The organism is Pelomonas baiyunensis, assembly GCF_043555935.1.
Lineage (GTDB): Bacteria > Pseudomonadota > Gammaproteobacteria > Burkholderiales > Burkholderiaceae_C > Pelomonas > Pelomonas baiyunensis.
In genome coordinates, this window is sequence record NZ_JBIGIB010000003.1 from 55,256 (window position 1) to 109,817 (window position 54,562).

Here is a 54,562-nt window from a genome sequence, read left to right on the forward strand (position 1 = left end):
GATGCTGGAGGTGGGCGCGTTTCACCCCTCGTGGGGCGACATTCACCTGGGCCCCGAGAACGCGCTGAAGGCGCTGGACCACCTGGGCGGGGGCACGCTGCTGCCGGTGCACTGGGGCACGTTCAGCCTGGCGCTGCACGACTGGGACCAGCCGGTGGAAACGCTGCTGCAATTGGCCCCGCAGCACAACGCCCAGCTGCTGATGCCGCGCCTGGGCGAAGCCGTGGAGCCCGCGCACGGCACGCCGGTGACGCCCTGGTGGCGCGCCGCGGACGAAGCCCCGTCCAAGCGCCGCCGCACGGCGGCGCCAAAACCGCACGAAGCGCCCAAAGACGGCACGGCACCTCAGGCCATGCCCTGGCCGTTGGACTGAGTCAGCGCAGCAACCCTCGCGCAGCCCTAGCGCAACCACAGCGCGTGCTGCGTGGCGGTGTGCAGGTCGCGCCAATGGCGGTTGAGGGCGGTGCGCGGGTCGGCCGCGTGCAGGCCGCACGCGGGGTACACACCGTCCACCGCCTCGCGCGCGGCGCGGGCCAGCGCGTGAGACAGCGCCTCCAGCCGCTGGGCGTCTTCCGCCGCCACCGGGTGGCCGGCAGCGGCCTGCTGCCAGGCGGCGTCCAGCGCGGCGTAGAAGGCGTCGCGCGCGGCCTGCAGGCCGGCCACCGCCTGGGCCCAGGCGGCCTCCCAAACGCCAGGCACCCCGGGCGCGCCTGCGGCGTTGCGCTGCTGCAGGCGCCGCTGCACCACAGGCTCGGCCTCGGCCAGGAAGGCCCGCGCCATGCCCAGCACATTGGCCGCCAGCGTGACGGCCGCGAACGCCCCGAACGGAAAGCGCCACAGCGGCCCCGGGGCGGTGGCGGCGCCCACGGCGATGTCGAACGCGTGCTCGGCGGGCACGGTGGCGCCGGCCAGCGAGAACGCGTCGGACCGGCTGGCGCGCAGGCCCATGCACTGCCAGGTGTCGTGCACCTGCACCGCAGCGGCCGGCACCACAAAGGCCCGCACGCGCGGCTCGCAGCCCTCGGGCAACACGGCGTTGAAGGTGAAGTGCGTGGCCCACGGCGCACCGGTGGCGTGGCCCCAGTGGCCTTGCAGGCGCCAGACATTGCCTTCACCGTTGCGGTCGCCATCGGCCTCACCCAGCGGCTGGGCCGTGCCCGTGGCGGCCCCGCTGCCGCCCAGGCACACACCGGGCGTGGCCAGCACGCGCTGCGCCAAGGCCTCGGGCCAGAAGCCGGCAAACCAGGCGGCGCCGGCACACAGCGTGAGCATCCAGCCGGCGCTGCCGTCGGCCTGCGCCACGGCTTCTTCCAGCCGCACCACGTCGGGCAGCGGCCACTCACCGCCGCCCACGGCCGCAGGCGCCAGCAGGGTGAGCCAGCGCTGGGTGTGGAACAGCGCCAGCACCTCGGGGTGCAAGCGGCCGGCCGCATCGGCGGCCGCGGCGTGGCGGCTCAGCAGGCCCAGGTCCACCCCGGCCAGGCGGCGGGCGTGGAAGTCGGCGTCTGCAGCGGTGAGGGCTGCGGTGAAGGCGGCGCTCATGCCCCGCGGCGGCGGCCGTGGTCCAGCACGGTCTCGCCGTCGCTTTTGGTGAAGGGCGGCAGCGGGCCCACGGGCAGCAGCTCCAGCACCGCCTCGCTGGGCCGGCACAGCGCGGTGCCCAGCGGTGTGACGACGATGGGGCGATTCAGCAGCACGGGGTGGCGCTCGATCGCGTCCAGCAGCGCGTCGTCGCTGAGGGCCGGGTCGGCCAGGCCCAGCTCGGTGAACGCGGCTTCCTTCTCGCGCAGCAGGGCGCGCAGCGGCACGCCGGCGGCACGCGCCAGCGCGGCGATGGCGTCGCGCTGCGGCGGGTGGGTCAGGTACTCGACGACGGTGGGCTCCAGGCCCGCATGGCGGATGAGCGCCAGCACGTTGCGCGAAGTGCCGCAGCGTGGGTTGTGAAAGATCGTGATCTCAGGCATCGCGCGAGTCTGCCGCATGCGTGGCAAGAGCACCCAGGGCGTGGTGCAGGCCCAGGCCCAGCGCGGCGCCCACCAGCTGCGCCGCAATGAAGCCAGGCACGCTGGCCGGGGCGATGCCGGCGAAGGTGTCGCTCACCATGCGGCCCACCGCCGCGGCCGGGTTGGCGAACGAGGTGGACGCGGTGAACCAGTAGGCCGCGCCGATGTAGGCCGCCACCAACGAGGCCGCCCGCCCGGCAGGCGCCCGCAGGATGACCAGCAACAACCCCGCCGTGGCCACCGCTTCGGCCAGCCACACACCGGGGCCGCTGCGCACATGCTGAGACCACTGCAGCAGCGGCAGCTCGAACATGCCGTGCGCCAGCCAGGCGCCGGCCACGGCACCCGCCAGCTGCGCCGCCACGTAGGGCAGCAGCGCCGCGCGCGGCAGGTCGCCCCGCCAGGCCATGACGGCGCTGACCGCCGGGTTGAAGTGCGCCCCGCTGACGGGGCCGAACACCTCGATCAACACGTACAGCCCGCCGACCGTGGCGGCCGTGTTGGCCAGCAAGGCCACGGCCACGTTGCCGCCGGCCAGGCGCTCGGCCATGACGCCGGAGCCGATGACGATGGCCAGCAGCAGCGCCGTGCCCAGCGCCTCGGCCAGCAGCCGGTGGGGGAGACGAACCTGCATCACCGCTGCACCCTCACCGCGCCGCAATCTCGGCCGCGGCCTGCTGCAGTTGCGCGCGGTTCAGCGTGCCCAGCGGCAGCTGCAACAGCTGCAGCATGCGGTAGCCCAGGGCCTGGCGCGTGAGCTCGAACGCGCGGCGCTTGCCTTCATCGCCGCCCTCGGCGTTGGAGGGGTCGGGGTAGCCCCAGTGCACCTTGGCAGGCGGCGCACCGCCGTCGGCCGCGCCGCCAAAGAACACGGGGCAGGTCTCGGCTGCGGCGCTGTCGCACACCGTGATCACCAGGCTCAGCGGCACCGACGCGGGCGAGGTGAACTCGTCCCAGCTCTTGCTGCGCACGCCGGTGGTGTCCACGCCTGCGTTCTGCAGCGCCTCCAGCGCGAAGGGGTTGATGCGGCCGCTGGGCGCGCTGCCGGCGCTGTGGGCGCGCACGTCCAGCCCCAGGCGCTGGGCCCAGTGGTTGAGCATGCCCTCGGCCAGCACGCTGCGGGCCGAGTTGTGGGTGCACAGGATGAGGACGTGGGTGGTCATGGCTCAGCAGCAGGAGGTGTTGGACTTGACGGGAATGCCCAGCGGCTTGCCGCGCGAGGGCGTGGGGCAGCAGGCCGAGGCGGCTTGCGGAGCAGCGGCTTGGCTTGCGCTGAAGGTGGGAATGTCGGCCAGCGTCTGGAAATGCTCCCAGGCAATGCCTTGCGGGTCGGTCACCCAGTGCTTGTCGCTTTGCGCGTAGCAGCAGGTGGTGGCACCTTCGTCCAGCACCGGGGCGTCGGCCGCCTGCGCGCGCGCTTTGAGTTCGGCCAGTTCCTCGGGCGTGTCGGCCTGGATGCCGAGGTGGTCCACCCCCGGCTTGCCGCCGCGGGTGGAGATGGCGAAGTTGATGCGGGGGTCGTCCAACATCCACTTGGCGTAGTCGGCCTCGAGGCGCGTGGGCGCGGCGCCGAACAGCTTTTCGTAGAAGGCCACGCTGGCCTTCAGGTCCTCGACATGGGCATGCACGTGAAAGCGCTTCATCTCAGACTCCTTGGGGAAGTGAAACGGGTTCAGCAACAGGACTTCGGGGGCGCGGTGCAGCTGGCGCCCTGGCAGCAGTTCTCGGTCAGGTAGCCCAGCAGCGCGTCCATGCGCTCGTAGGCCGCGCGGTAGATGAGGTTGCGGCTGGCGCGCTCTTGCGTCACCAGCCCGGCCTGCACCAGCTCCTTGAGGTGGAAGGACAGCGTGTTGGCCGGCATGCCAAGGCCCTCGGCCATGGTGCCGGGCGTGAGCCCCGCCTGGCCCGTGACCACCAGCGCGCGGAACACTTTCAGGCGCACCGGCTGGGCCAGCGCGGCCAGGGCTTTCACGACGTCTTGTTCATCCATACTTCCAGAATACTCGAAGTATTGAAGAAAGCAAAGGACAACATGAGAGGCGACATGACGGCCGGCATAAAGGCCGCCCGGTGAACGTCAACGCCGCTGGGTGGCAATCCAGGCGTCGATGCGCCGCTCCAGCACGGCCAGCGGCAACGAGCCCTCGCCCAGCACCTGGTCATGAAAGGCCGCCAGGTTGAACTTCGCGCCCAGTTGCTGCTCGGCCCGGCGGCGCAGTTCCTGGATCTTGAGCGCGCCCACCTTGTAGCCCAGCGCCTGGCCGGGCCAGGCGAGGTAGCGGTCGATCTGGTTGGCGGCCTGGGCCGCGCCCGCCCCGGTCACGTCGCGCCAGTACGCCATGGCGCGCTCGCGGCTCCAGCCCTGGGCGTGCAGGCCGGTGTCCACCACCAGGCGCCCGGCGCGGCTGATCTCGGCGCGCAGCTGGCCCACGTACACGACCGGGTCGGTGTACAGCCCCAGCTCGTGGCCCAGCGTCTCGGCGTACAGCGCCCAGCCCTCGCCGTAGGCATTGATCCAGGTGCGGCGGCGGAACTCGGGCAGCGGCATCTCCAGCTGCAGGGCGGTGTGGAAGTGGTGCCCGGGCTGGCCCTCGTGCAGGAACAGCGCGCCCATGCCCACCACGCTGTAGGCGGTGGGGTCCGGGATCACGGCCCAGAACACGCCGGCAGGGCGGCCGTCGTCCTCGCTCAGGCCGTAATGGTCAGACGCCGTCGCGCGGGTGAATTCCGGCTCGGCGCGGATGTCCAGCGGCCGGGTGGGCCGTTTGCCGAACAGACGCGGCAGTTGGGGCGTGACGCGGGCGTCGATGGCGCGGTAGGCGTCCAGCACCTCGGCCTCGGTCTTGAAGGGGCGAAACCGCGGGTCGGTGCGCGTCCAGGCCAGCAGGCCGCCGTCGCGCAGCGGGTCGCCCGTGAAGCCCAGCTGCGGCGCCACGCGGGTGATCTCGGCCTGGATGCGGGCCACCTCGCGCAGGCCCAGCTGGTGCACCTGGGCGGGGGTGAGGGCGGTGGTGGTCTGGTCCCGCACCAGCTGGCGGTACCAGGCCGCCCCCTGCGGCAGGCTGCCCCAGCCCACGCCGGGGCGGCGCGCGGCGGCGGCCAGGTACTCGCCCTGCAGCAGGGCGTGCAGGGCTTGCAGCGCTGGCACGCTGCGCTCGGCCACCTCGGTGCGGTAGGCCGCGGCAAGGCGCGCCGCATCCGCCACGGGCAGGCCGGCCGGCGGGGTGTCCAGCGCGCGGGCGGCTGCCGCCAGCGGGTTGCGGGCCAGGTCCGGCTGGGCCAGGTCGGCCAGCAAGGGTAGCAGCGCGCGCACCACCGGCTCGGACTGCACCACGCCCCGGCGCATGCCCTCGCGCAGGTTGGCTTGCGCCTGGGCGCACCACGCGGGCAGCCCGGCCAGCCGCTTCAAGAAGGCCTCGTGCTGCGCCACAGTGCGCAGCGGCTGCTCGCCCTGGCCCGACGCCCACACGGCCAGCTGCACCGGCACCGCGCTCATGTGCTCCAGCGGCAGCAAATGCTCGGGAAACGGCGCCAGCGCGAGGCGGTCTTGCAGGCTGCGCACCAGCAGTTCGCGGGTGAGGCGGTCGGCCGGCGACAGGGCCGCCACCGGCACGCCGGCCAGCTCCTTCAGGTAGCCCCGCCAGGCCGCAAACCGCCGCGCCCGCTCGGCCGGCGCGTGGCTCAGGGGCAACTGGTCGTCAAAGCGGTGGTCGCCCACGCCGGTGGCGGAGAGCGGGTCGAACCGGGCCTGGTCGTCGTAAGCGCGGGTGGCAATGTCGGCCAGCCGCTGGGCCGGTGTGGCGGGGGCCGCCGCTGTGGGCAGGCTCAGCGCGGCGGTCAACAGCAGGGCGGGCAGGCGCAGGCGATGGAGCAGGCGGTGGGGCAGGGTCGGCACGGCGGATGAGGGATCGAAGTGGGGCGCGAGCGCCGATTGTGCGCACCTCGACGCCGCAGAGAATGACCGCCAAACAACCACGCGCCACCTTGCCGGGTGGCCCAGCCGAGGGAGAAGCCCGCATGAACTTGAAGCACCTTGCGTTGGCCGCTGGCCTGCTGGCCGGTGCCTGGAACGCCAACGCCGCCGTGTACCGCTGCACCGACGCGCAGGGCAAGGTCACGTACCAGGCCCAGCCGTGTGACGGGGGCGCTACCGCCCCGGGCAACCGCACACTGGAAGTTGAAACCCGCCCGTCTGCGCCGGCTCCTGCTCCCCGGCGCTCGCCCGTCATGCCCTTCGACGTGCCGGCCGGGCCTGCCCCGCGGGCGGATGACCCCGTGCGCCCGCCCGTGGCGCGCCCAGCGCCGCGCGTGGTGGAGCCGGCTGCCGCACCCGCCGGCATGGCGCAGTGGGGCACCCAGGCCGACACGATGGCGGTGTCGGGCTACGAGTTCACGGCAGGCAACACGCAGGTGCTGGTGGACCACCCCGCGCGCCCGGTGCTGCTGGTGCTGAGCAGCTACCACAGCACCGCCTGGCAGGTGCGCGTGGCGCCGGGCACGCAGCTGGTGGGCATCGTGGTGGGGTCTCATGACCGCCAGACCACGGTGCAGGGCCCCGCCCAGGTGCCCGTGGTGACCGACGAACTGCCCTACGCCTACGAGGCCGACAACCTCAACTTCCGCCAGCTCATTCGGCGCCTGAACAGCCGCTATGGCGTGACGCAGCTCACCGCCCTGCGCGGCAGCTATACCCTGCCGCCGCTCACCACGCTGCGCGGCCCCTTCGTGGCCGACCCGGTGCTGACCCTGGAAGGCATCCGCCCCGAACCCACGCGCTACCGCATGAACTTCACCCTGCTGAGCCAGGACGGGCGGCGCCTGCCGTGGACGAACACCGGCCCGCGCGACGGCGCGCGGTTCAACGGCATCGTGCGCGGCGGCGGCATCTGGGCCTGGGGCAAGGGCGGCCCGGCGGCCGTGCGCGACGACGGCCGCGAGGCCTTCGTGCTGGAAGGCAACGGCGGCACGCTGCTGTGGATGCCCGAGGGCCCGCAAGGCCCGAAGCAGAAGATGGACTGGCCGAGCTCGCTGCCGCCGCTGTCGTGGGGCTCGGCACTGGCCTGGGACCAGGCCCAAGGCGTGCTGGCGCTGGTGAGCTTTGGCGGTGAGGGCTTCTTCTACCGCTACGACACCCGCCGCAAGGTGTGGCTGGGCGCCACGTCACTGAAAGATCGCGACCTCACCGGCCTGGCCTTCGACCCCGACACCCGCCGCTACGTGGGCGTGACGGTGAACGCCGAGCTGATCGTCTTCAACGGGCAGGGCGAAACCCTGGAGGTGCTGCCGCTGGGCAAGCAGCTGGCCGACCTGGGCAGCGTGTACGACCGGGGCAACGCCCGGCTCGACAGCCTGGATGTGGCGGTGCAGGGGCAGTTGGTGGCCGTGTTCAACGTGCGCGAGGCCACCGTGACCCACATCTGGACGTATGACCTGCGCACCCGCAAGGCGCAGCTGACCTACAAGGCGCTCGAGTGAGGCGCGAAGGCGGGCCCTCGGCTCAGGGCCGCAACAAGAACGTCAGCGGCACCTCCAGCCGCTGGGCCCAGGCGGTCTCGTTGTGGCCGGTGCCTTCGAAGGTCAACGCCAGGAGGTTGTGGCCGTCCACGTAGCCGCGCTCGCTCGCCAGGCTGTTCACGAGGGACTGGTAGGGCGCGTAGATCGCGTCCAGCTCGGTGGTGCCGTGGTCTTGGTAGAGGCGGTGGGTGGCCGGGTCGGCCAGGTGCTGGCGCAGGTAATTGAACGCCGCCAGCGGCAGCGCGGCATTGGGCTTGAAGATGCCCACCCAGTGCGTGGACAGGCCGGCTGCACCGCCAAACACCTCGGGGTGGCGGTTCATGGCGTACACCGAGATCAGGCCGCCCATGCTGGAGCCCATGATGAAGGTGTTGTCGCGGTCGGGCCGGGTGGCGTAGCGGGCGTCGATGGCGGGCTTGAGTTCTTCGACAAGAAAGCGCAGGTAGGCATCGCTTTGCGGCTTGCCCTGCAGGCCGTCGCGCACCAGGGCCTCGCGGAAGTCGGCGGGCAAGCCGGGCAGGAAGGCCTGCGGCAGGTACTCGCTGTGCCGCCACTTGCCGTTGTTCCACACCCCCACCACGATGACGTCACGGATGCGGCCCGCCGCCCGCAGCCGCGTGAGCGCGTCCTGCACGTTCCAGGCTTGCTGGTTCCAGGTGGTGCGGGCGTCGAACAGCATCTGCCCGTCGTGCATGTAGAGCACGGCGTAGCGCTTGTCGGGCGTGTAGCCGTCGGGCAGCCAGACGTCCACATGCCGCGCATCCACATGCCGCGACGGCACATTGGCCCAGCGCTCGATGCGGCCGTGTCGCACCGCAGGCAGCGGCGCCTCGGTGGCAGCCTGGGGCTGGGCCTGCACACCGCCCGTTGCGGCAAGGCACGCTGTGGCCAGGGCTTGGAGGACAACTCGACGACACGGCAGCACACGGGGCATGGGGAATCTCCACGGAGTCAGCGGCCGCATTGTGCGAGGCGGCTGTGGTCCACTTCCGGCCAGTTCGTTGTTGACCGGCGCACCGCGCCGCCTGTGCCGTGTATTTGTCGATCGCCCCCCGCCTGCGCCCCCTGGTTCTGGCCCTGTCGCTGACCCTGAGCTTGTCGGCCTGCCAGCGCACCGCCGACGTCCCCGCGGCCCTGCCCGCCGCCTCGGCGGTGCAAGACGCCAGCGCCACCACGCTGCTGCGCACCGAGGCCGACGCGCTGCTGGCGCTGCACCGCCAAATCGTGGTGCTGATGGACGGCGAGGCCAGCCTGCCGGCCGCACAGCGCCGCGAGGTGCAGGCCCTGGGCCAGCAGCTGTTCCATGAGCTGCAGCAGCGCCAGCAGCGGCTGGCCGACGCCGCACTCAAGCCCGAAGCGTTGGAGGCCACCACGGCCCTCATGACCCGCATCGAAAGCGAGCCCAGCTGGTTCGACGCCGACCGCCTGGCCTTCAAAGAGGTGCTGGAGCAGCTGGCTGCGGGGCTGAAGACCTCGCAGACGCTGGACGGCATCAAGCTGGCCCGTCGTGCGCAGGACGACCTGGACACGCTGGCCGAGGTGCAGAAGGCCTACGAGCAGGAGCTGCAGCAGGTGTTCGGCGGGCTGGGCAAGCGCGGCATCGAGCTCAAGCGCGAGCGCTGGAGCGACTACATCGCCAAGCTGCGCGCACTGCACACGCGCGACGCGGTGATGAAGCAGCATGGCGCCCAACTGCCAGCGGCCGCAGACCTGGCGCCCGAGCCCCCCGCGGCCTCCGCCTCTGGCGCGATGCGCGGCGTGGCCGCCAAGGAGCGCGAGGTGTTCGGCGACAAGCTGCCGCCCAAGACCCTGCTGCTGACCTTCGACGACGGCCCCCACGCCCGCTACACCGACGAAATCCTGGAGATCCTGAAGCGCTACAACGCGCCGGCCGTGTTCTTTCAGCTGGGCCAGAACCTGGGCAAGGTGGGTGCCGACGGCCAGCCCCAACCCGGCCGCGGCAGCGACGTGGCCAAGCGCGTGCTGGCCGCCGGCCACCAGCTGGCCAACCACAGCTTCACGCACGGGCTGATGAGCAAGTTCGAGTTGGTGAAGGTGAAGGAAGAGGCCGCCAACACCGAGGCGCTGCTGGACGCCGCCGGCCGCAGCGGCGATGCCTTGTTTCGGTTCCCGTACGGCGCGCGCAACGACGGGGCGCTCTCCACCATCGAGGCGCTGAAGCTGCGCTCGATGATGTGGAACGTGGACTCGCTGGACTGGAGCGACCCCATCCCCAAGAGCATTGCCGCGCGTGTGCTGGCCGAGTTGGAGAAGCAGCAGCGCGGCATCGTGCTGTTCCACGACATCCACGCCCGCACCGTGCAGGCCCTGCCGCTGGTGCTGGACCAGCTCGCCGCCGACGGCTGGCGCTTTGCGAGCTGGAAAGACGGGCAGTTCGTCATTCCGGCCGAACGCAGCGTGACGCTGCCGCCGCCCGCCGCCGGTGAGCTCTACCGCGAGAGCCACGCGCTGGTGATCGGCATCAACGGTTACAGCGCCTGGCCCAAGCTGTCGCACGCGGTGCGCGACGCGCAGGCCGTGCGCGACGCCCTGGTCAACCGCTTCGGTTTCAAGGCCGACAACGTGACCCTGCTGACCGACGCCGACGCCACGCGCGCCAACATCCTGAAGGCCATGAACGAGCGCTTCGGCGACGCCAAACGGGTGAAGCGCGACGACCGGGTGTTCGTGTTCTTCGCCGGCCACGGCAGCACGCGCCGGCTGCCCAGCGGCCGCGAGGTGGGCTACATCGTGCCGGTGGACGCCGGCCTGAACGACCTGCAGGCCGACGCGATTGCCATGCCGCAGCTGCAGGAGGTGGCCGAGGCCATCACGGCCAAGCACGCGCTGTTCGTCATTGACGCCTGCTACTCCGGCCTGGGTCTGACCCGCGCCGGCAGCACCGCGGCCGACAGCAACTTCGCCCGCACCAACGCCCGCCGCGTGGGCCGGCAGATGATGACCGCCGGCGGTGCCGACCAGCAGGTGGCCGACGACGGCCCGGGCGGCCACTCGGTGTTCACGTGGACACTGCTGCAGGCCCTGAACGGCAAGGCCGACCTGAACGGCGACGGCCTCATCACCGCCACCGAACTGGCCGCCTACGTGGCGCCGGCCGTGGCCTCCATCGCCCGCCAGACGCCGGCCTTCGGCAGCCTGCCGGGCAGCGAGGGCGGCGAGTTCGTGTTCGAGCTGCCCACCGCGCAGGAACCCGCGCTGAGCGGCGCTGTGGCGCAGCTGGACGACAAAGCCAGCCAGTTGGCCGCCAAGCTGGACGAAGCCAGCACTGCCAGCCGCCAGGCCGCGCCCACTGCGGGCGGCGCGGCCAGCGCGGTGCAGGTCACCATCAAAGGCCTGGATGGCAAAGACCAGGCCCTGGCCGCCCCCACCGCCCGCGTGGACGCAGGCGCCCGCATCACCGCCCAACGCGCCAACGACCGCGGCCTGCAGCTGTACCGCGAGCGCCGCTACGACGACGCCGAGGCCGCCTTCAAGGAGGCGCTGGCCCTGCAGCCCAAGTTCGCGCTCGCCGCCAACAACCTGGGATTCGTGCTGTACCGCCGCGCCAAGTTCGCGGACGCCGCCAGCTGGTTCGAGAAGGCCGTGGAGATGGACGCGAGCCGGTCGCTGGCCTGGCTGAATCTGGGCGACGCCCGGCTGCAAGCCGGCGACGACGCCAAGGCCGTGGCGGCCTACAAAACCTTCCTGCAACTCGCGCCCAAGCACGCACGGGCGGCCGAGCTGCAGGCCTGGGTGGCGAATCCGTCGGACGCGACGCGGCCGAAGGCGCTGTGAGCCTCGGACAAGCCCGGCGTTATGGCGGGCTGTCGGCCAACAGCTGGCGCAAGACGACGATGAGTTCGGGCAGCGCGTCTTGGATCACGTTCCACACCGTCTCATGGCGGACGGCGGCGTACCCGTGGATCAGCACGTTGCGAAAGGCAACCACCTGGGCCGCCAGCCCCGCATGGACCTAGGCCAGTTGCCCCAGCGCCTCGCCAATGATCTCGAACTTGCGCTCCACGGCGGAGTGGAGCATTTCATCTGCCGCGTACTGAGCGGCATCGCGACCCGCCACGAAGCCTTGAATGGCTTCCGATGCGGTGAGCGCATCCCACAGGTAGGCGCGCGGATCACGCCGCATACAGCAGCTCGCGCTCTTGGTCGATCTGGCGCTGAACAAACGGATTGCGAACGGCGCCCAGCTGAACGAGGTCGACACGCCGACCCAGCAGCGCCTCGAAGTCGCGCCGCGTGGCATCCCACTCCTCCAGCCCGACGCGATAACCCGGCTGGAACGCGACCAACAGATCAGCATCGCTGTCCGGGCTGAAATCGTCTCCGCGTGCGGCAGAGCCAAACACCTCCAGCCGCGCGACATGGTGGCGGCGGCACAGAGCAGCAATGGCGTCCCGGGCCTGAGCGATGCTGAGATGCATGGGGGAAGTGTAGGCAAGCCTCCCGAAAACGGCATCGAGCCCGCCCCGCACCCACACCCGGGTTTTGCCCGTCCACGGAAACACTCGGTTTCGCGCGGCTGACACGCACCGGCCACGCGCCTGTGTTCCACTCGGTGACGAGCTTGTCTGCGCTGATCCTTTCCGGAGATCTCGATGTCCCTGACCGCCTCGTTTCCAGCCGCCACACGCCAGGAGTTGTTGCGCGAACGCTTGCTGGCCACGGTGGACCTGCTCAAGCAGCGCCGCGCCGGCGAGATTGCCGAGGGCGACATCGACGAGTACGTGGCCCTGCACTGGATGGAGTGGCGCGGCGGATCGCTGAAGCTGACGACCACCGGCGAAAACGTCTGCCGCCACCTCACCACGTTGCTCAACCGCAGCACCGCGCGCCCGGGGCGCTGAAGCCGCTGCGGCGGGTGGCGGGCCGACGGCGGCCTGTGTTCCACTTCCGGCGTGAATCCTGAAGTCCCCGCCTCCAAGCCGAGCAAGCCGGCCAAGCCGCCCGCGCCGGCGTTCCCCCTTCCCCAACCCCGCCACGCCTCGCGCCTGCCGGCCAGCCTGACGCCCGAAGACTGGGCGCGCATCCGGCAAGCGGCCTATGCGCTGCCCCAGGTGCTCACGCCGGCCGACCTGGACGACGGCACCGACGAGGCGCTGGACCGGCTGGGCGCCATCCAGATTTCCAAGGCCGCAGGCGGCGGCCGGCCCAGCCGCTGGATCCTGCCGCAGCACCTGGCCGTGGCGGTGGCGCAGCTGGACGCCACCCCCATGGCCAACACGCTGCGCAGCCAGATGCAGCAGCGCCTGCACCAGATGGAAAGCCTGGGCGTGCGCCGCGAAGGGCTGGTGTTCACGCGGCTGTGCATCCACCCGCTGACCCTCGCGCATGAAGGCTGGCGCATCGACCTCTCGCACCGCGTGCCCGTGCCCGAGGCGCCGGTGTGGGCCTTCTTCCGCGACGGCGACACCGCCGCACTGCGCCACGGCCTGGGCCAGGCGCCCGAGTACTCATTCAAGGCTGAGCTGGCGCTGCACCTGAACCACCTGGTGGCCCGCAGCGAGGCCATGGGCGACAGCGCCCAGCTCGCCTCGCTGCTGCCGCGCCTGCAGGCCGAGTGCGGCGTGCCCATGCCGTTCGACGACCTGAAGGCCGCGCTCACCCGCGCGCAGGACCGCTGGGAACAGCAGGTGGAAGAACAAAGCACGCTGGCCAGCCTGGGCCGCGAGCTGGCCTTCCAGGGCTACCCAGACAGCTTCGACGCCGCCCGCAAGCTGGGCCGCAAGGTCACGCTGTACCTGGGCCCGCCCAACAGCGGCAAGACGTACTCCGCCTTCGAGCGGCTGGCGCAGGCGCTGGACGGCGCCTACCTCGCCCCGCTGCGCCTGCTGGCGCTGGAAGGCCGCGACCGCCTCGTGGGCCGCGGCGTGCCCTGCTCGCTGCTGACCGGTGAAGAGAACGTGCCGGCGGCCAACGCCCGCGTGGTGAGCAGCACCATCGAGATGGTGAACACGCGCGACGTGATCGACGTGGCCGTCATCGACGAAGCGCAGATGATCTTCGACGACTCGCGCGGCTGGGCCTGGACGCAGGCCATCGTGGGCGTGCCGGCGCGCGAGGTGATCATCATTGCCTCCGCCTACGCCGCCCCCGCCATCGAGCGGCTGCTGCAGCTGTGCGGCGAGAAGGTGGAGCGCCGCGTGTTCGAGCGCAAGCAGCAGGTTCAGCTGATGCCCGCGCCCGTGCCCATGACGCACCTGCAAGCCGGCGACGCCGTGGTGGCCTTCAGCCGCCGCGACGTGCTGATGCTGCGCGACCAGATCTCGCAGAACGGCCACGCCGTCAGCGTCATCTACGGCGCGCTGCCGCCCGAGGTGCGCCGCCGCGAGGCAGAGCGCTTTGCGGTGGGAGCGAGCGACATCCTGGTGGCCACCGACGCCATCGGCATGGGCCTGAACCTGCCCATCCGCCGCGTGCTGTTCTCCACGCTGACCAAGTTCGATGGCGTGGGCGACCGCGAGCTCAGCGTCAGCGAGGTGCACCAGATCGCCGGCCGCGCGGGCCGTTACGGCATGCACGACGAGGGGTTTGTGAGCGTGCTGAAGGAGGCCGAGGCCGAGGCGATGAAGATCCTGCGCCAGCAGCTGCCCAAGGAGCCGCGTGCACCGCGCGACTTCAAGTGCCCGGTGGCACCCAACTGGCGCCATGTGCAGACCATCTCGCAGCGCATGGGCGTGAACAAGCTGTACGCGGTGCTGAGCATCTTCATGCAGCAGCTGCGCCTGGACGACGCCCACTTCGCCGTGGCCGAGCTGGAGCAGATGCTGGAGCTGGCCGACATGCTGGACCGCAACGCCAGCGCTCTGCCGCTGAATGAGCGCTTCAAGTACGCGCAGGCGCCGGTGGACGCGCGCCTGCCCATGCTGCTGGACCAGTTCCAGAGCTGGGCCACCAACCACGCCCGCACCGGCAAAGCCGGCGAGCCGCACTTCCTGGACGAGTTCGACCAGCACGGCCGCCTGGACCGCATGGAGCAGGCGCTGCGCATCTGCACGCTGTGGCTGTGGTTGGACCTGCGCTTCCCCGGCGTGTACGGCCATCTGGAAGAAGTGATCGACCTGCGCGGCCGTCTGAACGACGGCATCGAGCGGCAGCTGAAGGGCAAGCGGCCGCTGTGGCAGCGGCGAGGGCGTTGAGCCGGGCGGACTCGGCGGCCGCCCCCGGGCTTCCCTGAGTTCACGCGCCCCGGGCGCGGCGCTAGGGTGGGCGCCCCACGAGCAGGAGCGCCCATGTCCCCCCGTCCCACTTGGTTCACGGCCACGGCCGGTTTGTTGCTGTTGTGGGCGCTGGCCGGTGTGGCCGCGTGTGCCGGCCATGTGCTGGCGGGCGAGCAGATGGCGGCGGCGCAGAGCGAGTGGGATGCGAACTTCTTCCGCGCGCTGCCGGCCTGGTTCGCGTGGGACTACGCCGTGGCGACCGGGGCCAGCCTGGCCGGCGCCGTGGCGCTGCTGCGCCGTTCTCGCTTGGCCTTGGGGCTGTACGCCGTGTCGCTGGCGGCGGTGATCGTCCAGTTCGGCTACGTGTTCGCAGCCACCGACCTGATCGCGCACAAGGGCGCGGCGGCCACGGTGCCGTTCCCGGTGTTCATTGCGGTGATGGGCGGGGTTCAGATCGCCGTGGCGCGGATGGCCCTGCGGCGCGGCTGGATCGGGGCGGACTGAACCCGGCCCGCCCGATTCGGTAAGGCGGGCCGCGCCCAGCCCTACCGCCCCACCACGCCGAGCGCGATCAGGTCCTGCGCGGACTTGAGGATCGCCTCGCGTGGCGCCCTCGGCGCCCAGCCCAACACCTCGCGTGCGTGGCTTGCATCCTGGTGCCGCGCCGTGCCCAGTTCGCTGGCGGCGTTGCGCACCAGCGGGCTGAAGCGGGCCATCAGCCGCACGCTCCAGTCGGGCAGGTTGAGCGTGGGCACGCGGCGGGCGTCGGCGCCGAGTTCTTCGCGCAGCACCGCGGCGATGTCGCGCAGCCAGGTGAAGCCGGCGCACGCAATGAAGCGTTCGCCCGCCATGCCCGGCGCGGTGAGGGCCAGGCGGTGCAGCTCGGCCACATCGCGCACATCCACGATGCCGAAACCGATGCGCGGCATGGCCGGGATGCGGCCCTGCAGCAGGCTTTGCACGATGACGACGCTGGCCGAGTAGTCGGCACTCGCCACGGGGCCGAGCACGACGGACGGGTTCACGGTGCAGAACTCCAGCCCGCCGCCCTCGCGGGCCACCCAGTCGCGTGCGGCGCGTTCGGCCACGGTTTTGGACTGCACGTAGGGCGGCACGTCGGGGGCGTCGAGGTTCGTCCAGTCGCGCTCGGTGAAGTGGTGGTCGCCCGGGCCGTGGCCGTACGAGATGGCCGCGACCGACGAGGTCATCACCACCCGCTGCACGCCGGCATCGCGCGCGGCTTTCAGCGCCCGCAGCGCGCCGTCGCGGGCCGGCACGATGAGCTCGTTCGCATCGCGCGGCACGTCGGTGGGCAGGGGCGAGGCCACGTGGGCGAGGTGGGTGCAGCCGGCGGCCGCTTCGGCCCAGCCGGCGTCGGCCATGAGGTCGGCCGCAAAGCAGTGCATCTGGTCTTTCTTGACGCCACGGCTGGCGCCCAGCGCCTTGCGCAAGGCCGGCTCGCGCGACAGGCTGCGCACGGTGGTGTGCACCTGCCAGCCGTCGGCCAGCAACTGGCGGATCAACACGCCGGCGATGTAGCCGGTGCCACCGGTGACGAGGATGCGGGAAGGAGCGCTCATGCGGCCGATTGTGCGGGCCGCGCCATGACCGACGGCACCCGCGGGCGAGTGCGCATTGCCGGCCGCACCGGGGCGGGAGACAGTCGCGCCATCTCCGGTTTCAAGGCTTTGATGTGACCCTCGCCTCCCCATCCGACGCGGCCCGGCCCGCCCACGACCGCGCCTTCCTGGGCCACCCCGCCGGCCTCGGCTGGCTGTCGTTCTGCGAACTCTGGGAGCGCTTCAGCTACTACGGCATGCAGGCGCTGCTGGTGCTGTACCTCAGCAACTACCTGTTCCTGCCGCAGAACATCGGCCACGTGGCCGGCATGGACGCGCTGCGCGCCGCGATCGAGAACGTCACCGGCCCGCGCTCGCCGCAGCAGCTGGCCTCGGTGGTGTTCGGCCTGTACGTGGGGCTGGTGTACCTGACGCCCATCTTCGGCGGCCTGCTGGCCGACCGGGTGCTGGGCCGCACCAAGACGGTGGTGCTGGGCGCGCTGCTGATGGCGGCCGGCCACTTTCTGATGGCGTTCGAGACCGCGCTGCTGCCCGCGCTGGGCTGCCTGCTGCTGGGCGTGGGTTGCTTCAAGGGCAACATCGCCGCGCAGGTGGGCGACCTGTACGCGCCGGGCGACAAGCGCCGCGCCAGCGCGTTCCAGATCTTCATGCTGGCGGTGCAGATCGCGGTGATTGCCGCGCCCATCGTCTGCGGCACGCTGGGCGAGCGCGTGGGCTGGCACTGGGGCTTCGGTTCGGCTGGCGTGGGCATGCTGATCGGGCTGGTGGTGTACCTGGCGGGCCGGCGCCATCTGCCGCCCGAGGCGCCGCGCCGTGCCGCCGCCGATGCAGCACCTGACACCGCCGCCCTGCCCCGCCCGCCGCTGGGCCGGCGTGGGGTGATGCAGGTGGCCTTGCTGATCGCCGTGATTCCGCTGCTGATGCTGTCCATCGTGGGCAACCAGCAGTTCAACAACGCCTACCCGCTGTGGTCGCAGCAGCACATGGACATGCGCGTGGGCAGCTTCGAGGTGCCGGTGACCTGGCTGCAGGCCGTGGACGCCACCGTCAGCTTCCTGACCATGCTGGGCTCCATCGCCTTCTGGCGCTGGTGGGGCCAGCCCGGCTCCGGGCGGCGCGAGCCCGATGAGCTCACCAAGATGGCGCTGGGCTGCTTCGTGGCCTGCGGCGCGCCGGCGCTGCTGCTGATCCCGGCCTTCGCGCTGGAGGGTGGCGGCGGCAAGATCAGCATCCTCTGGACGTTTGCGTACACGCTGGTCAACGACATCGGCTTCGCCAACATCATGCCGGTGGGCATTGCGCTGTACTCGCGCGCCGCGCCCCGCGGCCTGCAGGGCGTGATGATCGGCATCTACTACCTGCACCTGTTCCTGGGCAACACCTTCGTGGGCTGGCTGGCCGGCTTGCTGGAGGTGATGCCGGGCTCGCAGTTCTGGGCCTTGCACGCCGCGCTGGTGCTGGCGGGCGGCGTGGGGCTGCTGGCCGTGAAGCTGGTGTTCGGCCGGGTGCTGGCGCCAGAGGCTGACGCGGCGGCTCACGCCTGATCCGAACGCCCCAAATGCGTGCGGCGTGACGCGCTTCACGCCGCAGGCGCGTGTGCCCCTGGCCCTTGATGCAGGTCCATGCCTACATTCGACGGTCCAGGGAGACACACCATGCGCTTTCGTGACTTGCTCAACCCCGGCCTGTGGGCGGTCCGCCAGTTGCGGTTCGGCACCAAGCTGACCGTGCTGTTCGTGCTGGCGGCCGTGCCCCTGGTGACCATCGTGGTGATGATGCTGCTGCGCAGCCAGGAAGACCTGCGGCTGACGACGGTCGAGCTCGACGGCATCCGCTGGATCGAGCAGTCCAACGCGCTGACCCGGGCCGTGCAGTCGCACCGCGGGCTGACCAACATGCTGCTGCTGGGCGACGACGCGCTGGTGCAGCAGCGCGACGCCAAGCGCGCCGAACTGAACCAGGCCCTGCAGACGCTGGACGCGTCCATGCAAGCGGCCGACGCTGACGCACCCGCCAGCTGGCCCGCCCTGCGCGACCGCCTGCGCCAGCTTTACGCCCAGCTCGAAGGCCAGCCGGTGGGCAAGAGCTTCCAGCTGCACAGCAGCCTCGTGGAGGACCTGTCACGCTTCACCTACGAGTTGGCCGAGCGCTCGGACCTGCTCTACGACCCGGACCCGCTGACCTACCTGCTGATGGACATGGCCGTGTCGCGCCTGCCCAGCTGGCGAGACCAACTCGGCCTGGTGCGCGGGCGGGGCGCCACCATCTTGGCCTCGCCCGGGGCGGAGCCCGGCGACATCGCGACCATGGGCGTGTTGCTGGACGAATTGGCGGCCGACACGCGCAACGTGCGCCACGCCCAGCGGCTGCTGGCAGACAAGGGCTTCACCACGCCGACGTTCGAGGCCGCCGCCAACGTCGTGGACCAGCTGGTGGAAGAGCACCGCAAACGCTTTCGCACCGGCATGCCCACCGACGGCGCCGAGAAGTACTTCGCCGACACCGCCAGCGCCGTGGAAGCGGTGGGCGCGTACCAGGCCGCCGTCAACGCCGGCATGCGCGAGGCGCTGCAAGCCCGCCGCGCCGACCTGCACCGCAAGACCTGGCTGCTGGCCGGAGGTTCGCTGTTCGTGGTGCTGCTGTTCACCTACCTGATGCTGGCCTTCCAGATCAGCTTCATGGCCGACCTGCGCCAGGTGCTGCGCTTCATGGAGAACACCGCCAAGGGCAACCTGCAGCACGTGGTGCGCATCCGCGGCAAGGATGAGCTGTCGGACATGTCCAGCGCCATGGCGGTCATGGTGAACAACATCGCCCACATGGTGGCCACCGTGCGCAGCAACGCCGCGCTGCTGTCCGGCTCGGGCGACCTGCTGGTGCAGGGCAACCACGCGCTGTCCGAACGCACCGAGCAGCAGGCCGCCAACCTCGAAGAAACCTCCGCCAGCGTGCAGGAACTGGCCGCCACGGTGCAGGCCAATGCCGAGGCGGCCCAGTCGTCCGACGCCGCCGCCCAGACGGTGCGCGGCACGGCCGAAGAAGGCGCGGCCGGCATGAAGGACGCGGTGGCGTCCATCGAGGCGATTGCCGCGGGCGCGCGCCGCATGGACGAGATCGTGGGCGTGATCGACTCGCTGGCCTTCCAGACCAACATCCTTGCGCTCAACGCCGCGGTGGAAGCCGCCCGCGCGGGCGAGGCCGGGCGCGGCTTTGCCGTGGTGGCGTCGGAGGTGCGCACGCTGGCGCAACGCTCGGCCGCGTCGGCCAAGGAGATCCGCCAGCTCATCAGCACCTCGTCAGGCCAGGTCAACAACGGCGTGGGCCTGATCCGCATGGCGGGCGAGCGCATCCAGGCCATCGTGAGCGGCGTGCGCGACGTGGCCGGCCACATGTCGCTGATCTCGGCGTCCAGCGCCGAGCAAAGCGCCAGCCTCACCGAAATCACCTCCGCCATCCGTCAGCTGGACACCCTCACCCAGCGCAACGGCGCCATGGTGGAGCAGGCCGTGGCGCAGGCCAATGAGTTGCAAGACCGTGCGCGGCTGCTGACCGAATCGGTGTCGGTGTTCAAGCTGCCGCAAGGCACGGCCGACGAAGCCCGCGCGCTGGTGGACCTGGCCCTGTCACGCCACAGTGCCGGGGGCGGCCGCGAGGCCCTGCTGCGCGTGATCAACGCCCACGACAGCGGCCTGGCCGACCGCGACATGTACGTCTTCGCACTCGACGCCGACGGCCGCTACCTCGGCTTTGCCGGCAACCCCGCCCGCGTGGGCCAGCGCGTGCAAGACATCGCCGGCCCGGCCGGCGCGCACCTGGTGCGGGCCATCATCGAGCAGGCCGAATCCGGCCCCGGCTGGGTTCAGTACACCATGCCCCACCCGCAAAGCGGCAAGCCGCAGGACAAGATGTCTTACGTGGTGAAGGTGGGCGACCTGTACGTGGGCTGCGGCATCTACAAGAGCTCCATGATGACGCTGTGAGCACGCCCCTGCGCACCGGCGGCAGGCCCTGCCTACACTGCGCCGCATGATCACCGTCCACCACCTGAACAACTCCCGCTCGCAACGCGTGCTGTGGCTGCTGGAAGAACTCGGCCTGCCCTACGAGGTGAAGCGTTACGAGCGCGACGCCAAAACCTCGCTGGCCCCGCCCGAGCTGCGCGCCGTGCACCCGCTGGGCAAGAGCCCCGTCATCACCGAGGGGCCGCTCACGGTGGCCGAAAGCGGCGCCATCCTGGAGTACCTGGTGGACCGCCACGGCGGCGGGCGCCTGAAGCCCACGGCTGAACAAGACCTGCTGCACTACCGCTACTTCCTGCACTTCGCCGAGGGCTCGGCCATGCCGCCGCTGGTGATGAAGCTGGTGTTCAACAAGATCAAGCGCAGCCCCATGCCCTTCTTCGTGAAGCCCATCGCCAAGGGCATTGCCGACAAGGTGCTCGGCGGCTTCGTGCAGCCCAACATCGACAACCAGCTGAAGTTCCTGGAAGCCGAGTTGGCCGCCCGGCCCTGGTTCGCCGGCGCCGAGTTCAGCGCGGCCGACGTGCAGATGAGCTTCCCGCTGGAAGCCGCAGCGGCACGTGGGGGCTCGCTGGAGGGCTTCCCCAAGATCCGCGCGTTTCTCGACCGCATCCACGCCCGGCCCGCCTACCAACGCGCCCTGCAGCGCGGCGGCCCGTACGACTTGATGAGCTGACCCCAACCGGCGCCGGCACGGCGGGCTAGAGTCGGCCGCATGCAACGCCGCACCCTGCTCCAGTCGCTGCCCGCCACGGGTGCTCCGTTCTTGACCGCGGGGCTCGGCTGGGCACCCCCCAGCCACGCGGCCGATGACGCACCCGCCCCAGGCCCGGCGTGGACGCGCGAGAGCCCGCTGACGGCGGCCGACCTGCGCAGCGACCTCGCCCTGCTGGACCGCCTCTACCGCGAGCTGCACCCCGGCCTGCTGCGCTACCAAACCGCCGGCCAGTGGCAGCACGCCGTGCAGGCGCTGGATGCCCACTGGGCCCGGCGTGCCGAACACCGGCTGGACACCGCCTACCTGGACTGCAGCCGCCTGCTGGCCCGCGTGCGCTGCGGCCACACCTACGCCAACTTCTACAACCAGAAGCCCGCCGTGGCGCAGGCGCTCTTTGCGGGGCGCAACAAGCTGCCGTTCACCTTCGTGTGGCTGCAGCAGAAAATGGTGGCCACGGGCGGCGCACTGCCCGCCGGCACCCGGGTGCTGACCGTGGACGGCGTGCCCGCCGCCCAGGTGCTGGCCCGGCTGCTGCCGCTGGTGCGGGCCGACGGCCACAACGACGACAAGCGCCGCGCACTGCTGTCGGTGGACGCGCGCGAGGGCTACGAAACCTTCGACATCTTTCACGCGCTGAGCACGCCCGCCGGCCCCGAGGTGGTACTGACCGTGCAACGCCCCGGCGAAGGCCCCCGCGGTGTGACGCTGCCCACGCTGGACCTCACCGAACGCCGCGCCATGAGCCTGCGCCCGCGCACCCCGCCCAGCGACGCCACGCCGCCGTGGTCGCTGCGGTTCGACGAGGCCGGCAACGCCCTGCTCGACATGCCCGGCTGGGCCCTCTACAACAGCGACTGGAACTGGGCCGCCTGGCTGGACCGCCAGTTGGACGCCGTGGTGCAGGCCCGCGCCCCGCGCCTGATCGTGGACCTGCGACGCAACGAAGGCGGGCTGGACTGCGGTGACGCCATCCTGGCGCGCTGCACCGACCGGCCGCTGCCCGTGCGCGCCGACGAGCGCCTGGTGCGCTACCGCCGCGTGCCGGCCGAACTGAATGCCGTGATGGACACCTGGGACGACAGCTTCCGCGACTGGGGCGACCGGGCCGAGCCGTGGCCTGAGCGGCCCGGGTTCTACCGCCTGCGTCCGGCGGACGGAGCGAGCCCGGGCTCGGGAGAAACCGGCGGCCAGACCATCGAACCCCGCGGCCCGCGCTTCACCGGCGCCCTGCAGGTGCTGACCAGCAGCACCAACAGCTCCGCCACCTTCCGCTTTGCCAGCCTGGTGCGCGAGCACCGCCTGGGCACGCTGATCGGCGGCAGCACCGGCGGCAACCAGCGCGGCGTGAACGGCGGGGCCTTCTTCTTCGTGCGCCTGCCGCGCACCGGGCTGGAGGTGGACCTGCCGCTGATCGGCTACTTCCCGTCCGGCCCGCTGCGGCCCGACGCCGGCCTCACGCCTGATGTGCCGGTGCCGCTGACCCTGGCCGACCTCACCGCCGGGCGTGACCGGGCCTTGGACGCAGCCCGGCGGCGCTGATCAAGCCCTGATCGACCGCTGATGCATCGCTGATCCGTCGCTGAGAAAACGGGGGGGCCGAAGGCCGGCCGGGCCGCCCTCTACACTCGCGCCTCCCCGTCGTGCCCCGCAGGCCTGTCGCCCGGCTGCTGCTCCCCGCAGCGGCGCTGACCTCCCCGTGCTGCATTGCGATTGCCCACGCAGCTCACCCAAAGGCCCCATGCCTGGCTATGACGTCAAGGTCCAGTCCCTCGCCATCGACGGCGCGGCGGACCTGCAAATCCGTTCCTTGCTCGACCACCAACAGTTCGCCGACCCCGCCGGCGCCGCTGAAGCGCTGGGCATCTCCTCGGCGCAATGGCCGTTGTTCGGCCAGGTTTGGCCCTCCGGGCTGCACCTGGCGGCGGCCATGGCCGTGCGGCCGCTGCCCGAGGGCGAACGCATCCTGGAAATCGGCTGCGGCCTGGCCCTGGCCAGCCTGGTGTGCCACCGCCGCGGCGCCGAAGTGACCGCCAGCGACGTGCACCCGCTGGCGGGGGCCTTCCTGCTGGAGAACCTGCGGCTGAACGAGCTCACCCCCATGCGCTACTGCCATGGCGACTGGAGCGAAGACGCGGTGCTCCCCCCCGGCGGCGCGCCGCGCGTGCAGGGCCGGTTCGACCTCATCATCGGCAGCGACGTGCTGTACGAGCGCGACGACGGCGGCGCACTGGCCGCCTTCATCCAACGCCACGCCATGCCCCGTTGCGAACTGCTCATAGTGGACCCGAACCGCGGCAACCGCCCCGCCTTCACCCGCAGCATGGCCGAGCTGGGCTTCAGCATGAGCGAAACCACGCTCGCCCACGCTGGCTACCGCGGCCGCCTGATGCGCTTTGTGCGCGACGCCACGCCCTGATCAGGCCGTGGGCCGCGCCTTGTAGAAGGTGATCGGCTCGGCCTTCATCTGGCTGTTGAGCTGCTTGAGCACGTGCTTTTGCATGCTGCCCACCACGTGCATCTCGCAGGGCTTGCAGTCAAAGCGCAGGGTGAAGTGGTCGTCGCCGTGGGTGAGGGTCAGCGGCTCGGCGCGCACCGTGCCTTGCACGCCGGTCACGCCCTTGGCCTGCTTGGGGCAGAGGCTGAGCGACCAGCGCACGCAGTGCTTGGTGATCATCAGCGGCACCTCGCCCAGCTCCTCGTGGCTCTCGTAGGCGGCGCCGATCACCTTCACGCCGTGGCGGGCGTAGAACGCGGCGGCCTGGGCGTTGTAGACGTTGGCGAGGTAGGTGAGCGTGTCGTCGGGGTAGGGCACGGGCGGCTCCACCGGGGCGTGGCGCGGCAGGCGCTCGAACGCGGCCTCGCGGGCGGCCTCCAGCGCGGCCACGGCGTCACGGCGCAGGGCGTTGAGCTTGCTCACCGGCAGGAAGTAGGGCTCGCGCATGGCCAGGCGCACACGGCGAGCCTCGAAGATCGTGTCGCCCAGCTTCGCGAGGTGTTCCTTGTATTGGGCCTCGGCCTGCTGCGGGTTGCGCGCGGGCTCCAGCGCGTGCGGCAGGCGCACGGCGGCCTTCACGCCGGTTTCGTCTTTCAGGCTGAGCTCGAAGCCGTCGTGCACCTGCGCCAGCGTCAGGTCCACCGCGATGCGGCGGTCGGCGCTGGGCTTGGCCAGGAGGCGCTCCCAGGCCATGTCGCGGTTGCGGTTCAGCGCCGTGCCGGGGAAGAGGTCTTTGAGGTCGCTGAAGGCCTGGCCTTTGGAGAGGTTGGGCTCGATGCGCCAGGCCGTGCCGCCCAGCGGCGTGGCCACGTTCACGGGCACGCCTTGCAGCTCACCCTGGCGGTCCCACCAGGTCAGCGCGTCGCCGTTGTTCACCACGCGGGTGGCGTCGCCCGTGTCCAGGTCGAAGCTGTCGGGCCCCACGCGCTTGACCTCGCCCAGCGGCATGCCGGCGTGCTTGGGGCTGTCGAAGGCACCGATGTCGATTTGCCGGCCGTTGACGAAGTAGTCGGTGCCGCCGCGGTTGAAGGCCTGCTCGGGCTCGGGCGTGAAGGTGAAGCGGCAGCGCCCATCGCTGCTGCGCGCCAGCTCGGGGCGGCGGTCAATGATGGCGTCCAGCAGCGTGCGGTAGTGGGCCGTCACGTTCTTGACCGTGGCCATGTCCTTGTAGCGGCCTTCGATCTTGAAGCTGCGGATGCCAGCGTCGATGAGGGCTTCGAGGTTGGCGCTCTGGTCGTTGTCCTTCAGGCTCAGCACGTGCTTGTCGTGCGCCACCACGCGGCCGGCGGTGTCGGTCACGGTGAAGGGCTGGCGGCACTCCTGGCTGCACGAGCCGCGGTTGGCGCTGCGGCCGGTCATGGCGTGGCTGATGAAGCACTGGCCGCTGTAGGCCACGCACAGCGCACCGTGCACGAAGAACTCCAGGTGCGCGCGCGGCACCTGCTCGCGAATCGCGCGGATCTGCTTCAGGTCCAGCTCGCGCGCCAGCACCATCTGCGAGAAGCCCACGTCTTGCAGGAAACGCGCCTTCTCCGGCGTGCGGATGTCGGTCTGCGTGCTGGCGTGCAGCTGGATGGGGGGCAGGTCCAGCTCTAACAGCCCCATGTCCTGCACGATGAGCGCGTCCACGCCAACGTCGTGCAGCTGCCACGCCAGGGTTCGCGCTCCCTCAAGCTCGTCATCGCGCAGGATCGTGTTGAGTGTCACGAAGATGCGGGCACCAAACCGGTGCGCATGCCGGACCAAGCGGGCGATGTCCTCCAGCGAGTTGCCCGCCTTGTCGCGGGCGCCGAAGCCCGGACCCCCGATGTAGACGGCATCGGCGCCGTGGTTGATGGCCTCGATGCCGATGTCAGCGTCGCGGGCGGGGGCCAGAAGTTCGAGGGTGTGCAGGGGTGTCGCAGGCATGCCGAATTTTAGGAAAAGCCGCCCGGACCTTGATGGCATCGGTTGCGGTACCACGCCACAAGCTCTAGGCTGCCGCAGAGCGTCCGTTCGATGGCGCACAGGGAGACGGCATGAAGATCTGGATCCAACGGCTGACGGTGGGCCAAAAACTGGCGGCCGTGGCGGCGGTGAGCGCGTTGATGGGACTGATTCCCACCGCGCTGTACGTGAGAACAGCACTCGATGCCGAGCGCCAGCTGAGCCGGGAGACAGGTGCCCTGCCCGCACTCACCACGGGGCTCAAGGTGGCCCGACTGACGGCCCAGCATCGGGGCCTGTCCAACAGTCAGCTCAACGGAGACGCCAGCGCCGAGGCCAAGCGCAGCGTCGTGTGGAAGGACCTGCAGGCGCTCAAACCGGCCAGCCTGGATGCGGCCCGTGCCGGGCTGGACGCGTCGCTGAGCCAGTCACTGGACGCCTACTGGCGCGCCATGGAGAGCCTGGCGGGTGAGGTGGGGGCGCGCAATCTGGCCGCGCCGGAGAGCTTCAAGCGCCACACCGAATTGATCGACGCGCGCCTGGCGTGGGTGTACGACGGCTCGGTGGTGTCCAAGCTGGTGCTGCACCCCATCGCCACGGGCTACTTCCTGCAGGACGCCGCGCTGCAACACCTGCCCCGCAGTGCCGAGTTGCTGGGCCGGTTGCGCGGCGCGGGCATGGGCATGCTCTCCAAGGGCGAGTTGACGATGAACGACCGGGAGCGCCTGGTGGTGTTGCTGGAGCGCGCCCTGGCCGACCAGGCCAACGCCGACCGCGCCTTGAGCCACATCGCGTCGACCGCCAAGGAGGGGGTAGCCCTCAAGGCGCTGCAAGGCCAGGTGAAGGAGAAGCTGGCCGAAGCGCGCCAACAGGCGCTCAAGGCGGTGATCGAGCCCGAGACGCCGCAGATCCAGCCGCAGGCCTGGTGGGCCGTGACCACCGCCGCGATCGACGCGCAGTACGCGCTGGGTGACGCCGCCGTGGCGGCGCTTCAGCAAGACCTGACTGACAGCCTCGCTGCCGAGCGCCGCACGCTGGCCACCGGGTTGGCCGCGATCGTGCTGCTGGCGCTGGTGGGCAGCTGGCTGCTGTGGACGATTGCGCGGCAGACCGCCGCCTCCATGGGCCGCGCGCTGGGCATTGCCCAGGCCGTGGCCGACGGCAACCTGGCGCACGAGGCGGCGGTGGACCGCACATCGCGCGACGAAGGCGAACGCCTGACGGCCGCGCTGCTGGACATGGCGGGTCAACTCAGCACCGTGGTGGGCACGGTGCGCACCCGGGCCGACGAGGTGGCCCACGCCAGCCAGGAAATTGCCGCCGGCAGCGCCGACCTGTCGGCCCGCACCGAAACCCAGGCCGCCGCGCTGGAACAAACCACCGCGTCGGTCGACACCGTGCGGCACGGGCTGGAGCACGGGGCCCAGCAGTCGGGCCACGCCGCCACGCTGGCGGCCGAGGTGCGCGACCTGGCCAGATCCGGCGGGCAGTTGGTGAGCACGCTGGCGGGCACGCTGCGCGAGATCCAGACCAGCTCGCAAAAGATTGCCGACATCATCGGCACCATCGACGGCATTGCCTTCCAGACCAACATCCTCGCGCTGAACGCCGCGGTGGAAGCCGCCCGCGCCGGCGAGCATGGCCGCGGGTTTGCGGTGGTGGCCAGCGAGGTGCGGGCCTTGGCCCAGCGCGCGGGCAACTCGTCCAAGGAGATTCGCACGCTGATCGGCGCGAGCGTGGAGCGCGTGGGCGCCGGCTACGCACAAGGCGAAGAGGCGGCGGCACTGATGCAGCGCGTGGTGGACGCCGTGGGCCGCGTGGCCGGCGTGATCGACGAACTCAGCACCCTCTCGCGCGACCAGCACCTCAGCATGGACGAGGTGGGCGTGGCCATCCACCAGATGGACGACACCACGCAGCAAAACGCCGCCCTGGTGGAGCAAAGCGCCGCCGCGGCCGAGAGCCTGCAGCGGCAGTCCGAAGCCCTGCGCGAGTTGATGGCGGGCTTTCGCACGGCCGACCGCCGGGCGTGACCCCCCAGGCCTGCCGGCGCGGCGGGCCGCCGTCCGCGCCCGATCGGCAACGTCAGCCAGAGGATCAGCGCGTCAGGCGGTAGATCAGCAGCGCCGCCCGCAGCGCGCCGCGTTCGATGGACGCGATCTCCAACCATTCGTCCGGCGTGTGCGCCCCACCGCCGGCCGCGCCCAGGCCGTCCAGGCTGTCCACCAGTGGCGCCACGAACTGCACATCCCCCGCACCGCGCTGGCCCGGCGGAAACGCCACCACCGGCCCCAGGCCCAGGTCGGCGCTGGCCTGCGAGTAGGCCGCCAGCAGCTTGAAGTTGCCCGGCGTGGGCGCCATGGGCGGGTAGCTCTCATGGAAGCTGATCTTGGAGCGCGTGCCCGGCAGCGCCTGCTCCACGATGGCCTGCATGCGCTCTCGCGCGCGGGCGCCCTGCTCGGCGGTCAGGTAGCGCAGGTCGCCGCGCACCTGCGCATCGCGCGGGATGACGTTGGTTTTGCCGAAGGCCTGGCCCTGGCTGTCCGCGTCGTCCCACTTGGCGCTGGTGCCGGCCACCAGCGTGGCGGCGTTGAAGGTGAGGTCGGGCTCGATCAACTGCTCCCGGAACGCGTTGACCACGCGGGCCGCCTCGTACACCGCGCCATAGCCGTCGCGCCCGAACACGCCGGCCGAGTGGCCGGTGCGCGCCGTCACCTGCAGGTGCCAGCCGCCCGAAGCGCGCCGGCCCACGGTGGCGGCGTCGCGGCCCTGGTCGTCTCGGGTGGCGCCTTCAAACGCCAGCGCCACGTCACTGCGCCGGGCGGCGTCCACCAGCGCGGCACGCGCCACCTCCACCGGGCTGCCCACGCGCTCTTCGTCGCCGGTGAACACCACACGCACCGTGCGGCCCTGCAGCGCGCCCAGGTCGTTCAGTGCCCGCAGCGCCAGCAGCACGATGACGTCGCCACCCTTCATGTCCGACACGCCCTGGCCGCGCACGCGCCGGCCGTCGCTTTGCCACGGGGGCACGGGGCTGTCTTTCTCGAACACGGTGTCCAGGTGCCCGATCAGCAACACGCGCTGGCCCTGGGTGCCGGTGCGCTCGGCCACCAGGTGGCCCGCGCGCTTCATCTCGGGCGGCATGTCCACCCAGCGGGTCTCGAAGCCCAGCGCGCGGAACTCCGCCCCGAAGAGTTCGCCCACCTGCCGCACGCCGGCGGGGTTGAGCGTGCCGCTGTTGATGAGCACGCTGCGCTCCAGCAGCTGCAGCGCGGCCGGGGTGTGGCGCTTCACGGCCTCCGCCAGCTGCTGGGGCGCCAGGTCTTGCGCCGAGGCCGGCGGTGCGGCCATCGCCCACGCGGCGGCCCAACAGCCCGCCACGGCCCACAGGGTGCGGCGTTGCCCGCGGAGCCCGAACACGCGGGGCCAGGAGGTCAGAGGGTGCAGCGTCATGCCCGGCATTCTGGGCGCAAGCGGGCGGCGTGGGCCGACTGGGCCGGACCGGTGGGGACCGGTGGGGCCCGGTGCGGCTCAGGCGTCGGTCGCCACCGCGTCGGGGCTGGCGGCCCGCTCGGCGATGGGGCTGAACACGGCCTGCACGCGGGTCTCGCGCTGCCACGCGGCCAGGTCGGCCGGCGCCTCGCGGGGCGAGAGGCCCTGGGCCTGTACGGCGCCCACGTAGCCGTCGCGCCCGCGGGCCTTGGCCGCGTACAGGGCCGAATCGGCGAGGCCCAGGCAGGCGCGCCAGTCCCACAGGCGCGGGTGGTGCGGGTCCAGCGGGAAGGCGCAGAACCCCAGCGACACCGTCACCCGCACGGTCTCGCCCGGGCCGATGTCGAACGGCCGCTCGCGCACCGCGGCGCACACCCGTTCGGCCAGCTCGGCCGCGTCGCGCCGGTCGGTTTCACGCACCAGCACCAGCACCTCTTCACCCCCCCAGCGCACCAGGGAATCGGTTTCGCGGAACACCTGGCCCAGGCGCTGCGCCAGCTGCACCAGCACGGCGTCACCCGCGGCGTGGCCGTACAGGTCGTTCACGCGTTTGAAGTGGTCCAGGTCCAGCAGCATCACCAGCAGGTCAGCCTCGGGGCCGGGGCCGTCGCCCTCGGGCGTCTCGAAGCGGCGCAGGCACAGGCGCAGGTCGTCGTCCAGGCGCAGTTCCAGGTAGCGGCGGTTGCGCAGGCCGGTGAGGGCGTCGGTCAGGCTCAGCTCGCGCAGCTCGGCGGTGCGCGCGTCCACCAGCGCGGCCAGCTCGGTCTGGCGGCGGCGCAGCGCACGGGTGCGCCAGCGCATCCAGGCCCACACCGCGGCCAGCAGCGCCACACCGCCGCCAAGGCGGGCCGCATCGGTTTCCCACCAGGCCGGCTCCAGCGTCACGGGCAGGCGCAGCTGCTCGGTGCCCCACATGTTGTGGTGGGCCGTGGCGCGCACCTGCAGCGTGTACTGCCCGGGCCGCAGCGGCCCGAAGCTGGCCAGCCGGCCGTTGGCGTCCACCCGGGTCCAGTCGGCGTCCAGGCCCTCCAGCCGGTATTCGTAGCGCAGGCGTTGCGGGTCGGCGTAGTCCAGCGCGGCGAACTCCACCGCCACGCTGCGCTTGCCCGGCGGCAGGTGCAGGCCTTCGCTCAGCGCCTGGGGCTGGTCGTGCGGCTGGCCGTTCACGCGCAGCGCGCTGATCACCAGCGGCGGGTTCACCGACTGCGTTCGCCACGCCGCGGGCCGCACGCGCAGCAGGCCGCGGCTGCCGCCGAACAGCAGGTCGCCCCCGGGCAAGGCGGTGCTGGCAAAGAACCAGAAGCTGCCGAAGTTCGCGCCCTCGGCCGGGCCGAAGCTGTCCAGCCGGTCCACCGCCGGGTCGTACACGAAGAGTTGCGTCCAGATGCGGCCCTGGCCGTCTTCCTGCAGGTTGCCGCCGAACACGCCTTCGGCGCCGTGGCGCTCGCTGATGCGCTCGAAGCGCGCGCGGCCCCCGGCGTCCCACCCCTTCAGGCGGTGCAGGCCGCTGACCGGCGTGTCCACCCACAGCCGGCCGTCGCGCCCCCACAGCAGGCTCATGACGATGGGGCTGGCCAGGGCTTCATCCGGCGCTTGGGGCACCCGCTCCAGCGCGCCGCCGCCCGCCTCGCGCTCGCGGAACAGGCCCGCCTGGCCGCCCACCCACAGCCGGCCGTCCGGCGCGGTGCGCAGCGCGTAGATGCCGCCGTGCAGCCGGGCCGGGCCCTCGGGGTGCACGCGATCCAGCGCGGCCGCATCGGCCCGGGCCAGCCGGTACAGGCCCTCTTGCAGGCCCACCCACACGCTGCCATCGGGCCGCAACAGGATCTGCTGGGCCCGGCCGCCGTCCAGCGGCCAGTCGTGCAGCAGGCGGCCGGTGGCGGCGCGGTGCTCCAGCCGGCCGGCGGCGGCCATCCACAGGCTACCGTCGGGCGCCTGCGCCAAAAACTCCACCACGGTGCGCCGCTCGCGCGGCCACACGCCCAGCGTGGCGAGGTCGCGGCCGGAGCGGCCGTCCAGCCGCACCAGGTCGCCGTGCTGCGTGGCGGCCAGCACCTCGCCCGATTGCAGCCTCAGCACGGCGCGCACGTCGGCCTCGGCCAGTGGGCTGGCGGGGTCGGCATCGGGCCCGCGCACGGCCAGCGCCGGGTGGCTTTGGTGGCGCTGCACGCCCACGCCATAACCGCTCACCCACATGGCGCCGCTGCGGTCGCGCAGCAGGCCGCTGATGTCGTTGCCGGCCAGGCCCATGCTGCGCCGCGGGTCGTGCCGCAACACGGCCTCCACCGCGCCACTGGCCGGGTTCACCCAGAAGAGGCCCACCTTGCCGCCCACCCAGAGCCGGCCGTCGGTCGCCTCGGCCAGGGCGTTGACCGGCATGCGCAGGTGCTGCACCCAACGCACACGGCCCTGTTCCACCACGCCGACCCGGCCGTCCTGCGTGCCCAGCCACACGCGGCCGGTGCGGTCTTCGGTGAGCGTGGAGACCGGGGCGCCGTCGGGCAGGTCCGGCAGCTCGATGGCCGTCCACGCGCCGCCCGCCGCGGGGCGGTAGGCCAGGCCGCGCCAATGGCCGGCCCAGACGCTGCCGTCGCGCGCCGCGCACAGCGCCAGCACCCGGCCTTCCGGCGTGCCCTGCGCGGTCAGCAGTTGGGCGCTGAAGCGGCGCTGGCCGGGGTCGTAGGCCCACAGGCCCTGGCCCATCGTGCCCATCCAGACCGTGCCGTCCCGCCCTTCGGCCAAGGCGCGCACGGTGGGGTGCGGGCCTTGCTCACCCTGGGCGCTGCCGTGGCGCTCCAGGCGGTCGTGTGCGGCGTCGTAGGCCACCAAGCCCTGGAATTCGGTGCCAATCCACACCCGCCCGTCGCGCCCCGCGGCCAGCGCCCGCACCCAGCCCAGGCTGCGCTGGGCCAACGTGGTGCCGGGAAACTCGATCGGCCGCAGCCGGTAGCCGTCGTAACGGGTCAGGCCCTGGGTGGTGGCGATCCACAGGAAACCGTCACGGTCCTGCGCCATGGCGGGCACCGAGTTCTGCGGCACCGCCACGCTGCGGAATTGCACCTCCAGCGGGCCCACGTCCGCACCGGCGCGGGCCCAGCCCACGCCCCACGCGAACGCCAGAGCCAAAATCCCACGAACTAGGGGGTGCATGGGATGGCATCGTAAATCCGAGGGTCCCCCGCCCCACCCCCGTCCCACCCGCCTCCCCCCGAGGCGCGGGCGTGCGAAGTTGGCAGTTCAGCCCCAGGCGTGCACGGCGTCCACCACCACGCGGCCGTCGCGCAGCCGCAGCGTGCGCGAGGCCTGGGCGGCGTGCTCCAGCGAGTGGGTCACCATCACCAGCGTCGTGCCCTCGGCGTTGAGTTCGCGCAGCAGGCGCATCACCTCGGCGCCGTGGGCGCTGTCGAGGTTGCCGGTGGGTTCGTCGGCCAGCAACAGGGCAGGGCGCGCCGCAATGGCGCGGGCAATGGCCACGCGCTGCTGCTGGCCACCGCTGAGCTGGCTGGGCCGGTGGCCGGCGCGGTGGGCGATGCCCAGGCGCTCCATCACCTCGGCCACCCGGGCCCGGCGCGCGCGGGCGGGCAGCTCGCCGTACTCCAGCGCGAGGCCAATGTTCTCGGCCACGGTCAGGTCGTCGATGAGGTTGAAGCTCTGGAACACGAAGCCGATGCGGCCGCGCCGCAGCGTGTTCAGCTGCCGCTCGCCCCAGCCGGCCACGTTCTGGCCGTCGAACCAGTACTCGCCGCTGCTGGGCGCGTCCAGCAGCCCGAGGATGCCCAGCAGCGTGCTCTTGCCGCAGCCCGAGGGGCCGGTGATGGCGAGGTATTCGCCGGCCTCGACGGTCAGGTCCACGCGGTCCAGCGCGGTGGTTTCGATGTCGCCGCTGCGGAAGGTTTTGGTGAGGTGTCGGAGTTGGAACATGGCTCAGTCCAGTTGAAGAGAAGACGCCGTGGCGAAGGCGCGGTAGGGCGACACGACCACGCGCTCGCCGGCTTGCAGGCCCCCGAGCACTTCGATCACGCCATCGGCCCGCCGGCCCAGCTGCAGCGGACGGCGCGTGGCGCGGCGGCCGTCGGCCTCCAGCACAAAGGCCCAAGCGCCGCCGGTGTCGGCATAAAAGCCCGCGTCGGGCAGCAGCAGCGCGGGCGTGGGGTCGCCCAGCGTGAGGCGCACGTCCAGGCCCTGGCCCACCTGCAGCGCGGGCGGGTCGGCATCAAACGTGAGTTCCACGCTGAAGCGGCCGTCTTTCACCTGCGGGTCGATGCGGGCCACGTGCAGCGCGTGCTCGCGGCCGGCGTGGGCCAGCGTGGCGGCCAGGCCTTCGCGCACACGGGCCAGGTGGAACTCGTCCAGCCGCACGCTGAGCTTGAAGCGGCCCAGGCTGTCGATGCGCGCAATGCGCACCCCGCTGCGCACGCCCTCGCCCACCTGCAGCGTCAGGCCCGTCAGCCGCCCGGCCACCGGCGCGCGCACGGCCAGGCCCTCACTCGCGGCGCGCATCGTGGCCAGCCGCGCGTGGAGGTCGTTCACCGCGCGCTGCATGGCCTGCACCGACTGCGCCAGCACGGCCAGCGCTTCCTGGCCGTCGGCCTGCTGCTGGGCGAGCAGCCGCTCGGCCAAGCCGAGCTTGTCGGCCGAGTCTTCCAGCGCTGAGGGCGACAGGAAGCCCGTGGCGGCCAGCTCGCGGTTGCGCTGGTGCAGCCGGCGCGCCCGCTCCAGCTCGAAGTGCGCCTCGGTCACGGTGCGGCGCTGCGCCGCCTGGGCCTGCATCCACGACGCACGCAGCGTGGAGAAGTTGGCCAGCTGCTGCGCCGCCTCGCTGGAGCGCGCCATCAGCTCCTGCGCACGCTGCGTGCTGCTCAGCACCACCAGCAGCTGCCCGGCCGCCACGCGCTCGCCGTCCTTCACCAGCACCTGCTCGACGCGGCCGTCTTCGGTGGCGTCCAGCAGCACCGACTGCAGCGGCTGCACGGTGGCCCGGCCGGGCACCACGTCGCGAAAAGAACCGGGCCGGGCAGGCGCGATCTCCACCGCATCCCGCGCCACCGGCACGCCGCGCGGCCAGGCCTGCATCAGCCCGGCGGCCACGGCCAGCAGCGCCGCGGCGGCCAACGCCCAGCGCCGCCAGGGGCGGGCGGTGGGCACGCGGCGGTCCATCGCCACGCCCGAGGGCAGCGCGGCGGTCATTGGCCCGTCATCCACGAAGCGCCTGCAGCGGCCGCAGCGCCAGCGCGGCATGCAGGTGGCGGGCCACGGCCCCCACCGTCACGGCCACCAGCAGCCCGGTGGCCGCCAGCAGCACCCACAGCGAGCCCGGCCCCACCGGCGCACGCTCCACAAAATCGGCCAGGTAGCGCTGGCTCAACCACGCAGCCACGGGCAGCGCCACGGCGCAGGCGGCCGCCAGCACCCCCGCGAACTCGCGCGCCAGCAAGGCCGCCACCGCGCCCGGGCCGGCGCCGTGCAGCTTGCGCAGCACGATCTCGCGCTCGCGCCGACGCAGCGTGTAGGCCGCCAGCGCGTAGATGCCCACGGCGGCCAGGGCCAGCGCCAGGCCGCCGGCCACGGCCACCAACCGGCCCAGCCGGGCGTCGTCGGCCACCTTTTGCAGGAGCATGTCGCGCACGGGCAGGGCGTCCAGCTGCACATCCGGGAAGGTCTGTTTCACCAGCGCGGTGAGGCGGGCGCGGGTGGCCGCCGGGTCGCGGCTGTGCACGCTGATGGCACCGGCCTCGCGCTCGGCCAGCGGCGTGATGGCATGCGGCTGCGGCGCGCTGCGCGAGCCTTCCAGGCGGATGTCCTCGATCACCGCCACGATGGGGGCCGACTGCCCGCCATTGAAGTTGGCGGCCACGCTCAGCACCTGGCCCACGGCCGCCTCCGGGCTGGCGAAGCCCAGCGCCCGCACGCCGCTGCGGTCCAGCACGATGGCCCCTTGCGCCGCCTCGGCCCGGTGGTCGGCCGACAGCCGCCCGGCAATCACGCGCATGCCGTAGGTTGGCAGGTAGCCCGGCGTGAAGCCCACACCGGTGCGCAGGCTGACCGACGGGCCCCCGGGGCGGTTGAACTCGGAATACCAGCTGGAGAAGTCACGCCCGGGCACGTCGTCGGCCGCACCGGCGGCAATCACCTCGGGCCAGCGCCGCACCGCCTCCAGCAGCGCAGTGGTTTCCGCCGGCTGGCACCACCACGGCAGGTCGATGGCCACACGGTTCTCCACCTCAAAACCGCGCGGCATCTGCGCGGTGTGCTCGGCCTGCCACAGCACCGTCAGCGCGAGCGATGCGAACACCGCCGCCGCACCGAACTGCAGCGTGGTCATCACGCGGCGCAGCCAGCGGCTGGCCGTGCCTTCGGTGTGATTGCGACCCGCCAGCGACTCGGCCGGCCGCACGCGCAGCGCAATCAGCGTCAGCGGCAGCGCGCTGAGCGCGGCCATGCCCAGGCAGAGCACTGCCGTCAGGCCCACCGTGGCGGCACTCACCACCGGCGCGTGGAACTCGCGCTGCAACAGCACCGCCCCCACCGGCACGGCCCACCAGGCCAACAGCAGCCCCAGCGCACCGGCCACCCCCGCCACCACCGCCGCTTCGGCGAAGAACTGCCGGGCCAGCTGCGCCGCCCCCGCGCCGAGCGACTTGCGCAGGCCGATTTCGCGTTGGCGCTGCAGGGTGCGCACGCTCCACAGGTTCACGAAGTTGATGACGGCCAGCGCCAGCACGCCCGCCGCCGCGGCCGCCAGGCTGCCCAGCTGCAAGCGCCGCAGCGGGCTGCCCGCACCGTGCAGGCCGATGTCGCCCACCGGCATGGCGCGCACATAGGCAGGCTTGCCGCCGCCCTTCAGGAAGTCCATCGGGAAGCCGGGCGGCAGCGGCTGGCGATCCATCTCGGCCTGGGCACGCGCGCCCAGCTGCTCGGCCGTGGCGCCGGGCAGCAGGCGGGCGAACAGTCGGCCGCTGGCCTGGTACCAGTTGTCGGACCGCGCCAGGTAGGCCTTGGCCGGCGGCGACTGGTAGCCCGACAGCGCACCGAACACCAGCGCCCCGTTGAGGTTGGGCGTGGGCAGCACCGCCTTCACCACCAGCGGGAACTGCAGCGCCGGCGTGCGGCCCTCCGGGTCCGGCGGCAGCGACAACGTGAAGCCCCGGCCCACCACGCCCTGCGCGGTGCCAAACAGCTTCTCGGCCGACTGCACCGTCAGCGCAATGCCCTCCGGTGAGGCCAGCGCCTCGCCCAGGTCGCCGGCCAGGGGCTGCAGGCCGAACAGGGTCTGCACCTCGGGGTCGGCCAGCGCGATGGACAAGCGCGTGCTGCGCCGGGTGCCGCCGGGCTCGCCGGCATGGGCGGGCAGCTCAGTGAAGAGCACGCGTGTCATGGGCCCGAGCGGGGCGCCCGTGGCGCGCAAGGCCGCGGCCAGCGGCACGACGGGGGTGTCGCCGAACCAGTCGGTGAAGCTGCCGCCCGGGCCGCGCACCTGGGTCTCGAAGGTGATGAGCCGCTCGCGTTCGGGCAGGTCGGCATCGGGCCACAGGGTGTCGTGCAGGTAGCTCGCGGCCAGCAGCGTGAGCGCCTGGCCCAGGGCCAGGCCCACGACGACGGACAACGCGGTGCCGGGTTCGGCGCGCAGCTGGCGCCAGGCGCTGCGCCAGGTGAGGGCGGTGGGAAGGAGGCTCATGGGGTGATGTTTTGCAAAACCCGGGCCAGCCCCTCGCGCGCTGGGCAGAGGCCGTTCGGCGGGCCGCGAGCGTTCGCAAGCGGACACCCCCACTGTCCGGTTCCGGACACCGCCTTGCCGGGGTGGACGGCGCGCACCTACAGTCGCGCGCTCCATGCCCGGCATCCTCATCCTCGACGACGACCCCGACGTGGCGCTGGCTGCGCGGCTGGCGCTGCGCAAGCTCGGGGCCGTGGCCGTGCGGCATGCGCCGGCCGAGCTGCCTGCCGCGCTGGACGAGCTCGCACCCGACGTGCTGCTGCTGGACATGAACTTCACGCCCGGCGCCAGCGATGGCGCGGCGGGGCTGGCGCTGCTGCGCGAGGTGATGGGTCGGCGCGATGCGCCCGCCGTCGTCGTGATGACCGCCTACGCCGAGGTCGAGCTGGCCGTGCAGGCGCTGAAAACCGGCGCGGTGGACTTCATCACCAAACCCTGGCCCAACGAGCGGCTGGTGGCCTGCGTGCAAGCGGCCCTGGCGCGCCGGGCGCCGCCGGCGGCCGTGGGTGAGCTGCTGGGGGAATCGGCCGCCATGCAAAGCCTGCGCGCGCAGATTGCCCAGGTGGGCGCCAGCGAGGCCAGCGTGCTCATCCTGGGCGAGAACGGCGTGGGCAAGGAGCTGGTGGCCCGCGCGCTGCACCGCGCCTCGCCGCGCTCGAGCGGCCCGTTGCTGGCCGTGGACATGGGCGCGCTGCCCGAAGCGCTGGTGGAGAGCGAGCTGTTCGGCCACAAGCGCGGCAGCTTCACGGATGCGCGCGAGTCGCGCCCCGGGCGCTTTGTGGCGGCGGCGGGCGGCACGCTGTTTCTGGACGAGATCGGCAACCTGCCGCTGGCCCAACAGGCCAAGCTGCTGGCCGCGCTGGAGCGCCGCGAGGTGACGCCGGTGGGCAGCGACCGGCCGGTGCCGGTGGACGTGCGCGTGCTGGCCGCCACCAACGTGGCCGAGGCCGAGTTGTTCGACGCAAAACGCTTTCGCCCGGACCTGCTGTACCGCCTGAACACCGTGGTGCTGCGCGTGCCGCCGCTGCGCGAGCGCGGGGCGGCTGACATCACGCTGCTGCTGCGTCACTACCTCGCGCAGTTCGCGCAGCGGCCCGTGGAAGTGACGCCCGACGCGCTGGCGCAGCTGACGGCCTATGGCTGGCCCGGCAACGTGCGGCAGCTGCGCCAGGCCTGCGAACGCGCCGCGCTGCTGGCGCGCGGGCCGGTGTTCACCTGGCCTGACTTCGGACTCGCCCACATGGCGCCGCCCGCGACGGAGCCGGCCCCGGGGCTGGACCTGGCCCAACGCGAACGCGAGGCCGTGCAGGCCGCGCTGGCGCAGGCCGACGGCAACATCAGCCAGGCCGCCAAACTGCTGGGCGTGAGCCGCGCGGCGCTCTACCGCAAGCTGGACAAGCATGGCCTTTGAAACCACGCCCCACCGCCGCGCCCGGGCCGAGGGCCTGCGCGTGGCTGCGGCGGCCGTGGCGCTGGCGGCCAGCACCGGCGGCGCCGTGGCGTGGTGGAGTTCGCCCCGCGCGGTGGTGGCTTGTACGCTGGCGGCCGTGGCGGCGGCCGCATTCGGCGGGGCCGCACTGAACCGGCTGGTGCGCCAGCCACTGCCGCCGCCCCCTGAACCCGCACCGCCCCCCGCGCACGACCTGGACGCCGCGCTGGAGCACGCCCCGCTGGCGCTGTGGCGGCTGACGGCCGGCGCCGCGCCCCTGGCCCTGAACGCGGCCGCGCGGCGGTTGATGGCACCGGGCCGCGCGGTGGACCCGGCCGGCCTGCTGGCGCTGCTGGACGCCCAACCCGGCCGCCGCGTGGTGACCCTGCCCACCGAGCACGGCCAGGAGCGCGCGGTGCTGGCCGTGTCGGCCCTGACGGTGCAGGGGCAGGACTGGCGGCTGGCGGCGCTGGCGCCCATCGAGTCGGAACTGGAAACCGAGGCCCTGGGGGCCTGGCGCCAGCTGGTGCAGGTGCTGACGCACGAGATCATGAACTCGCTGACGCCGATCGCCTCGCTGGCCGGCAGTGCCCCGGCGCTGCTGGAGGCAGGCGAGCCGGCTGAACTGCAGGCCGCCCTGGCCACGCTGGCCCGGCGCGCGGCCCACCTGCAGGCCTTTGTGGAGCGCTACCGCAGCGTCAGCCAGCCCCCGGCGCCCACGCTGGCCGATGTGCCGCTGACGCCGTTGCTGCAGGCCGTGCAGCAGTGGCTGGAGCCGGCCTGGCGGGCGGTGGGTGGCACGGTGCAGGTGAGCGTGGAGCCCGCGTCGCTGGTGCTGCGCACCGACGCGGCGCAGCTGGAGCAGGTGCTCATCAACCTGGCGCAGAACGCGCTGCAGGCCTGCGCGGGCCGCCCGGCACCGCAGTTGCAAATGGACGCGCGCCTGAGCCGCGGCGCCCGGCTGCGGCTGACGGTGGCCGACAACGGCCCCGGCGTCACACCCGGGCTGGAGCCCCGCATCTTCACGCCGTTTTTCACGACCCGACCCGGCGGCAGCGGCGTGGGCCTGGCGGTGGTGCGGCAGCTGGTGCACGGCCTCGGCGGCACGGTGCGCCACGCCCGCCGGCCCGGCGGCGGCGCGTGTTTCGTGATCACCTTCTGACGCCTGCGTGCGCTGCAGGGGCGGCGGACCGGTTTTCCTGGGTGGTGCGCCGCGGTGCCGGGTGTTAGGCTGCCCGCTGTCAACCCCCGGGGATGGAGATGTTTCACGAGCTGCAGGACATGTTGGGCGCCTACTTGATGCCGGTGCTGATTGCGATACCGCTGGCCATCATCGTGCTCATCGCTGCATTCAAGCGGGACGACTACCGGCCCAGCCGCGACTACACGCCCCCGCCGCGGCCGCCGCGCCAACCGCCGCGCGCTGACGCTTCCATCGTGCTGCCGCCGCTGCCGGGCTCGCCCGATGCCGGCCCGTCCATGGCCAGCGCCTTCGTCACCGCCCCCACGCCCAAGCTGCCGCCGGCCCCGGCCCCCGTGGTGCCGGCCGGCCCGCCCACCGTGCTGGTGGCCGACGACTCGGCCGTGGTGCGCACCAAGCTCAAGCGGCTGCTGGAAAGCGCCGGCTTTGTGGTGGTGCAGGTGAACGACGGCAACGAGGCCCTGGCCGAGCTGGACGCCAAGCCCGAGATTGCGGTGCTGATCACCGACCTGGAAATGCCCAACAAGGACGGCTTCGAGCTGATTGCCGATGTGCACGGCAGCCTGGCCACCGAAGACCTGCCGGTGATTGCCATCACCGGCCACGACGAGCTGCATGGCCGCGTGGGCCAGATCGAAGGCGTGTACGGCATCTTCAAGAAGCCCTGGAACGACCGCGAACTGCTCAAGCGCGTGGAGTCGCTGGCCCACCTGCGCAACGCCGCCAGCCGCCGCGGCCGCCGGGCCACCGACATGCGCCCGCCTGCCGCCAGCGCGTGAACGGTGCTGCCCCGCCACGCCGCACGGTGCTGAAGCGCGCCCTTGGCGGCCTGTCGGGCCTGTTGGGCCTGACCGGCGCCGGCCCCTCACAGGGGGCGCCTGCAACCCCGGCCGCGCTGGACGCGGTGCTGCATGACCTGACCGCCCGGGGCCTGATGCTGCCGGCCACCGCGGCCGACCCCACCTGGATGGACGACTGGCGCTGGCTCGTCGGCGCCCCGCGCCAGCTGCTGCGGGTGTCGGCCCTGGGCGACGCTCTGCTGACCGAACGCGACGGTGCGGCGCTGTGGTGGCTGGACACCCAAGGCGGCACGCTGGTGCGCGTGGCGGACTCCCCCGCCGCGCTGGCCCAGCGCCTGACCGACCCCGAGTTTGTGGACGACCGCTTCATGCCCGACGCGGTGGCCGACCTGCGCGCCGCCGGCCTGCGGCTGGGGCCGCGTCAGGTGTATGCGCTGAAAACGCCCATGGTGCTGGGGGGCCGCTTTGAGCGCGACAACATCGAGGTCAGCGACGCGGCGGTGTCGTTCTCCCTCCTCGGGCAGATCCACGCCCAGGTGCACGACCTGCCACCGGGCACGCCCATCCGCTCGCTGAAACTTCGGCCGCGTTGATGCGCTGATGCGCCGGCCCGCGCGGGGCGCCCCTCAGGGCAGCACGCGCACCTTGAGGTTGCGGAAGTGCACCTCGCTCTCGGGGTCGTGCCCCTGCAGCGCGAAGGTGCCGCGGGCCAGGTAGCGCTGCTCCAGGCCCTTCTTGCGCACGAGGGGCGACTCCTCGGTGTAGTCGGCCGTTTTCTCGCTGCCCACGAAGGTGGTGACGTGCTTGCCGTCCACGCGGATGGTGAGCGTGAACCAGGTGCCGTCGGGCGACACGACCTTGGGATAGTCCTGCACGCCCCACAGGCCGCCGGTGCGGCTGGGGTCGCTGTGCGAGTTGTTGACCTGCACCTCGTAGCCGAGGCTGGGCCAGCCCACCTCCTGCCACTGGGTGTGGAAGTAGATGCCGGAGTTGGCCTTGGGGAAGGTCAGCACATCGGCCTTGAACTCGAAGTTGCGGAACTCGTGCTGCTGCACCGGGCCCACGTAGAACAGGTGCGAGCGCGGGCCGCGCACGATGATGGCGCCGTCCTTCACGCTGAAGGAGCCCGGCGCGTCACTCGCGCGCCAGCCGTTCAGCGTCTGGCCGTCGAACAGCAACTGCCAGCCGGCGGCCTGCTCTTCGGCGGTGAGGGTGTTGAGGTCGGCCGCGTGGGCGGCCCCGGTCAGCAGCAGGCTGGCGGCGAGGAGGGTGGGTTTCATGGTCAGCTCAATCCCACAATCTGGAGGACTTTGGCAGGGGGGCCGTCGAAGGTGACGGACGGAACGTTGCCGACGTAGCCGAGGTCGCGGCTGCCTTCGGGCGTGGTGTAGAAGCCGCCGGCGGTGAGGTCGCGAAAGCGCGCGAAGAAGCGGGCGGCTTCCGCGAACTCGGGCTTGGCCTGTGCCACCCAGCAGATGTCGTCGGCGATGCGGGCCTGCTGCGTGACGTGGAGCTGGTCGAAGCGCTGCTGAAAGCGCCGCTCGCTTTCGGCGTCCAGCCAGGCCAGGCCTTGCAGGATGACGCCGCGGTCGCGCTGCTGGGTGGGGTAGGGCGCGCTGATCCACTCGTCGATGAACAGGTGCACCTGCAGCTGCGCGGCGCTGGGCGACTGCGCATCGGCCGGGATGATGAGCGCGCACAGCGCCTCGGCGCAGCGGCGCTGCTCGGGCGTGAAGCTCAGCGGCCAGAGCTCGCCGGCGCGGTAGCTGCGGGTGAGCTTCGGGTCGGTGCCATAGCCGGCGCCGGGCCTGCGCGCGGGCGTGGCCCCGCCCGAGGCTTCAACGCCCAGCGCGGCGCTGGCGGCCAGCATCCACTGCAGCGTGGTTCGGCGGTCGAGGTGCATTCAGAGCTCCTTGCGGCGGAAGCGCTCGACGATGTGGTCCGCCTGGCGCCAGGCCAGGGCCATGATGGTGAGCGTGGGGTTCTTGTCGGCGTTGGAGGCGAACGGGGCGCCATCGGCCAGGAAGAGGTTGGGCACGTCCCAGGTCTGGCCGAAGGCGTTGGTGACCGAGCGGCGCGGATCGCCGCCCATCAGCGCGCCGCCCACCTCATGAATGATGGAGCCGCCCGGGGCGATGGCCTTGGCGCCGTCCAGTTGCGGGCCGCCGCCCAGCACCGTGCCACCCATGGCCGTGACGATGTCGGCAAAGGTTTTCTGCATGTGCGCGGCCTGGCGGGTTTCGTGCGCGGCCCACTGCCAGTGAAAGCGCAGCACGGGGATGCCGAAGCGGTCTTTCACGGCCGGGTCCAGCTCGCAGAAGGACTGTTCGTTCGGGATCATCTCGCCGCGCCCGGCGAAGTAGACGAAGCTGCCGTACAGGCGCCGCACGTCTTGCTTGAAGGCCGCGCCGTAGCTGCCTTTCGTCAGCGCCTCCAGGCCCGCGCCGGTGCCCGACGACGGCATGCGCCGGCCGGTGCTGATCTCGATGTGATAGCCGCGGGGGAAGCCGAGCTTTTGCGCCCAGCCCTGGCCCTGCTGGCTGTACAGCCACCACGGCGCATAGGCGTGGGCGCCGCCGGCGCCGTCTTCGTTGTGGGCGGGCAGGGCTTCCAGCGCGGGCACCTGGCCGGCGAGGTCGCTGCCCACGGTGTCCATCACGTACTTGCCCACCAGCCCGCTGCTGTTGGCCAGGCCGCCGGGCTTGCTGTTCAGCAGGATGCGCACCGACTCGCACGCACTGGCCGCCAGCACCACGGCACGCGCTTTCACCTCGATGTGCTTGCCGGTGGTGCGGTCCACAAAGCGCACGCCGCGGGCCTTGCCGTGCTCGGTGGTCACCTCGTAGACCATGGCATCGCACAGCACGTCCAGCTTTCCACTGGCCAGCGCCGGGGGCAGGTGCACGGCAGGGCTTTGGTAGGTGGCGCCGATGCTGCAGCCGCGCACGCAGGGCGTGGCCCAGAAGCAGGCGGCGCGGTCGCGCATGGCCTGGGCCACCAGGCTTTGGGCGCGCGGGTTGCCGGGGTGCAGCAGGGCGGGGATGCGGGCGGCGTCCAGCTTGGCCGTCAGCACCGCGCGGTGGATGGGCACGACCGGGATGCCCAGCGGCGAGGCGTGCTTTTTGATGAGGCGCTCGCCCACGCGCATCGCCGGCGCGGGCAGCAAGCAGCCGGCGGGGGAATCGGGCGTGTTCTCCAGGCCCTCGTTGCTGCCGTAGATGCCCACCAGCATCTCGACCTTGTCGTAGTAGGGCGCGAGGTCGTCGTAGCCGATGGGCCAGTCGAAGCCCAGGCCGTCGCGGCTGTGGGGTTTGAAGTCGTAGGGGCCGTTGCGCAGCGAGATGCGGCCCCAGTGGTTGGTGCGGCCGCCCAGCATGCGGGCGCGCCACCAGTCGAAGCGCTGCTGCGGATCGGTCGACGCCTGCGTGTAGGGCTCACCGGGCACCTGCCAGCCGCCGTCCACGGTCGCGTCGTAGAAGCCGAAGGGCTTGTCGGGTGTGCCGGCGCCGCGCAGCGGGGCGTCGGCACTGGTCTGGAACATCGGGGTTTCGGTGCGGTGGTCGTAGTTCCGGCCGGCCTCCAGCATCAGCACTTTCACGCCCTCCAGCGCCAGCGTGTAGGCCGACTGGCCCCCACCCGCGCCCGAGCCCACGACGATGACGTCGTAGTCCTTGGCCATGCTGCGCGTCGTCACAAAACCCATGCACCGCTCCCGGGAAGTCGGGGCGAGTGTGCCACCGGTTGAAAGCGGTTTCAGGACGTCATGGCCCGGGCGCGCGGGCTGAGCAGCGTGGTGGCCACCGCCAGGCCCAGCGCCAGCAGCAGCACGGGCAAGACCTGGCGCGTGGCGGGGTCGAACAACAAGCCGGCCAGCGCCAGCGCGGCGCTGCTGGTGAGGGCATCGCTGAGTTGCAGCGAGGAGGTGTTGCGGCCCTGCTCCTCCGGCGCGGACAGCTGCAACAGCAGCACCGACAGCATCGGGAACGACAGCCCGATGCCCAGGCCCACACCCGCCCAGCCGGCCAGCACCCACCCTGCAGAACCTGTGGAACCCGTAGAACCGCCACCCAGCAGCGGCGCAATCACCACGCCCAAGCCCACCGCCGCGAGCGCAAAGCCGCCGGTCAGCAGCCGCCGCCGGGCGGCAGGCCGCTGCACGCGCGCCTGCACCGCGCTGCCCAGGCTCCAGGTGACGGCCCCGGCGCTGAGCGCCCCGCCGGCCTGCGTGAGGCTCCAGCCGAAGTGGTGGGTGAGCAGCAGCGGCAAAAACGCCTCGGCGCTGGCGAAGGTGGCGGCAATCAACCCGCGCAACGCGATGACGGCCGGCAGGCCCCGCGCCGCCCGCAGGCTGCCCGCCGGCAACAGCAGCGCGGCCGCCCCGCCCGCCAACCCCAGGCCGGTGAGGAACAGCGCCGCCGCCCGCAAGCCGGTCTGCTGGCTGGCCGCGTGCAGCACCAGCGCGCCCACGCTGGCCAGCACCGCCCAGCGCATGGCGCCCCACTGCAACGCCTCGCCCGTGCCCGCGCCCACGCGGCGCAGGGCCGGCAGCATCAGGCCCGCCGCCACCGGCACGGCAGCCGCCACAGTCAGGAACACCGACCGCCAGCCCAGGTACGCCGTCAGGAACGACGCCAGCGCCGGCCCCACCAGGCCCGGCACCACCCAGGCGCCCGCGAACATGGCAAACATGCGCGGGTGCAGCGCGGCCGGCACCACCTGGGCCACGCCCACGTACAGCGTCACCCCCAGCACGCCGCTGCCCAGGCCCTGCAGCGCCCGGCCCAGCACCAGCACCGGCATGGACGGCGCAAACCCCGCCAGCAGCAGCCCGGCCAAAAAGGCTGCCAGCCCGGCGAGGGCCGCTCGGTAGGGGCCGCGCTTGTCGCACAGCTGGCCGGCGGCCGTCATGCCCAGCACCGAGGTGGCGAGCGTGGCGCCGAAGGCCAGCGCGTAGAAGGGCAGGCCGTCCAGCGCCTCGGCCACGGCGGGCATGGCGGTGGCGACGGCGATGGACTCGAAGGCCAGCATGGAAATCAACGCCACGGCGCCCCCGCAGGCGGCGCGCCGGCCGGGCGCAAACAGGCGCTCGGCGCCGGTGGTTGGAACAGTCATGGGGCGCAGCGTAAAAGCTCAAGCCCACTTCAAGTCAAGCGCGCCAGCCCCACCGGCGGGGGCGGCACGCGACAATCGCGGCATGTCTTTGTCCGTGTTGCACTGCGCCTCGGCCGGCTTCGAGTCGGCCTGCCGCATCCCCGCCCTGCCCGCCTCGCACCGCAGCCATGGCCTGCATGGCCACAGCTATTTCGCCACGGTGCGCACGGCGCTGCCGGCGGGTTGGGCGCCCTCCATCGGCAGTTTTGCCGGCGGTGAAGTGGAAGCGCTGCGCGCCCGCATGGCTGCCACCGTCGCCCCGCTGGACCACGCGCTGCTGAACGACCACCTTTCGGAACCCACCGACGAAAACCTCGCCCGCTGGGTGCGCAGCCGGCTCAATGCCGACGTGCCGGGCATCGTGCAGGTGGGCGTGCAAAGCACCACCCACAGCGGGGTGGACCTGGACTGCGCCGGCCATGCCCACGTGTGGCGCCGCTACCGCTTCCAGGCCGCACACCAGCTGCCCAACGTGCCGGCCGGCCACCAGTGCGGCCGCATGCACGGCCATGGCTTCGAAGTGATCCTGCACGCGAATGCCGACCTGGGCGAGCGCGACCTGTCCATCGACTACGACCACCTCGACGAGGTCTGGGCGCCGCTGCACTTCGAACTGAACTACCGCTGCCTGAACGACATCGCCGGGCTGCAGAACCCCACCAGCGAGAACATCTCGGCCTGGCTGTGGGCGCGGCTGAAGCCGCAGCTGCCGGAACTCAGCTGGGTGACGGTGTACGAAACCGGGTCGAGCGGCGCCAACTTCAACGGCAGCAGCTACCGCATCTGGAAAGAGATGACGCTGGACAGCGCCGTTCGCATGAAGCACGCCCCGAGCGGCCACCCGCTGGCCGGCACGCACGGCCACACCTTCACCTTGAGGTTGCACCTGGCTGCGCCGCTGGACCAGGTGATGGGCTGGACCGTGGACTTCGGCGATGTGAAGGCGCTGTTCAACCCGATCTTCAAACGGCTGGACCACCACCCGCTGTACGAGATTGCCAACTTGCCCGATGGCAATGCGGCGTCGATTGCCGCCTGGGTGCTGCGCGAGGGCGGCAGCGTGCTGCCGCAGATCGACCGCGTGGACCTGTACGAAACCCGCGGCTCGGGCGCCATCGTGAGCCGGGCTGACTCTGAAGAATTGATTCCGGTATGACACGCGATTTGAGCGCCGGGCCGCCCCAAGCCAAAGCGCGATCCCCCCTGGGGATCGGCCGGCGTAACCGACGGACGAGGGGCTGACATGTACAGCGTCAAAGAACTCTTCTACACGCTGCAAGGCGAAGGCGCCCAGGCCGGCCGCGCGGCGGTGTTCTGCCGTTTCACCGGCTGCAACCTGTGGAGCGGCCGCGAGCAGGACCGCGCGACCGCCGTCTGCACCTTCTGCGACACCGACTTCGTGGGCACCGATGGCGAGGGCGGCGGCAAGTTCGCCACCGCCGAGGCCCTGGCCGACACGATTGCCAAGGCCTGGCCCGACAGCCAGGGCGGGAAGCGCTACGTGGTGTGCACCGGCGGCGAGCCGCTGCTGCAGCTGGACACGCCGCTGATCGACGCGCTGCACGCGCGCGGCTTCGAGGTGGCGGTGGAAACCAACGGCACGCAGCCCGCACCGCCGGGGCTGGACTGGATCTGCGTCAGCCCCAAGGCCGACGCCGAGCTGGTGCTGACCTCCGGCCACGAGCTGAAGCTGGTGTACCCGCAGCCGCTGGCGCAGCCGGAGCGCTTCGCCGGGCTCGACTTCCAGCATTTCTTCCTGCAGCCCATGGACTCGGTGCTGCAGCGCGACCACACCAAGGCCGCGGTGGCTTACTGCATGGCCCACCCGCAGTGGCGCCTGTCGGTGCAGATGCACAAGGTGGTGGGCATCGCCTGAGGCCCGGGGCGGCCGAGCGCCGCCCGCTCACGCACGGTCAGAGGCAGTCCCAGCCCAGGCGCACCGTGCCGCAGTGGCGGCACACGAACTTGTAGAACGCGTTGTCGCCCGCGGGCTCGTAGTCGCGCGTGGCGGCGGCCCATTGCTTGTCGGTCTTGCCGTAGCGCTGGCACCAGTCGGCGCGCACGGCGTCGCTCGCGTCTTCGATGTCCTCCTCGCACGCGTCACCGTGGAACTCGCAGGCATCGTCACAGTGCGACAGCCACACCTCCTGCTCCCAGCAGGAGTAGCCCGGCGTGCGCTGGCTGACCTCTTCGATCACCGCCGCCGGCACACCTGCGGCTTGCAGCGGTGCGGGGTCGGAAAAGCTGGCGCCCAGCTTGGCGTGGGCCGATCCGTCGGCAATGCACCAGGGGCAGAGCTTTTCGTCCAGGTCTTGCGTAGCGTAGACCGGCTGCACGTAGACATGGCTGCGCGTCTGGCCACAGCAGATGCACTGGAGGCTTCGGGGCTCGACGGCGCCGGTGGCCAGCGGATCGGGGTGGTAGCGGAAGAAGGGGAGTTCCATGCGCCGCACGCTACCAGAGTGGTGCCGCCATGAAAAAAGGGCTGGTTGCCCAGCCCTTCGGAATGCGACGCGCCGTGGGGCGCATGGCACGCGTGAATGCGCTCAAGCGCGACGGCGACGGGCCACGAAACCCACCACGCCCAGGCCGGCAGCCATGAAAGCCAGCGTGCTGGGCTCCGGCACCGGCGCGGCGGTGCCGGAGAAGGACACCTCGCCCACCGAGTACGAACCGTCACCCGCCAACGACTGCAAGCGAACGTACTGATAAGCCAGTTGCGTCGGCGCAAAGCTGACCGGCATGGTCACCTGACCCCAACCCACGTTGACGCCGGCCGGTTGGTCTGCGTATCCCGTCACCGTGACCAGTTGAGCGAAGTTGACCCCATCGGTGGACACCGAGAAGCGGTAGAAGTCATTCCAATCTGCCGTCAGGGACAGCGCGGACAGGCGGTAGGCCTGATCCAGCTTGAACGTCAGTGCACCAGCGCCGGTCCAGAACGCCGAGTTGGTGTCCCATTGCGTGCCATTGGTCGGCACGAAACCATCCGCAGCCGCCGCCACGTTGGTGACCGAGGCGGTGCCGGTGACCTGCACCACTTGCGGTGCGGCCTGGGCGGCGGCGGCCACGCCGAACACCGCAGCAGCGATCAGGGTTTTGGGCAAAACACGCATGGGGAACTTCCTTGCAACAGCAACAACACCTGGATTCTGCGGAGCAACGTGCCTGCGGGTTGTCCCGTGAATCGGGCACGACTCCCCAGTTCGAAGCCCGTTCGACGGCCCATTCGTAACGCCCAGATACAAAAAAGGGAGCCCGAAGGCTCCCTGAGATCAAACGTAGGGCGCGCTCAGAAGCGATAGCCGACGCCGAACTTGATGGACACCGGGTCCAGCGTGGTTTCCACGGTTTGGCCGGTGGACAGGCTGCCGGTGGTCTTGATGAAGGTCTTGGTGACCGACAGGCTGGCAGACCAGTCCTTGGTGACGTTGACCGCCGTGCCCAGCTCCATGGTGGCGCCCAGGCGGCTCTTCATGGACAGCGTGGTGGGGTTGCTGGGCGTGCCGCCGGTGATGCCCGACAGCAGCGCCGTGGCGCGCGGCTTGTAGAAGTAGCCGTAGGTCAGGCCCGCGCCCACGAACGGGCGGATGGTGCTGTTGGCTTCACCGAAGCGGTACTGGGCCAGCAGCGTGGCCGGCAGCGACTTGACCGTGCCCAGCTTGCCCACGCCTTCGATGGCGCCGGCGCCGACCACGTCGTGCTTGAACGGCAGCGAGATCGGCAGGTCGATGCTGATGTTGTCGGTCCAGTAGTAGGTGATGCCGCCGACGAAGGACGAGGCCTTCTTCACATCGACCTTGGTGCCGGGCAGGCTGGGGGTGGTCAGGTCACCGCTCTCGACGTGCGGGCTGATCTGGGCCGCGCCGCCGTACACGACGATGCTGCCCGCCGATTGGGCGAAGGCGCTGCCGGCCGACAACGCAGCGGCCAGGGCACCGAGGAGGAACTTGGTTTTCATGGGGTTCTCCGAATGAGGTGAGGTCGCGGCTTACAGCCAGCCCTTGGTGGCCAGGGACTTGCCAATCAGTTGCTGCAGCAGCTGGTGGGCGTACGGCGTGGGGTGGAAGCCGTCGGAGAAGGCGTAGCTCTTCCACCAGTCGGCACCGGTGGTGCCGGTCTGGGGCGCCGCCGACAGGGCGGTGGAGGTGCAGGTCGGGAAGGTGTAGGTCGGCAGGCCGTCGCTGCCCAAGCCAGTGATCGGGCAGGCCGGGGTCTTGACGTTGGTCAGGCCGTACTGGGCGGGGGTGTTGAACTGGTCTTGGAAGGACTTGTAGAAGTCGATCAGCGCCACGCGGTCGTCGCTGGCCACCTTGGTGGCCAGTTGCGTGTTGAAGGCCGTGATCCAGGCCTGGAACAACGCTTGCGCCTGAGCGCGGGCGGCCACGCCATTGGCACCACCGCCGTTGGCGGCGGCCACGCTGTCCAGCACCGTCTGGAAGCGCGGGGTGAGCGTGATGTCGGGCATGTTCATGATCACCACGTGCGTGGCGCCCTTGTCCAGCACGCTGGTCTTGATCTGGCCGTAGAACTTGTCGGCCAGGGCCGTCATGTAGGCGCCGCCGATTTGACCGGTGGTGGCGGCACCGCCCGCCAGGGCCGTGCCGATTTGCGTGGGCGTCAGCAGCTGAGCCAGCAGGCCGCTGTACGAAGCGGCCTTGTCGCGCGGGATGGTCAGGTAAGCACCGACCAGGTCAGCCGCGTCATTGCCACCGCCGTCGATGATGACTAGGTCGGTCGCGCTGTACGCGCCCACCGAGGCGTAGGTGGCCATCTGCACGCCCACGTTCAGCGGGTTCACGGGGCTGGCACCGGCGCCGGTGTAGATGATGCGGCCGCCACCGATGGCGAAGTTCGTGCACCCGGTCTTGGCCGTGTTGGCCACGAAGGTGGTGCCGGTGAAGGCGTAGAAGTTGCACAGCGTCGCGCCATAGGCGGACGCCACCCGTTCCACGTAAATCGGGTTCTCGGCGCCTTGCACCGTGAACTTGAAGCCGAAGGTGCCGCTGTCTTGCAACGAGTCACCGAAGACCTTGACCGACGAAATCTTGATCGCCGGGGTCGTGTCGGCCGTGGCACCACCGCCGCCGCAACCTGCCACCAGCAGGCTGCCCAACATCACCGCCGTAGCGGTGGCGATCCGGGTGAGGAAGGGTTTCATGTTCGTCTCCTGCGCGACACCACTGCACGTGTCACATGAGTTTTGAGGACGGCCACTCTAGCCGTTGCTTTTTCGAACGGTCGTTCGTTTTTTCCCCGAGTGTGCGTAAAGAAACAACATTGCAAGGCGGCTGAAGGCCGGGCACCAACACGGTGCAGATTCGCGGCCAAGGCCGGTTGGCAAGCCTGTGGATGACGCTGGAACAACTCCCTAGATATCCACAGCGCTGAGGGGTTCCCGGAAGTTGTGCCCAAAACCGCATGAAGTCGTCCCGGGGGTGGCGCACAAGCTTGTGCGAAACCCAAGTCATTGAAAAATTTTGACTTTTCGTAGTTATCCACAGCGAAGGCGGCCCTCTACTACGACCACCACTTTGATTTCTTGAATACTGTTTGGAATACGTTGGACACTTTTTCCATGAACATTCCTGCGCTCCAGCGCCGCTTGCGCCAGTTCGCTGCCGACCGTGACTGGCAGCCCTACCAGACCCCCAAGAACCTCGCCATGGCCATGACCGTGGAAGCAGCGGAGCTGCTGGAGATCTTTCAGTGGCTCACGCCGGAGCAGTCGATGCAGCTCGACGACGCGCAGCGCACGCATCTGGGCGAAGAGTTGTCGGACGTGCTGCTGTACCTGTTGCAGATCGCCGACCACAGTGGCGTGGACCTGGATGCCGCGGTCGAGCGCAAGCTCGCGATGAACGCTGTCAAGCACCCACCGCTGAAGAGGTCTTGATGGAAACCGTGGCCGTCATCGACTTCGAGACCACGGGTCTGGGGCCCACCAGCGGCGGCCGTGCCACCGAAGTGGCCGCGGTGCTCGTGCGTGAGGGGCAGGTGGTGGATGCCTGGAGCAGCCTGATGAACAGCGGCGCGTGGGTGCCGCCGCAAATCCAGGCCTTGACCGGCATCACCAACGCGATGCTGGAACGTGCACCGCCTTCGGCCACCGTCATGCAGGAACTCGCGCGCTTCACCGCGGGCTGTCCGCTGGTCGCGCACAACGCGGCTTTTGATCGGGGCTTCTGGGAGGCTGAGATGCGCCAGGCCGGTCAGGCCCCGGACCCCGCCCACCAGTTCGCGTGCACGGTGCTGCTGTCACGGCGCCTGTGGCCGGAAGCGCGCAGCCATGGCCTGGGCGCGATGGTGCAGTTCCACGGCCTCACGCTGGAGGGCCGCGCCCACCGGGCCCTGGCCGATGCGCGTGTCACGGCGGGCTTGTGGCTCAAGGTGCAGGCCGAGGTGCAACAGCGCTTTGCGATGGACCTCGGTGCCCGCGCGGCAGACCACGCCTTGCTGGCGCACCTGCAGCGCACGCCGCTGCGGCAACTGCGGCGCGGCCTGGTGGAGCATGTGCGGTCACGGCCTTCGATGAACGCTTGAACGACGACCGCGTCAACGCGTTCGAGGTGCGTCAGCGCGCCAAGCAGTTCGCCGATAAAAATTTCTGTCAAGACCCGGCTTTGTTGCAATCGCCAAGGACAATCGCGCCCTTTCGTCCCGTGCTATTGCTAAGAGTTCCATGTCCGTGATCCAGGTTCGCCCCGCCACCCTGCGCGATGCCAAGGCCATCGCCGAGATTCATGTCGCTGCCAGCCAGGATGCCTACAAGGCCTTGCTGCCCGCGGCGGCGTTGGACGCGATGTCGGTGCAAAAGCGCCAAGCCTTCTGGCGTGAAGCCATCGACCTGTGCGAGCCGCAAGTCATCGTGGCCCACCTCGACAACAAGATCATGGGCTTCGCCGGCTTCGACCGCTCGCGCGACAAAGGCACGCCCGCCACCACCGGTGAAGTCTGGGCGCTGTTCGCCAGCCCCGAGCACTGGGACAAGGGCGTGGGCTTGGCGCTGTGGGATGCCACGCGCGACGGCCTGCAGGAAGAAGGCTGCACCAAGGCCACGCTGTGGTGCTACCTGCGCAACGAACGCGCGCTGCGCTTCTTCGAACTCGCCGGCTTCAAGCGAGAGCTGGGCAGCGCCCGCACGACGGAAGTCGGCGGCTCGCGCATCGAAGAAATCCGCCTGCACCGCTCGCTGGTCTGAGACGGCCGCCTCGGCAGCGCCGAGGCATGAAAAAAGCGCCCTGCGGGGCGCTTTGTCGTTCTGAGTGCAACGCTGATCAACCGCGGCGACGACGCGCAATGAAGCCCACGGCCAGCAGGCCGGACAGCATCAGCGCGTAGGTTTGGGGTTCGGGCACGGCGCTGATGGTGATGCTGCCGGTGGGCAGCGCGCCAGCTTCCCAGTTGGCTGCGTTGGCAAACGTGGCCAGCCACTGGTCCTTGGTTTGTGCCGCGCCTTGCAGCACGCTGGTCTTGACGCGGATGCTGTTCGGCGACAGCTTCAAGCTGATGGCCGACAGGCCTTGCGTCAAGGATGAAGGAGCCGCGCCTGTCGTAGAACTGGTGCTGGTCTCGAAGCCATTCGTGTCGTCGAACGCGTAGAGATGTGTTTGCTTCGAGGTGTTGACCAAAGGATTGGTCGTCGTCGAGCTTTGGAACGCATAGATTTGGTCGCCTGATTGACTCAGGTCCAGCGTCCCGAAGGAGCCGGAGTTCGCACCAGGAATGGCGCCGCTCTTGGTGAAGCCGTTGCCGTTGCCGGTGCTGGCGATGACCGTACCTGCCGTGATGCGTGCGGCAGCTGTCCACATCAGCAGGCTTTCGTTGCCGTCGCCATCCGTGTTGCTTGCGCCGCGGAAGCCGGTGCCTGTCCAGCCGTTGTCAGTGAAGTAGATGACTTCACCGGCTGCAATGTTGGACAGCGCCACGAAGGCGAATGAATCCGGGGTGCCGTTGTTGATGCGGCCGATGATGGCGATGTCGCCGGCGGTCAGTGCGGCTTGCGCGGGGAGTGCTGTGGCGGCCGCCAGGGCCAGGGTCAGCAGGGTCTTGTTCATGAAAAGCTCCGAAGCGAGAGGCTCGCACTGTCTCGGGCTTCAGTGAATCGGCCATGACAGCGGCCGCAGCGCCATTCCCGCAATGGAGGGGTCAGGCCATGTAGCCTGCCGTGTCCAGCGCCCAGCCGTCGGTGGCGTCGTCGTGGCGTTGCACGTGCACGGCGCTCAGGTGCTTGGCAGCGGCGCGTTCCACCAGGGCTTCGGCTTGTTCCGGGGTCAGTTGCAGGGCGAAGCGGGCCCAGCGCTTTTGCACCAGGGCTTGGGTCCAGGCGTCTTCCAGCGCCCAGCGGATCTGGTGCGGCTCCTGCAGTTCGGAGGCGGCCAGCACGCGCGGCGCCAGCGCCAGCAGGAAGCGGTTGAAGTCGGTGCGCAGGGTGTCGGTGGGCAGCAGGGCTTCCAGCCGGCTCAGGCGGGCGCTCCAACCCGGCGTGGCCAGTTGGCGAGTGATGAAGGCTTGCAGGGCCTGGATGGGGTTGAACAGGCGCAGCCGGTTCGGCGGCAGCACGCGCAGCGGGATTTGTGCGGCCTGCTCGTGGCTGAGCGGCGTCACGAAGCTGGTCAGCACGGCGAGGCGTTCCCACTCGTGGTCGTTCAGACCGCCGATGCGGGTGATGGGGCCGGCGGCGCAGCTGGCGGCCAGGGCGTGCAGGTCGGCCTGGGTGCGGCTGCCCTTGGCCTGGTTGGCGCGGTGGCTCATCCACACCAGGTTGCCTGCGGCGTAGCCGGCGTCGTGGCGCACGCGGTCGATGCTGCGGGTGTCGTCCGTCAGGGCTTCGCGGGTGATGGGGCAGTGGGTGGTGTCCAGCTGGGCCAGGAAGTGCGGCGTGACCAGCAGGTCTTCAAAGTGACGGCCGCGGGCCCAGGCGTGGGTGCGCAGCGCCAGCCACGTGGCCACTTGCGGGCCGTTGGCGGGGCGGGCCGCGCGGCCGGCCATGCGGGCGTGGGCGGCTTGCCAGCCGCGTTGCAGGGGCGACTGCGGGTACAGGTGGGCGATGGGCGGCGTGATGCCGTGCAGCGCGTAGTCGCGGCCCAGGGCCAGGCCGATGCGTTCGTGGGCGCTGGCGGGGTGGGCGGGGGCGTCGTCGATGTCCAGGTTGAACTGGACGAGGGCGTTCTGGCGGGCGGCGGTGGTGGGGTGGACGGCTTGCATGAGGATCTCCGGGTTCAGAGGCTCGCCGAAACATTCGCGGGCCTTGCAAGCAGTCTGTGAGCCAGGTGGCTCATGAGATGATCCACAGGGAAAGCACTGTGATTATTTTCAGGACCCACCCCGCCGATGGACCGCACCG

General features: G+C 71.3%; 50 protein-coding genes (2 of these 50 cut by a window edge). 22 read left to right on the forward strand and 28 right to left on the reverse strand.

Annotated features, from left to right (window positions below):
• On the forward strand, positions 1 to 373 hold the final stretch of the coding sequence (locus tag ACG01O_RS10715; RefSeq protein WP_394384325.1) for an MBL fold metallo-hydrolase. The gene continues 737 nt to the left of window position 1, outside the view; only the last 373 of its 1,110 coding nucleotides appear in the window; the start codon falls outside the window, past its left edge; it ends in the stop codon at positions 371 to 373.
• Positions 374 to 399: 26 nt separating this feature from the next.
• Here the strand turns inward: ACG01O_RS10715 and ACG01O_RS10720 are convergent, their stop codons facing one another.
• The 7 genes from ACG01O_RS10720 to ACG01O_RS10750 all read right to left on the reverse strand — a co-directional run bounded on the left by ACG01O_RS10720 (position 400) and on the right by ACG01O_RS10750 (position 5,898).
• A complete protein-coding gene (locus ACG01O_RS10720) occupies positions 400 to 1,542 on the reverse strand; it encodes an acyl-CoA dehydrogenase family protein (RefSeq protein WP_394384328.1) in 1,143 nt (380 codons plus the stop codon).
• On the reverse strand, positions 1,539 to 1,964 hold the full coding sequence (gene arsC / locus ACG01O_RS10725) for an arsenate reductase (glutaredoxin) (RefSeq protein ID WP_394384329.1): 426 nt from the start codon (positions 1,962 to 1,964) through the stop codon (positions 1,539 to 1,541). Before arsC ends, ACG01O_RS10720 begins: the two co-directional genes overlap by 4 nt.
• Positions 1,957 to 2,637 (reverse strand): aquaporin, encoded by a 681-nt coding sequence (locus ACG01O_RS10730; RefSeq protein WP_394384332.1) that lies wholly within the window; start codon positions 2,635 to 2,637, stop codon positions 1,957 to 1,959. Before ACG01O_RS10730 ends, arsC begins: the two co-directional genes overlap by 8 nt.
• A 13-nt stretch (positions 2,638 to 2,650) precedes the next feature.
• Complete coding sequence (locus ACG01O_RS10735; RefSeq protein ID WP_394384335.1) at positions 2,651 to 3,166, reverse strand: arsenate reductase ArsC; 516 nt, start codon at positions 3,164 to 3,166, stop codon at positions 2,651 to 2,653.
• A 3-nt stretch (positions 3,167 to 3,169) separates the two neighbouring features.
• Positions 3,170 to 3,646 (reverse strand): ArsI/CadI family heavy metal resistance metalloenzyme, encoded by a 477-nt coding sequence (locus ACG01O_RS10740; RefSeq protein WP_394384336.1) that lies wholly within the window; start codon positions 3,644 to 3,646, stop codon positions 3,170 to 3,172.
• Between the two features lie 29 nt (positions 3,647 to 3,675).
• Positions 3,676 to 3,993, reverse strand: a complete 318-nt coding sequence (locus ACG01O_RS10745; protein ID WP_394384338.1) for an ArsR/SmtB family transcription factor — start codon at positions 3,991 to 3,993, stop codon at positions 3,676 to 3,678.
• 87 nt (positions 3,994 to 4,080) lie between these two features.
• Positions 4,081 to 5,898 (reverse strand): DUF885 domain-containing protein, encoded by a 1,818-nt coding sequence (locus tag ACG01O_RS10750; protein ID WP_394384341.1) that lies wholly within the window; start codon positions 5,896 to 5,898, stop codon positions 4,081 to 4,083.
• A gap of 122 nt (positions 5,899 to 6,020) precedes the next feature.
• On the opposite strand from ACG01O_RS10750, the gene ACG01O_RS10755 reads away from it, so the two are divergent.
• Positions 6,021 to 7,478, forward strand: coding sequence for a DUF4124 domain-containing protein (locus tag ACG01O_RS10755; RefSeq protein ID WP_394384344.1), 1,458 nt, complete (start codon positions 6,021 to 6,023; stop codon positions 7,476 to 7,478).
• 22 nt (positions 7,479 to 7,500) lie between these two features.
• On the opposite strand, the gene ACG01O_RS10760 is transcribed toward ACG01O_RS10755, so the two are convergent.
• Positions 7,501 to 8,451, reverse strand: a complete 951-nt coding sequence (locus ACG01O_RS10760; protein ID WP_394384347.1) for an alpha/beta hydrolase — start codon at positions 8,449 to 8,451, stop codon at positions 7,501 to 7,503.
• A gap of 104 nt (positions 8,452 to 8,555) precedes the next feature.
• On the opposite strand from ACG01O_RS10760, the gene ACG01O_RS10765 reads away from it, so the two are divergent.
• Positions 8,556 to 11,312 carry a polysaccharide deacetylase family protein gene (locus ACG01O_RS10765; protein WP_394384350.1) on the forward strand — a complete coding sequence of 919 codons (2,757 nt, stop codon included), beginning with the start codon at positions 8,556 to 8,558 and terminating at the stop codon, positions 11,310 to 11,312.
• 19 nt (positions 11,313 to 11,331) lie between these two features.
• On the opposite strand, the gene ACG01O_RS10770 is transcribed toward ACG01O_RS10765, so the two are convergent.
• From ACG01O_RS10770 to ACG01O_RS10780, 3 genes are read right to left on the reverse strand one after another with little or no spacing between them, the layout of a single operon-like run.
• Positions 11,332 to 11,466, reverse strand: a complete 135-nt coding sequence (locus tag ACG01O_RS10770) for a HepT-like ribonuclease domain-containing protein (protein ID WP_394384353.1) — start codon at positions 11,464 to 11,466, stop codon at positions 11,332 to 11,334.
• 24 nt (positions 11,467 to 11,490) lie between these two features.
• Positions 11,491 to 11,661, reverse strand: a complete 171-nt coding sequence (locus ACG01O_RS10775) for a HepT-like ribonuclease domain-containing protein (protein WP_394384355.1) — start codon at positions 11,659 to 11,661, stop codon at positions 11,491 to 11,493.
• Complete coding sequence (locus ACG01O_RS10780; protein WP_394384358.1) at positions 11,651 to 11,956, reverse strand: nucleotidyltransferase family protein; 306 nt, start codon at positions 11,954 to 11,956, stop codon at positions 11,651 to 11,653. The genes ACG01O_RS10775 and ACG01O_RS10780 overlap by 11 nt, the downstream gene beginning before the upstream one ends.
• 174 nt (positions 11,957 to 12,130) lie before the next feature.
• Between ACG01O_RS10780 and ACG01O_RS10785 the strand changes: the two genes are divergently transcribed.
• The 3 genes from ACG01O_RS10785 (at position 12,131) to ACG01O_RS10795 (ending at position 15,196) form a co-directional block, all read left to right on the forward strand.
• Positions 12,131 to 12,379: a hypothetical protein gene (locus tag ACG01O_RS10785; protein ID WP_394384361.1), complete on the forward strand. Its 249-nt coding sequence runs from the start codon at positions 12,131 to 12,133 to the stop codon at positions 12,377 to 12,379.
• A gap of 51 nt (positions 12,380 to 12,430) precedes the next feature.
• The gene (locus ACG01O_RS10790) at positions 12,431 to 14,671 is read left to right on the forward strand and encodes a helicase-related protein (RefSeq protein ID WP_394384363.1); all 2,241 of its coding nucleotides are present in this window, start codon (positions 12,431 to 12,433) and stop codon (positions 14,669 to 14,671) included.
• Between the two features lie 93 nt (positions 14,672 to 14,764).
• Positions 14,765 to 15,196, forward strand: a complete 432-nt coding sequence (locus ACG01O_RS10795; protein WP_394384365.1) for a hypothetical protein — start codon at positions 14,765 to 14,767, stop codon at positions 15,194 to 15,196.
• 41 nt (positions 15,197 to 15,237) lie between these two features.
• On the opposite strand, the gene ACG01O_RS10800 is transcribed toward ACG01O_RS10795, so the two are convergent.
• The gene (locus ACG01O_RS10800) at positions 15,238 to 16,272 is read right to left on the reverse strand and encodes an NAD-dependent epimerase/dehydratase family protein (protein ID WP_394384368.1); all 1,035 of its coding nucleotides are present in this window, start codon (positions 16,270 to 16,272) and stop codon (positions 15,238 to 15,240) included.
• A 113-nt stretch (positions 16,273 to 16,385) separates the two neighbouring features.
• On the opposite strand from ACG01O_RS10800, the gene ACG01O_RS10805 reads away from it, so the two are divergent.
• From ACG01O_RS10805 to ACG01O_RS10825, 5 genes are all read left to right on the forward strand, one after another.
• Positions 16,386 to 17,816 (forward strand): peptide MFS transporter, encoded by a 1,431-nt coding sequence (locus tag ACG01O_RS10805; RefSeq protein ID WP_394384371.1) that lies wholly within the window; start codon positions 16,386 to 16,388, stop codon positions 17,814 to 17,816.
• Positions 17,817 to 17,927: 111 nt separating this feature from the next.
• Positions 17,928 to 20,252, forward strand: coding sequence for a methyl-accepting chemotaxis protein (locus ACG01O_RS10810; RefSeq protein ID WP_394384374.1), 2,325 nt, complete (start codon positions 17,928 to 17,930; stop codon positions 20,250 to 20,252).
• Between the two features lie 46 nt (positions 20,253 to 20,298).
• Positions 20,299 to 20,967 (forward strand): glutathione S-transferase family protein, encoded by a 669-nt coding sequence (locus tag ACG01O_RS10815; RefSeq protein WP_394384377.1) that lies wholly within the window; start codon positions 20,299 to 20,301, stop codon positions 20,965 to 20,967.
• Between the two features lie 39 nt (positions 20,968 to 21,006).
• On the forward strand, positions 21,007 to 22,548 hold the full coding sequence (locus ACG01O_RS10820; RefSeq protein WP_394384380.1) for a S41 family peptidase: 1,542 nt from the start codon (positions 21,007 to 21,009) through the stop codon (positions 22,546 to 22,548).
• Between the two features lie 199 nt (positions 22,549 to 22,747).
• Positions 22,748 to 23,425 (forward strand): class I SAM-dependent methyltransferase, encoded by a 678-nt coding sequence (locus ACG01O_RS10825; protein ID WP_394384383.1) that lies wholly within the window; start codon positions 22,748 to 22,750, stop codon positions 23,423 to 23,425.
• Here the strand turns inward: ACG01O_RS10825 and ACG01O_RS10830 are convergent, their stop codons facing one another.
• Positions 23,426 to 25,411 (reverse strand): peptidase U32 family protein, encoded by a 1,986-nt coding sequence (locus ACG01O_RS10830; RefSeq protein ID WP_394384386.1) that lies wholly within the window; start codon positions 25,409 to 25,411, stop codon positions 23,426 to 23,428.
• Positions 25,412 to 25,521: 110 nt separating this feature from the next.
• Here ACG01O_RS10830 and ACG01O_RS10835 point away from each other — a divergent pair, with 110 nt between their 5' ends.
• Entirely contained in the window at positions 25,522 to 27,462 is a 1,941-nt protein-coding gene (locus ACG01O_RS10835) for a methyl-accepting chemotaxis protein (protein ID WP_394384388.1), read from the forward strand.
• A gap of 64 nt (positions 27,463 to 27,526) precedes the next feature.
• Here the strand turns inward: ACG01O_RS10835 and ACG01O_RS10840 are convergent, their stop codons facing one another.
• The 5 genes from ACG01O_RS10840 to ACG01O_RS10860 all read right to left on the reverse strand — a co-directional run bounded on the left by ACG01O_RS10840 (position 27,527) and on the right by ACG01O_RS10860 (position 36,596).
• Positions 27,527 to 28,882, reverse strand: coding sequence for a M20/M25/M40 family metallo-hydrolase (locus ACG01O_RS10840; RefSeq protein ID WP_394384390.1), 1,356 nt, complete (start codon positions 28,880 to 28,882; stop codon positions 27,527 to 27,529).
• Between the two features lie 78 nt (positions 28,883 to 28,960).
• A complete protein-coding gene (locus tag ACG01O_RS10845) occupies positions 28,961 to 32,047 on the reverse strand; it encodes a two-component regulator propeller domain-containing protein (RefSeq protein ID WP_394384393.1) in 3,087 nt (1,028 codons plus the stop codon).
• Positions 32,048 to 32,158: 111 nt separating this feature from the next.
• Entirely contained in the window at positions 32,159 to 32,842 is a 684-nt protein-coding gene (locus ACG01O_RS10850; RefSeq protein WP_394384395.1) for an ABC transporter ATP-binding protein, read from the reverse strand.
• Positions 32,843 to 32,845: 3 nt separating this feature from the next.
• On the reverse strand, positions 32,846 to 34,108 hold the full coding sequence (locus ACG01O_RS10855) for an efflux RND transporter periplasmic adaptor subunit (RefSeq protein ID WP_394384397.1): 1,263 nt from the start codon (positions 34,106 to 34,108) through the stop codon (positions 32,846 to 32,848).
• Positions 34,109 to 34,115: 7 nt separating this feature from the next.
• Positions 34,116 to 36,596 (reverse strand): FtsX-like permease family protein, encoded by a 2,481-nt coding sequence (locus ACG01O_RS10860; RefSeq protein WP_394384400.1) that lies wholly within the window; start codon positions 36,594 to 36,596, stop codon positions 34,116 to 34,118.
• Between the two features lie 154 nt (positions 36,597 to 36,750).
• Here ACG01O_RS10860 and ACG01O_RS10865 point away from each other — a divergent pair, with 154 nt between their 5' ends.
• The 4 genes from ACG01O_RS10865 (at position 36,751) to ACG01O_RS10880 (ending at position 40,658) form a co-directional block, all read left to right on the forward strand.
• Positions 36,751 to 38,046 carry a sigma-54-dependent transcriptional regulator gene (locus ACG01O_RS10865; RefSeq protein ID WP_394384403.1) on the forward strand — a complete coding sequence of 432 codons (1,296 nt, stop codon included), beginning with the start codon at positions 36,751 to 36,753 and terminating at the stop codon, positions 38,044 to 38,046.
• Positions 38,036 to 39,226 (forward strand): sensor histidine kinase, encoded by a 1,191-nt coding sequence (locus tag ACG01O_RS10870; protein ID WP_394384406.1) that lies wholly within the window; start codon positions 38,036 to 38,038, stop codon positions 39,224 to 39,226. Before ACG01O_RS10865 ends, ACG01O_RS10870 begins: the two co-directional genes overlap by 11 nt.
• 92 nt (positions 39,227 to 39,318) lie before the next feature.
• Positions 39,319 to 40,044 carry a response regulator gene (locus ACG01O_RS10875; RefSeq protein WP_394384408.1) on the forward strand — a complete coding sequence of 242 codons (726 nt, stop codon included), beginning with the start codon at positions 39,319 to 39,321 and terminating at the stop codon, positions 40,042 to 40,044.
• Complete coding sequence (locus ACG01O_RS10880) at positions 40,041 to 40,658, forward strand: T6SS immunity protein Tdi1 domain-containing protein (protein WP_394384411.1); 618 nt, start codon at positions 40,041 to 40,043, stop codon at positions 40,656 to 40,658. The genes ACG01O_RS10875 and ACG01O_RS10880 overlap by 4 nt, the downstream gene beginning before the upstream one ends.
• A 33-nt stretch (positions 40,659 to 40,691) precedes the next feature.
• Here the strand turns inward: ACG01O_RS10880 and ACG01O_RS10885 are convergent, their stop codons facing one another.
• From ACG01O_RS10885 to ACG01O_RS10900, 4 genes are read right to left on the reverse strand one after another with little or no spacing between them, the layout of a single operon-like run.
• Positions 40,692 to 41,345: a 3-keto-disaccharide hydrolase gene (locus tag ACG01O_RS10885; RefSeq protein WP_394384412.1), complete on the reverse strand. Its 654-nt coding sequence runs from the start codon at positions 41,343 to 41,345 to the stop codon at positions 40,692 to 40,694.
• Positions 41,346 to 41,347: 2 nt separating this feature from the next.
• A complete protein-coding gene (locus ACG01O_RS10890; RefSeq protein WP_394384414.1) occupies positions 41,348 to 41,968 on the reverse strand; it encodes a gluconate 2-dehydrogenase subunit 3 family protein in 621 nt (206 codons plus the stop codon).
• On the reverse strand, positions 41,969 to 43,768 hold the full coding sequence (locus tag ACG01O_RS10895; protein ID WP_394384416.1) for a GMC oxidoreductase: 1,800 nt from the start codon (positions 43,766 to 43,768) through the stop codon (positions 41,969 to 41,971). It abuts the gene before it with no gap.
• A gap of 50 nt (positions 43,769 to 43,818) precedes the next feature.
• Entirely contained in the window at positions 43,819 to 45,177 is a 1,359-nt protein-coding gene (locus ACG01O_RS10900) for an MFS transporter (RefSeq protein ID WP_394384418.1), read from the reverse strand.
• An 82-nt stretch (positions 45,178 to 45,259) separates the two neighbouring features.
• Here ACG01O_RS10900 and ACG01O_RS10905 point away from each other — a divergent pair, with 82 nt between their 5' ends.
• Positions 45,260 to 46,372 carry a 6-carboxytetrahydropterin synthase gene (locus ACG01O_RS10905; RefSeq protein ID WP_394384419.1) on the forward strand — a complete coding sequence of 371 codons (1,113 nt, stop codon included), beginning with the start codon at positions 45,260 to 45,262 and terminating at the stop codon, positions 46,370 to 46,372.
• Positions 46,373 to 46,459: 87 nt separating this feature from the next.
• Entirely contained in the window at positions 46,460 to 47,092 is a 633-nt protein-coding gene (queE, locus tag ACG01O_RS10910) for a 7-carboxy-7-deazaguanine synthase (protein ID WP_394384421.1), read from the forward strand.
• A 37-nt stretch (positions 47,093 to 47,129) separates the two neighbouring features.
• On the opposite strand, the gene ACG01O_RS10915 is transcribed toward queE, so the two are convergent.
• The 4 genes from ACG01O_RS10915 to ACG01O_RS10930 form a co-directional block, all read right to left on the reverse strand.
• Positions 47,130 to 47,660, reverse strand: coding sequence for a CbrC family protein (locus ACG01O_RS10915; RefSeq protein WP_394384422.1), 531 nt, complete (start codon positions 47,658 to 47,660; stop codon positions 47,130 to 47,132).
• 102 nt (positions 47,661 to 47,762) lie between these two features.
• The gene (locus ACG01O_RS10920) at positions 47,763 to 48,332 is read right to left on the reverse strand and encodes a PEP-CTERM sorting domain-containing protein (RefSeq protein ID WP_394384424.1); all 570 of its coding nucleotides are present in this window, start codon (positions 48,330 to 48,332) and stop codon (positions 47,763 to 47,765) included.
• 176 nt (positions 48,333 to 48,508) lie between these two features.
• Entirely contained in the window at positions 48,509 to 49,177 is a 669-nt protein-coding gene (locus ACG01O_RS10925) for an OmpW/AlkL family protein (protein WP_394384426.1), read from the reverse strand.
• 30 nt (positions 49,178 to 49,207) lie between these two features.
• Positions 49,208 to 50,377, reverse strand: a complete 1,170-nt coding sequence (locus tag ACG01O_RS10930) for an SGNH/GDSL hydrolase family protein (protein WP_394384427.1) — start codon at positions 50,375 to 50,377, stop codon at positions 49,208 to 49,210.
• Positions 50,378 to 50,794: 417 nt separating this feature from the next.
• Between ACG01O_RS10930 and ACG01O_RS10935 the strand changes: the two genes are divergently transcribed.
• From ACG01O_RS10935 to ACG01O_RS10945, 3 genes are all read left to right on the forward strand, one after another.
• On the forward strand, positions 50,795 to 51,112 hold the full coding sequence (locus tag ACG01O_RS10935; protein ID WP_394384429.1) for a nucleotide pyrophosphohydrolase: 318 nt from the start codon (positions 50,795 to 50,797) through the stop codon (positions 51,110 to 51,112).
• Positions 51,112 to 51,759, forward strand: coding sequence for a 3'-5' exonuclease (locus ACG01O_RS10940; RefSeq protein ID WP_394384431.1), 648 nt, complete (start codon positions 51,112 to 51,114; stop codon positions 51,757 to 51,759). The genes ACG01O_RS10935 and ACG01O_RS10940 overlap by 1 nt, the downstream gene beginning before the upstream one ends.
• Before the next feature lie 139 nt (positions 51,760 to 51,898).
• A complete protein-coding gene (locus tag ACG01O_RS10945) occupies positions 51,899 to 52,417 on the forward strand; it encodes a GNAT family N-acetyltransferase (protein WP_394384433.1) in 519 nt (172 codons plus the stop codon).
• Between the two features lie 76 nt (positions 52,418 to 52,493).
• Here ACG01O_RS10945 and ACG01O_RS10950 read toward each other — a convergent pair whose 3' ends face one another.
• A complete protein-coding gene (locus ACG01O_RS10950) occupies positions 52,494 to 53,273 on the reverse strand; it encodes a PEP-CTERM sorting domain-containing protein (protein WP_394384434.1) in 780 nt (259 codons plus the stop codon).
• A gap of 91 nt (positions 53,274 to 53,364) precedes the next feature.
• On the reverse strand, positions 53,365 to 54,423 hold the full coding sequence (locus tag ACG01O_RS10955) for a hypothetical protein (protein WP_394384436.1): 1,059 nt from the start codon (positions 54,421 to 54,423) through the stop codon (positions 53,365 to 53,367).
• A 126-nt stretch (positions 54,424 to 54,549) separates the two neighbouring features.
• Between ACG01O_RS10955 and ACG01O_RS10960 the strand changes: the two genes are divergently transcribed.
• On the forward strand, positions 54,550 to 54,562 hold the start of the coding sequence (locus ACG01O_RS10960; RefSeq protein ID WP_394384438.1) for a helix-turn-helix transcriptional regulator. The gene runs 956 nt beyond the window's last position; the window shows 13 of its 969 coding nt (coding positions 1-13); the start codon lies at positions 54,550 to 54,552; its stop codon lies beyond the right edge, outside the window.

What these genes read in the sequence shown, in the direction of transcription:
- ACG01O_RS10835 (WP_394384388.1), top strand. Translation starts at nt 25,522, where the DNA reads ATGAAGATCTGGATCCAACGGCTGACGGTGGGCCAAAAACTGGCGGCC.
- ACG01O_RS10740 (WP_394384336.1), bottom strand. Translation starts at nt 3,646, where the DNA reads ATGAAGCGCTTTCACGTGCATGCCCATGTCGAGGACCTGAAGGCCAGC.
- ACG01O_RS10780 (WP_394384358.1), bottom strand. Translation starts at nt 11,956, where the DNA reads ATGCATCTCAGCATCGCTCAGGCCCGGGACGCCATTGCTGCTCTGTGC.
- ACG01O_RS10745 (WP_394384338.1), bottom strand. Translation starts at nt 3,993, where the DNA reads ATGGATGAACAAGACGTCGTGAAAGCCCTGGCCGCGCTGGCCCAGCCG.
- ACG01O_RS10905 (WP_394384419.1), top strand. Translation starts at nt 45,260, where the DNA reads ATGTCTTTGTCCGTGTTGCACTGCGCCTCGGCCGGCTTCGAGTCGGCC.
- ACG01O_RS10865 (WP_394384403.1), top strand. Translation starts at nt 36,751, where the DNA reads ATGCCCGGCATCCTCATCCTCGACGACGACCCCGACGTGGCGCTGGCT.
- ACG01O_RS10840 (WP_394384390.1), bottom strand. Translation starts at nt 28,882, where the DNA reads ATGACGCTGCACCCTCTGACCTCCTGGCCCCGCGTGTTCGGGCTCCGC.
- ACG01O_RS10755 (WP_394384344.1), top strand. Translation starts at nt 6,021, where the DNA reads ATGAACTTGAAGCACCTTGCGTTGGCCGCTGGCCTGCTGGCCGGTGCC.
- ACG01O_RS10720 (WP_394384328.1), bottom strand. Translation starts at nt 1,542, where the DNA reads ATGAGCGCCGCCTTCACCGCAGCCCTCACCGCTGCAGACGCCGACTTC.
- ACG01O_RS10920 (WP_394384424.1), bottom strand. Translation starts at nt 48,332, where the DNA reads ATGCGTGTTTTGCCCAAAACCCTGATCGCTGCTGCGGTGTTCGGCGTG.
- arsC (WP_394384329.1), bottom strand. Translation starts at nt 1,964, where the DNA reads ATGCCTGAGATCACGATCTTTCACAACCCACGCTGCGGCACTTCGCGC.
- ACG01O_RS10800 (WP_394384368.1), bottom strand. Translation starts at nt 16,272, where the DNA reads ATGAGCGCTCCTTCCCGCATCCTCGTCACCGGTGGCACCGGCTACATC.
- ACG01O_RS10775 (WP_394384355.1), bottom strand. Translation starts at nt 11,661, where the DNA reads ATGCGGCGTGATCCGCGCGCCTACCTGTGGGATGCGCTCACCGCATCG.
- ACG01O_RS10895 (WP_394384416.1), bottom strand. Translation starts at nt 43,768, where the DNA reads ATGGGTTTTGTGACGACGCGCAGCATGGCCAAGGACTACGACGTCATC.
- ACG01O_RS10730 (WP_394384332.1), bottom strand. Translation starts at nt 2,637, where the DNA reads ATGCAGGTTCGTCTCCCCCACCGGCTGCTGGCCGAGGCGCTGGGCACG.
- queE (WP_394384421.1), top strand. Translation starts at nt 46,460, where the DNA reads ATGTACAGCGTCAAAGAACTCTTCTACACGCTGCAAGGCGAAGGCGCC.
- ACG01O_RS10810 (WP_394384374.1), top strand. Translation starts at nt 17,928, where the DNA reads ATGCGCTTTCGTGACTTGCTCAACCCCGGCCTGTGGGCGGTCCGCCAG.
- ACG01O_RS10900 (WP_394384418.1), bottom strand. Translation starts at nt 45,177, where the DNA reads ATGACTGTTCCAACCACCGGCGCCGAGCGCCTGTTTGCGCCCGGCCGG.
- ACG01O_RS10890 (WP_394384414.1), bottom strand. Translation starts at nt 41,968, where the DNA reads ATGCACCTCGACCGCCGAACCACGCTGCAGTGGATGCTGGCCGCCAGC.
- ACG01O_RS10860 (WP_394384400.1), bottom strand. Translation starts at nt 36,596, where the DNA reads ATGAGCCTCCTTCCCACCGCCCTCACCTGGCGCAGCGCCTGGCGCCAG.
- ACG01O_RS10735 (WP_394384335.1), bottom strand. Translation starts at nt 3,166, where the DNA reads ATGACCACCCACGTCCTCATCCTGTGCACCCACAACTCGGCCCGCAGC.
- ACG01O_RS10945 (WP_394384433.1), top strand. Translation starts at nt 51,899, where the DNA reads ATGTCCGTGATCCAGGTTCGCCCCGCCACCCTGCGCGATGCCAAGGCC.
- ACG01O_RS10795 (WP_394384365.1), top strand. Translation starts at nt 14,765, where the DNA reads ATGTCCCCCCGTCCCACTTGGTTCACGGCCACGGCCGGTTTGTTGCTG.
- ACG01O_RS10785 (WP_394384361.1), top strand. Translation starts at nt 12,131, where the DNA reads ATGTCCCTGACCGCCTCGTTTCCAGCCGCCACACGCCAGGAGTTGTTG.
- ACG01O_RS10855 (WP_394384397.1), bottom strand. Translation starts at nt 34,108, where the DNA reads ATGACCGCCGCGCTGCCCTCGGGCGTGGCGATGGACCGCCGCGTGCCC.
- ACG01O_RS10760 (WP_394384347.1), bottom strand. Translation starts at nt 8,451, where the DNA reads ATGCCCCGTGTGCTGCCGTGTCGTCGAGTTGTCCTCCAAGCCCTGGCC.
- ACG01O_RS10930 (WP_394384427.1), bottom strand. Translation starts at nt 50,377, where the DNA reads ATGAAACCCTTCCTCACCCGGATCGCCACCGCTACGGCGGTGATGTTG.
- ACG01O_RS10950 (WP_394384434.1), bottom strand. Translation starts at nt 53,273, where the DNA reads ATGAACAAGACCCTGCTGACCCTGGCCCTGGCGGCCGCCACAGCACTC.
- ACG01O_RS10825 (WP_394384383.1), top strand. Translation starts at nt 22,748, where the DNA reads ATGCCTGGCTATGACGTCAAGGTCCAGTCCCTCGCCATCGACGGCGCG.
- ACG01O_RS10935 (WP_394384429.1), top strand. Translation starts at nt 50,795, where the DNA reads ATGAACATTCCTGCGCTCCAGCGCCGCTTGCGCCAGTTCGCTGCCGAC.
- ACG01O_RS10830 (WP_394384386.1), bottom strand. Translation starts at nt 25,411, where the DNA reads ATGCCTGCGACACCCCTGCACACCCTCGAACTTCTGGCCCCCGCCCGC.
- ACG01O_RS10875 (WP_394384408.1), top strand. Translation starts at nt 39,319, where the DNA reads ATGGAGATGTTTCACGAGCTGCAGGACATGTTGGGCGCCTACTTGATG.
- ACG01O_RS10915 (WP_394384422.1), bottom strand. Translation starts at nt 47,660, where the DNA reads ATGGAACTCCCCTTCTTCCGCTACCACCCCGATCCGCTGGCCACCGGC.
- ACG01O_RS10870 (WP_394384406.1), top strand. Translation starts at nt 38,036, where the DNA reads ATGGCCTTTGAAACCACGCCCCACCGCCGCGCCCGGGCCGAGGGCCTG.
- ACG01O_RS10955 (WP_394384436.1), bottom strand. Translation starts at nt 54,423, where the DNA reads ATGCAAGCCGTCCACCCCACCACCGCCGCCCGCCAGAACGCCCTCGTC.
- ACG01O_RS10885 (WP_394384412.1), bottom strand. Translation starts at nt 41,345, where the DNA reads ATGAAACCCACCCTCCTCGCCGCCAGCCTGCTGCTGACCGGGGCCGCC.
- ACG01O_RS10925 (WP_394384426.1), bottom strand. Translation starts at nt 49,177, where the DNA reads ATGAAAACCAAGTTCCTCCTCGGTGCCCTGGCCGCTGCGTTGTCGGCC.
- ACG01O_RS10850 (WP_394384395.1), bottom strand. Translation starts at nt 32,842, where the DNA reads ATGTTCCAACTCCGACACCTCACCAAAACCTTCCGCAGCGGCGACATC.
- ACG01O_RS10820 (WP_394384380.1), top strand. Translation starts at nt 21,007, where the DNA reads ATGCAACGCCGCACCCTGCTCCAGTCGCTGCCCGCCACGGGTGCTCCG.
- ACG01O_RS10815 (WP_394384377.1), top strand. Translation starts at nt 20,299, where the DNA reads ATGATCACCGTCCACCACCTGAACAACTCCCGCTCGCAACGCGTGCTG.
- ACG01O_RS10940 (WP_394384431.1), top strand. Translation starts at nt 51,112, where the DNA reads ATGGAAACCGTGGCCGTCATCGACTTCGAGACCACGGGTCTGGGGCCC.